The sequence below is a fragment of the Methylobacterium crusticola genome, assembly GCF_003574465.1.
Taxonomy (GTDB): domain Bacteria; phylum Pseudomonadota; class Alphaproteobacteria; order Rhizobiales; family Beijerinckiaceae; genus Methylobacterium; species Methylobacterium crusticola.
Window position 1 is genome coordinate 1 of the sequence record NZ_QOWC01000055.1, and the last position, 43,138, is coordinate 43,138.

At 73.1% G+C, this 43,138-nt stretch carries 38 protein-coding genes, 1 tRNA gene, 1 pseudogene and 1 riboswitch; of the genes and pseudogenes, 20 read left to right on the forward strand and 20 right to left on the reverse strand.

The features are described 5' to 3' along the window. Positions 1-572 precede the first annotated feature (572 nt). A pseudogene (gene ssuD, locus DT057_RS18600) lies at positions 573-1,765 on the forward strand (FMNH2-dependent alkanesulfonate monooxygenase). 179 nt (positions 1,766-1,944) lie between these two features. Here the strand turns inward: ssuD and DT057_RS18605 are convergent. Next, complete coding sequence (locus tag DT057_RS18605; RefSeq protein ID WP_238314049.1) at positions 1,945-2,727, reverse strand: MetQ/NlpA family ABC transporter substrate-binding protein; 783 nt, start codon at positions 2,725-2,727, stop codon at positions 1,945-1,947. Between the two features lie 363 nt (positions 2,728-3,090). Beyond that, positions 3,091-3,516 (reverse strand): RidA family protein, encoded by a 426-nt coding sequence (locus tag DT057_RS18610; RefSeq protein WP_128563598.1) that lies wholly within the window; start codon positions 3,514-3,516, stop codon positions 3,091-3,093. Between the two features lie 134 nt (positions 3,517-3,650). On the opposite strand from DT057_RS18610, the gene DT057_RS18615 reads away from it, so the two are divergent. The 8 genes from DT057_RS18615 (at position 3,651) to DT057_RS18645 (ending at position 9,792) form a co-directional block, all read left to right on the forward strand. Beyond that, entirely contained in the window at positions 3,651-4,256 is a 606-nt protein-coding gene (locus DT057_RS18615; protein WP_128563599.1) for a TetR/AcrR family transcriptional regulator, read from the forward strand. A gap of 36 nt (positions 4,257-4,292) precedes the next feature. Further along, the gene (locus DT057_RS18620; protein WP_128563600.1) at positions 4,293-5,228 is read left to right on the forward strand and encodes a helix-turn-helix domain-containing protein; all 936 of its coding nucleotides are present in this window, start codon (positions 4,293-4,295) and stop codon (positions 5,226-5,228) included. A gap of 106 nt (positions 5,229-5,334) precedes the next feature. Next, positions 5,335-6,069 carry an SDR family oxidoreductase gene (locus DT057_RS18625; protein ID WP_128563601.1) on the forward strand — a complete coding sequence of 245 codons (735 nt, stop codon included), beginning with the start codon at positions 5,335-5,337 and terminating at the stop codon, positions 6,067-6,069. 376 nt (positions 6,070-6,445) lie between these two features. Further along, complete coding sequence (locus DT057_RS18630; protein WP_128563602.1) at positions 6,446-6,796, forward strand: Ivy family c-type lysozyme inhibitor; 351 nt, start codon at positions 6,446-6,448, stop codon at positions 6,794-6,796. Positions 6,797-6,840: 44 nt separating this feature from the next. Further along, positions 6,841-7,392, forward strand: a complete 552-nt coding sequence (locus DT057_RS35520) for a hypothetical protein (protein WP_162501442.1) — start codon at positions 6,841-6,843, stop codon at positions 7,390-7,392. A 146-nt stretch (positions 7,393-7,538) separates the two neighbouring features. Further along, positions 7,539-8,339 (forward strand): metallophosphoesterase, encoded by an 801-nt coding sequence (locus DT057_RS18635; protein ID WP_162501443.1) that lies wholly within the window; start codon positions 7,539-7,541, stop codon positions 8,337-8,339. 247 nt (positions 8,340-8,586) lie between these two features. After that, the gene (locus tag DT057_RS18640; RefSeq protein WP_128563604.1) at positions 8,587-8,853 is read left to right on the forward strand and encodes a hypothetical protein; all 267 of its coding nucleotides are present in this window, start codon (positions 8,587-8,589) and stop codon (positions 8,851-8,853) included. A 303-nt stretch (positions 8,854-9,156) separates the two neighbouring features. Further along, positions 9,157-9,792: an NAD(P)-dependent oxidoreductase gene (locus DT057_RS18645; RefSeq protein ID WP_128563605.1), complete on the forward strand. Its 636-nt coding sequence runs from the start codon at positions 9,157-9,159 to the stop codon at positions 9,790-9,792. A 162-nt stretch (positions 9,793-9,954) separates the two neighbouring features. On the opposite strand, the gene DT057_RS18650 is transcribed toward DT057_RS18645, so the two are convergent. From DT057_RS18650 to gudD, 5 genes are all read right to left on the reverse strand, one after another. Beyond that, a complete protein-coding gene (locus DT057_RS18650; protein ID WP_128563606.1) occupies positions 9,955-11,274 on the reverse strand; it encodes an MFS transporter in 1,320 nt (439 codons plus the stop codon). Positions 11,275-11,390: 116 nt separating this feature from the next. After that, positions 11,391-12,947, reverse strand: a complete 1,557-nt coding sequence (garD, locus tag DT057_RS18655; protein ID WP_128563607.1) for a galactarate dehydratase — start codon at positions 12,945-12,947, stop codon at positions 11,391-11,393. A gap of 240 nt (positions 12,948-13,187) precedes the next feature. Further along, positions 13,188-14,081, reverse strand: a complete 894-nt coding sequence (locus tag DT057_RS18660) for a 2-hydroxy-3-oxopropionate reductase (protein WP_128563608.1) — start codon at positions 14,079-14,081, stop codon at positions 13,188-13,190. Positions 14,082-14,142: 61 nt separating this feature from the next. Continuing rightward, a complete protein-coding gene (locus tag DT057_RS18665; RefSeq protein ID WP_128563609.1) occupies positions 14,143-14,910 on the reverse strand; it encodes an HpcH/HpaI aldolase family protein in 768 nt (255 codons plus the stop codon). A 16-nt stretch (positions 14,911-14,926) separates the two neighbouring features. Beyond that, on the reverse strand, positions 14,927-16,288 hold the full coding sequence (gene gudD, locus DT057_RS18670; protein ID WP_128563610.1) for a glucarate dehydratase: 1,362 nt from the start codon (positions 16,286-16,288) through the stop codon (positions 14,927-14,929). Between the two features lie 740 nt (positions 16,289-17,028). Here gudD and DT057_RS18675 point away from each other — a divergent pair. Both DT057_RS18675 and DT057_RS18680 read left to right on the forward strand, forming a co-directional pair. After that, entirely contained in the window at positions 17,029-17,940 is a 912-nt protein-coding gene (locus DT057_RS18675) for a LysR family transcriptional regulator (RefSeq protein ID WP_128563611.1), read from the forward strand. 238 nt (positions 17,941-18,178) lie between these two features. Beyond that, positions 18,179-19,333: an ABC transporter substrate-binding protein gene (locus DT057_RS18680; protein WP_407068138.1), complete on the forward strand. Its 1,155-nt coding sequence runs from the start codon at positions 18,179-18,181 to the stop codon at positions 19,331-19,333. Positions 19,334-19,537: 204 nt separating this feature from the next. Here the strand turns inward: DT057_RS18680 and DT057_RS18685 are convergent, their stop codons facing one another. From DT057_RS18685 to DT057_RS18705, 5 genes are all read right to left on the reverse strand, one after another. After that, positions 19,538-20,518, reverse strand: a complete 981-nt coding sequence (locus DT057_RS18685) for an HAD family hydrolase (RefSeq protein WP_238314065.1) — start codon at positions 20,516-20,518, stop codon at positions 19,538-19,540. A gap of 128 nt (positions 20,519-20,646) precedes the next feature. Then, complete coding sequence (locus DT057_RS18690) at positions 20,647-22,467, reverse strand: arylsulfatase (protein WP_238314051.1); 1,821 nt, start codon at positions 22,465-22,467, stop codon at positions 20,647-20,649. Continuing rightward, the gene (locus tag DT057_RS18695; protein ID WP_128563612.1) at positions 22,464-23,441 is read right to left on the reverse strand and encodes a formylglycine-generating enzyme family protein; all 978 of its coding nucleotides are present in this window, start codon (positions 23,439-23,441) and stop codon (positions 22,464-22,466) included. Before DT057_RS18695 ends, DT057_RS18690 begins: the two co-directional genes overlap by 4 nt. 612 nt (positions 23,442-24,053) lie before the next feature. Then, on the reverse strand, positions 24,054-24,695 hold the full coding sequence (locus tag DT057_RS18700; protein WP_128563613.1) for a response regulator transcription factor: 642 nt from the start codon (positions 24,693-24,695) through the stop codon (positions 24,054-24,056). A gap of 158 nt (positions 24,696-24,853) precedes the next feature. After that, on the reverse strand, positions 24,854-25,879 hold the full coding sequence (locus DT057_RS18705; protein ID WP_128563614.1) for a SphA family protein: 1,026 nt from the start codon (positions 25,877-25,879) through the stop codon (positions 24,854-24,856). Between the two features lie 463 nt (positions 25,880-26,342). On the opposite strand from DT057_RS18705, the gene DT057_RS18710 reads away from it, so the two are divergent. After that, on the forward strand, positions 26,343-28,262 hold the full coding sequence (locus tag DT057_RS18710) for a histidine kinase (RefSeq protein WP_128563615.1): 1,920 nt from the start codon (positions 26,343-26,345) through the stop codon (positions 28,260-28,262). Between the two features lie 106 nt (positions 28,263-28,368). Here DT057_RS18710 and crcB read toward each other — a convergent pair whose 3' ends face one another. After that, complete coding sequence (gene crcB, locus DT057_RS18715) at positions 28,369-28,800, reverse strand: fluoride efflux transporter CrcB (protein ID WP_128563616.1); 432 nt, start codon at positions 28,798-28,800, stop codon at positions 28,369-28,371. Positions 28,801-28,876: 76 nt separating this feature from the next. Further along, a riboswitch (Fluoride riboswitch) is annotated at positions 28,877-28,938 on the reverse strand. Positions 28,939-29,115: 177 nt separating this feature from the next. Between crcB and DT057_RS18720 the strand changes: the two genes are divergently transcribed. Beyond that, entirely contained in the window at positions 29,116-29,616 is a 501-nt protein-coding gene (locus tag DT057_RS18720; RefSeq protein WP_128563617.1) for a DUF3280 domain-containing protein, read from the forward strand. 111 nt (positions 29,617-29,727) lie between these two features. Here DT057_RS18720 and DT057_RS35525 read toward each other — a convergent pair whose 3' ends face one another. Further along, complete coding sequence (locus tag DT057_RS35525; protein WP_162501444.1) at positions 29,728-29,874, reverse strand: hypothetical protein; 147 nt, start codon at positions 29,872-29,874, stop codon at positions 29,728-29,730. 163 nt (positions 29,875-30,037) lie between these two features. On the opposite strand from DT057_RS35525, the gene DT057_RS18725 reads away from it, so the two are divergent. From DT057_RS18725 to DT057_RS18730, 3 genes are all read left to right on the forward strand, one after another. Continuing rightward, positions 30,038-30,217, forward strand: a complete 180-nt coding sequence (locus DT057_RS18725; RefSeq protein ID WP_128563618.1) for a hypothetical protein — start codon at positions 30,038-30,040, stop codon at positions 30,215-30,217. Continuing rightward, a complete protein-coding gene (locus tag DT057_RS37250; RefSeq protein ID WP_269153107.1) occupies positions 30,199-30,327 on the forward strand; it encodes a hypothetical protein in 129 nt (42 codons plus the stop codon). The genes DT057_RS18725 and DT057_RS37250 overlap by 19 nt, the downstream gene beginning before the upstream one ends. An 88-nt stretch (positions 30,328-30,415) precedes the next feature. Next, positions 30,416-30,814, forward strand: a complete 399-nt coding sequence (locus tag DT057_RS18730) for a DoxX family protein (protein WP_128563619.1) — start codon at positions 30,416-30,418, stop codon at positions 30,812-30,814. Between the two features lie 262 nt (positions 30,815-31,076). Here DT057_RS18730 and DT057_RS18735 read toward each other — a convergent pair. Continuing rightward, positions 31,077-31,151 (reverse strand) — tRNA-Val (locus DT057_RS18735). Positions 31,152-31,320: 169 nt separating this feature from the next. Here DT057_RS18735 and gltX point away from each other — a divergent pair. Beyond that, positions 31,321-32,661 (forward strand): glutamate--tRNA ligase, encoded by a 1,341-nt coding sequence (gene gltX / locus DT057_RS18740; RefSeq protein WP_128563620.1) that lies wholly within the window; start codon positions 31,321-31,323, stop codon positions 32,659-32,661. Positions 32,662-32,718: 57 nt separating this feature from the next. On the opposite strand, the gene DT057_RS18745 is transcribed toward gltX, so the two are convergent. Beyond that, the gene (locus DT057_RS18745; RefSeq protein ID WP_128563621.1) at positions 32,719-34,986 is read right to left on the reverse strand and encodes a lytic transglycosylase domain-containing protein; all 2,268 of its coding nucleotides are present in this window, start codon (positions 34,984-34,986) and stop codon (positions 32,719-32,721) included. A gap of 235 nt (positions 34,987-35,221) precedes the next feature. Between DT057_RS18745 and dapA the strand changes: the two genes are divergently transcribed. Further along, on the forward strand, positions 35,222-36,124 hold the full coding sequence (gene dapA, locus DT057_RS18750) for a 4-hydroxy-tetrahydrodipicolinate synthase (RefSeq protein WP_128563622.1): 903 nt from the start codon (positions 35,222-35,224) through the stop codon (positions 36,122-36,124). Positions 36,125-36,163: 39 nt separating this feature from the next. Continuing rightward, positions 36,164-36,640, forward strand: a complete 477-nt coding sequence (smpB, locus tag DT057_RS18755; RefSeq protein WP_128563623.1) for an SsrA-binding protein SmpB — start codon at positions 36,164-36,166, stop codon at positions 36,638-36,640. Positions 36,641-36,646: 6 nt separating this feature from the next. On the opposite strand, the gene DT057_RS18760 is transcribed toward smpB, so the two are convergent. Further along, positions 36,647-38,206: an FAD-dependent monooxygenase gene (locus DT057_RS18760; protein ID WP_128563624.1), complete on the reverse strand. Its 1,560-nt coding sequence runs from the start codon at positions 38,204-38,206 to the stop codon at positions 36,647-36,649. 232 nt (positions 38,207-38,438) lie between these two features. Between DT057_RS18760 and DT057_RS18765 the strand changes: the two genes are divergently transcribed. Next, the gene (locus DT057_RS18765) at positions 38,439-39,104 is read left to right on the forward strand and encodes a TetR/AcrR family transcriptional regulator (protein WP_128563625.1); all 666 of its coding nucleotides are present in this window, start codon (positions 38,439-38,441) and stop codon (positions 39,102-39,104) included. Between the two features lie 55 nt (positions 39,105-39,159). Here the strand turns inward: DT057_RS18765 and DT057_RS18770 are convergent, their stop codons facing one another. The 3 genes from DT057_RS18770 to DT057_RS18780 form a co-directional block, all read right to left on the reverse strand. Next, positions 39,160-41,109 carry a nucleoside-diphosphate sugar epimerase/dehydratase gene (locus DT057_RS18770; protein ID WP_128563630.1) on the reverse strand — a complete coding sequence of 650 codons (1,950 nt, stop codon included), beginning with the start codon at positions 41,107-41,109 and terminating at the stop codon, positions 39,160-39,162. A 71-nt stretch (positions 41,110-41,180) separates the two neighbouring features. Next, positions 41,181-42,590 carry an amidase gene (locus DT057_RS18775; RefSeq protein ID WP_238314053.1) on the reverse strand — a complete coding sequence of 470 codons (1,410 nt, stop codon included), beginning with the start codon at positions 42,588-42,590 and terminating at the stop codon, positions 41,181-41,183. Further along, positions 42,590-42,943: a hypothetical protein gene (locus DT057_RS18780; RefSeq protein WP_128563626.1), complete on the reverse strand. Its 354-nt coding sequence runs from the start codon at positions 42,941-42,943 to the stop codon at positions 42,590-42,592. The genes DT057_RS18775 and DT057_RS18780 overlap by 1 nt, the downstream gene beginning before the upstream one ends. Between the last annotated feature and the right edge of the window lie 195 nt (positions 42,944-43,138).

Here is a 43,138-nt window from a genome sequence, read left to right on the forward strand (position 1 = left end):
CGCCGGTGCCGCCGCCGGACCGGCCGGTCGGCGGCGCCCGCAAACGCCACCGCGGCCCCGGTCCGCGCCGGCCTCTCCCTCGCCGCGGCCCCCGCGGTGCCGAGGCCGATGCGAGCGCCGCCTTCCGCACGGGCCGGCCGGCGCGGCGACAGATCCGGCTTGTAAAGGCGCGGGCGTTGCCGCATCATCTTGGGGTGACGCGAGCCTTGAGAGAGATTTATTCGCGAGATGTACGTTGGATGTAAGATTTTCATCTCCATGAATGCTTGCGGAGAGAAGGTTGCGGTGGGGCGGTCCGGCTGCGGACCGGCGCCGGGATCTCGGGAGTGTGCGGCGGCGCATCGTTTCCGGCGCGGGGTGCCGGCCTCCTTCGTCCTCGGAGGCAGGCCACGGCTCCGGACGATCCGGTCGCGTTCGCGCGGCTCGGCGTCGCCCGGGCCCTCGGAACCGCCCCCGACCCCGCCGGCGGGGCGGGCGCCGCCCCGCGCGGCGGTGGCCGCGTCCGCGCCGCCCCGGCGGAGCCGAGGCCGCGGTGCTCCCCGGCGAGACCGCCACCGTGCCCGGAGCCTCCCGTGAGCCACCCCGCCGCCGACCCCGTTCCGTCCGGCCGCGCCGACGTGCTCTGGTTCCTGCCGACCCACGGGGACGGCCGCTACCTCGGCACCTCGCACGGCGCCCGCGACGTCTCGCTGCGCTACCTGTCCCAGATCGCGCGCGCGGCGGACGACCTCGGCTACCAGGGCGTGCTGCTCCCGACCGGCCGCTCCTGCGAGGACAGCTGGATCGTCGCCTCCGCCCTCGTCCCGCTGACGGAGCGGCTCCGCTTCCTCGTGGCGGTGCGGCCGGGCCTCCAGACGCCGAGCGTCGCGGCCCGCATGACGGCGACCCTCGACCGGATCTCGGGCGGGCGCCTGCTCATCAACGTGGTCACGGGGGGCGACCCGGTCGAGACCCGGGGCGACGGCATCTTCCTGGACCACGGCGCCCGCTACGCGGTCACGGACGAGTTCCTGGAGATCTACGCGCGCCTCCTCGCCGGGGAGGAGGTCACCTCCCGGGGCGCGCACCTGCAGGTCGAGGGCGGGAGGCTGCTCTACCCGCCCGTCCAGCGCCCGCACCCGCCGCTCTACTTCGGCGGCTCCTCGGAGGTGGGCCAGGACCTCGCCGCGCGAAGAGTCCAGAAGTACCTGACCTGGGGCGAGCCGCCGGCGCAGGTCGCCGAGAAGATCGCGGCCGTGCGACGCCGCGCCCTCGCCCACGGCCGGACGATGAGCTTCGGGATCCGGCTCCACGTCACGTCCGCGAGACCCAGGAGGCGGCCTGGAGGGCGGCGGAGGCCCTGATCGCCCACGTCGACGACGACACGGTCGCGGCCGCCCAGGCGGTGTTCGCCCGGATGGATTCGGTCGGGCAGCGGCGCATGTCCGAGCTGCACCGCGGCCGTCGCGACCAGCTCGAGGTGAGCCCGAACCTCTGGGCCGGCGTCGGCCTCGTCCGGGGCGGCGCGGGAACGGCCCTCGTCGGCGACCCGGACACGGTCGCGGCGCGGATGCGCGAGTACATCGCGCTCGGGATCGACAGCTTCATCCTGTCCGGGTACCCGCATCTCGAGGAGGCGTACCGCTTCGCCGAGCTCGTGCTGCCGCGGCTGCCCCTGGCGGACGGCACGCCCGGCCCGCCGACGGCCTCCGCCCACCGCGGCCCCTTCGGCGAGATGGTCGGGAACGTCATCGTTCCGGCCGGCCCTCGCGCCGCCGCATCCTGACCCGCCCGGGAGGCACCGTCCGTGCCGGTGGCGGAGACGTGGTGCGGCGCCCCGGCTCCTGACGGCCCCGCCCCGCACCGCAACGGCGGCCGCCGTGCGCGTGCCCGGTCGGCGCCACCCGCGCCGCCGCGGCCGCCACCCGGGGTCGGGCCGGGGCCGGGCCCCGGGTGGCGGACCGCCTACGCGCCCGGCCAGGCCGGCACGAAGCCCGGGAGCCTGGTCTCGATGAAGGCCTTCACCTCGGGCGCCTTGAAGGTCTCGATGAAGCGGCGGAGGCGGGGATCATCCTTGTGGCCCTCGCGGGTGACGAAGCGCAGCACGAACTGGTCGTCCGCCGAGCGGTCGATGAGGAGGGCCGTGTTCGGATCGCCGCCCGCGGCGACGAGGTAGGTGAGGTTCACCATCGCGAGCGTCACGTCGTCGAGGGAGCGGTAGAGCTGCGCGGGGTCGAGCTCGACGATGTCGAGCTTCCTCGGGTTCGCGACGACGTCGAAGCGCGTCACCGTGAGGCCCTTGCCGGGCGCGAGCGTGATCAGCCCGGCCTTCTCCAGGAGGCGCAGGCCGCGCGCGCCGTTGAGCGGCTCGTTCGGAATCGCCACCGAGGCGCCCTCCGGCACCGCCTCGAGCGACCGGATCTTCCTCGAGAACAGCCCGATCGGGGCGATCAGCCCGACCGGATCGACCTGCACCAGCTTCGTGCCGCGCCGGGCGTTCTGGACCGCCAGGAAGGCGCCGTGCTGGAACAGGTTGGCGTCGAGGTCGCCCGTGTTGACCGCCTCGTTCGGGGTGACCCAGTCGGTGAACTCCACCACCTCGACGGGCTGGCCGCGCTCCCGGGCGAGGGTGGCCGCGAACTGCACCACCTGCGCGACCGGGCCGGCCGTCACGCCGATCCGCACGGGTGCGTCGCCGGCGCGCGCCGCCGCGCCGAGGCCGGCGAGGGCCACAAGGATACCGAGCATCATCCGCCGCATCGGGCGCTCCACAGGTCAGAGGAAGACGAAACCGCCCGCCGGGATCGCGCGGCCGCCCGGTATCCGGAACATCAGCCGTGCGTCATGGTCGGGGCAAATCTTCATCCCACGTCGCGACGGACCCGATCAACAGAATAGATTGCTGTTTTTCCGCCGATGGAACGTGGATCGTTCTCGCAGATCGCGCGATCCCGAAAATCTCTCGCGCGGCGCCGCGACGCTCCTCGTCCCAGGGGCTCACGCCCGTCGCGGCCGGGTGGGGTCGGGGCGTCGCGCGCCTCGGCCGGCGCGGTGCGGTGGCGCGATCGGCGGGCGTCGCGGCACCGGGTCAGAGGTTCCACGCGGCCGCGCTCACGCCGCGTGCGGGGGCGCCCCGGCCGATGCGGCGTGCGGCAGCCGCGCGACGACCTTGATCTCGAAATCGAAGCCCGCCAGCCAGGTCACGCCGACCGCGGTCCAGTTCGGGTAGGGAGGCGCGCCGATCACCCGGTCCCGGATCGCCATGACCGTGTCGAACTGCGTGGCCGGATCGGTGTGGAAGGTGGTCACGTCGACGACGTCGTCGAAGGTGCAGCCGCCGGCCTTCAGCACGGCGGCCAGGTTGTCGAACGCCCGCTCGACCTGCCGCGCGAAGTCCGGCTCGGGCGAGCCGTCCTCGCGGCCGCCGACCTGCCCCGAGACGAACAGGAGGTCGCCCGACCGGATCGCCGCCGAGTAGCGGTGCTTCTCGTAGAGCGCCTGACGGCCGGCCGGGAAGATCGCGTCGCGCTTCGACATCGTCAGCTCCTGCGCGCCCGTTTGAGAGACGGGCCGTCCGTGATACGAAGCACGCATACGGCTCGTATGTCAAATCACATACGAGCCGTATGTGGACGCGGAGCCGGGGGTGGCGGGTGGGCCGACGCGCGCAGATGATGGAGGAGACGCGGGCGAGGCTCGTCCGGGCGGCGCGGGACGCCTTCGCGACCAAGGGCTACGCGGCGGCGTCGATGGACGACCTCACGGCCGCGGCGGGCCTGACCCGGGGCGCGCTCTACCACAATTTCGGCGACAAGCCGGGCCTGCTGCAGGCCGTGATCGACCAGATCGACGCCGAGATGGCGGCTCGGCTGCGCGCGGTCGGCGAACGCGCGGACACGGCGTGGCAGGGGCTGCTCGACGAGTACGCCGCCTACATCGAGATGGCGCTGGAGCCGGAGATCCAGCGCATCCTGCTCCGCGACGGTCCCGCGGTGCTGGGCGATCCCGCGCGCTGGCCGAGCCAGAACGCCTGCCTCGAGGAGGTGACGCGCCGGATCCGCGCGCTCGTGGCCGACGGCGCCGTCCGGCCGGTCGACCCGGAGGCGGCGGCCCGGCTGCTGAACGGGGCCTCGCTCAGCGCGGCGCTCTGGATCGCGGCGGCGGACGATCCGCCCGCCGTGCTGGCCCGGGCCGTCGCGGCCTTCCGGCGGCTGGCCGGCGGCCTGTTGGAGAGCCGGAGCGGAGACCGGGATGCCCCCGCGTCGGCCGATCCGTAGGCTCGAAGGGCCCGCCGGCATGCGGAGGGCGCCGGGGTGACGAGCCACGCCCACGACCCGGCCAGCGCCCGCTGCGCGACCGTCAAGCCCAACGCGCTCCTGCGCTCCAGCGCGGGCGCCGGCTGGACCTCGCTGCTCCTCGACGAGCACGAGGGACGCGGCCGCAGCGACCTCTTCGAGACGCACCCGACCTCGGACCTGACCCTCGTCGTGGCGACGCGCGGCGAGCACCGGGTCGAGGTCTTGAGGCACGGCCGCTGGCGCGGGGCCGTCTACCAGCCGGGCGCCGCGGGCCTCACCCCGCCCGGCGAGACGACGCGCCTGCGCTGGAGCAGCGCACGCGCGGGCGAGCCGTTCCGGACCGTCCACCTCTACCTTCCCGCCGGCATGATCGAGGCGACCGCGGACGAGTACCGGCGGGCCGGGACGTCGCCGGCGCGCCAGCCGCTGTCGGCGCTGGTCTTCCGCGATCCGGCGATCGCCGCCTGCGCCGGGACGCTGCTGCACGCCCTCGCGGCCGGGGCCCCGGACCTCTACGCGGAGCATGCCGGGCGCTGGCTCGCCGCGCACCTGCTCTCCCGCCACGCGGGATGCTGGCGCGACGCCGACGAGATCCGCCAGCCGGGCCTCATCACCGACCGCCGCCTGGCGCGCGTGCTCGACTACATGAGCGCCCACCTGAGCCGGCCCCTCGGCCTGGACGAGCTCGCGCGCGAGGCGGCCATCAGCGTCCACCATTTCGGCCGCCGGTTCCGCGAGCAGGTCGGCGCGGCGCCCCACGCCCACCTGACGCGGATGCGGATGGACACGGCGCGCCGCCTGCTGCGCACGACCGGGTGGCCGGTGGCCGAGATCGCCCTCGCCTGCGGCTACACCCGGCCGGCGGCCTTCGCGGCGGCCTTCCTGCGTCACGCGGGCGCGACCCCGAGCGCCTACCGCAGGGCCCCCGGATCATCGCCGGCGCGCGATTGAGTATCGCGGGAACGCGGACGTGCCCCGGCCGCCATGGCGCCCCGGGCGGCGTCCTCCCAGGTGGCTGCGCAGGCGCACCCGGCGCCGGTGACCAAGGAGAGCCAGCATGGCAGCGACGCGAGCCGCGATCGTCACGGGGTCTTCGCAGGGGATCGGCGCGGCCGTCGCCGAGCGTCTGGCGCGGGACGGCTTCGCCGTCGCGATCAACTACTCCGCGAACGGGGCGCCCGCCCAGGCGCTCGCGGACACGATCGCGGCCGCGGGCGGCCGGGCGATCGCCGTGAAGGCCGATGTCGGCGACCCCGCGGCCGTCGCGGCGCTCTTCGAGGCGACGGAGCGCGCCTTCGGCGGGGTCGACGTGCTCGTCAACAACGCCGGCATCATGAGGCTCGCGCCGATCGCCGAGGCGGACGACGCCCTCTTCGACGCCCACGTCGCCGTGAACCTGAAGGGCGTCTTCAACGGCCTGCGGGAGGGCGCGCGCCGGATCCGCGAGGGCGGCCGCATCGTCAGCTTCTCGTCGAGCGTCGTCGGTCTCTACCAGCCGACCTACGGGATCTACGCCGCCACCAAGGCCGGCGTGGAGGCGATGACGCGCATCCTCGCCAAGGAGCTCGGCCCGCGGCGGATCACCGTCAACGCCATCGCCCCGGGACCGGTCGCGACCTCGCTGTTCCTCGACGGCAAGTCCGACGACGCGGTCGCGCAGGTCACCCGGATGATCCCGCTCGGCCGCCTCGGCGCGCCCGGCGACATCGCCGCCGCCGTCGCGTTCCTGGTCGGGCCGGACGGGGGCTGGGTGAACGGCCAGGTGCTGCGCGCCAACGGCGGCGCCGTCTGACGCGGGCACGGACCTCGGCCGCCTGACCGGTGGCGCCCGAGCGGCGGCGGCGCGTGCGTTGAGCGGCGGCGCGAACACACGCTGAACGCGCGTCGCCGACGCCGTCCGGCGGATGCCTTCGAGCGCTGCTCGAAGTGCCGGAACTGGGCGCGAGACGGGAGCGCCGCCCTCCTCACGGATCTGCCGCGCCATCCCGTGACCGCGCCTGTACTGGCTCGAGACCGAGTGTCCCGCCCCCGCCCGCAGGTCCTGCTTGTCGATATCGGCTGGCTCGGCTAATCGTGTCTCAGTCATCGGCAGCGGACGGGAGCAGGCGAGAGTGAGGAGATTGGCTATAGCACTCGCGTTGATTTGCAGCCCTGTCGCAGCCAAGGACATGCGCTTCGCCGATCTGGTGAGGCAACATCAGTTCAAGCAGAGCTGGCTCGACATCATCAAGGGGCGCACATTCAGGAAGGAGGACGGCTGGATCCTCCGACACGACGGCGTCCGAGGATCACTCGAAAGCGTCAGCGTCAACGGCGAGCAGTTCCTGAAGGACGAGGGTTGCCAGCCGCACGATTGTCGCGACAACAGTATCGTTATACTGGCTCAGCCGAAGACCCACAAAATATGGATGCTGCATCGATTCGTCGCTTATCCGAGTCGGAGTACGGTGCAGAACTTCTTCGGAAATCCAGATGGCGCCATGAAAGCGATCTTGTTGAATTATATGGCGAAGTCGTAGGGACCTCCGAAGTTGGGCCTGAGGCGGAGAGGTGAGATTTCGCCATGCGCTGGATTCTTGCTCTTGGTGTCGTGATTGCCTGCCTCACCGGTGCCGCGCTGCCCCTGCGGGCCGAGACGGCGATCGTTCTCGATCCCTTTCTCGATGGGCTCCTGCCAGAGTGCAGGGGTTCGAAGTCGTTCGATCTTTTCAGAAGATCCGTCGCCGGACGGCACGGCTACGACTCGGCCGGAAAGCGGCGAGAGCCTGCCATGCAGATTGCAGTACCACGTGATTTCCGACCGGCGATCGGCGCCATCACGGCTGACAACAAGGGTGACTATACGGAAGTGAAAGTTCCGCTATCGGGACGATTTCGATCGCTGCCGGTCAACGCCGTCGAGTTCGCGTTCGGTAACGAGAATGGTATCGACGTCACGATCCTGCGCTTCGGGGCATCGCGATCCGAGGTCGCGAAAGTCCTGGGCCGGGACATCGCGCGTGCGTCCCGCATCATCCGGCAGCGCGTGCGTGCGGGAGAGACCGGCGCGGATCAGTCGGTCACCCTGGACGAGCAGGGCGGGCAGGCGCGCCTCGTCTGCGACACGTCGAATTGACGGCGGGGCCGCTCAGGGGACGCGGCTTGCGCCCGAACGGATGCCGGTGTTGGGTCGAGGGGTTTCAGCCGCCTGGGGCGCCGGTGCTTCGAGCCTTCCAATCCGCCTGGCAGCCCGCGCCGAGACGGCTTCCTCCCGGCCGGACCGTGTGCGCCATCGGCGATGTGCACGGCTGCACCCGTCTCCTGCGAGGGCTGGTCGGCTTCCTGCGGTCGCACGTTCTGGAGGCGTCGCGCCGCAACACCGTGGTGACGATCGGGGACTACGTCGACCGCGGCCCGAGCAGCCTCGCGGCGCTGGATGACGTCCGGGCCCTCGCCATCCCGGGCGTCGAGATCGTCAGGCTGCTCGGCAATCACGACTTCTTCCTGGCGCTGATCGCAGGCCACGAGGACGTCGACGCGGCCTTCGTCGAGGCCTGGCTCGACGTCGGCGGCGAGACGACCTTTCGGGAGATGGGCCTCGACCGGGAGGACGTCCATCGCTCCGGCGTGAGCGCGCTGCGGCAGCGCATCCGCTCCATCCTGCCGGAGGGAATGCCCGCGTTCCTGTCCAGCCTGGCGCCGCACCACCGCGTCGGCGACTACCTCTTCGTCCATGCCGGCCTCGACCCGGCCGCACCCCTCGCGCAGCACGACGTCTCGGACCTCGTCATGATGCGCGAGCCGTTCCTCTCCGGAACCGGTTGGGCCCACGATTTCACGGTGGTGCACGGCCACACCATCAGGGGTCACGAGGCCCTGCCGCACCGCATCGCCATCGACACGGGCGCCTTTCGCACCGGGGTGCTCAGCGCCGTGCACCTCGAGGGAGACCGGATGCGCTGGCTGGCGGTCACCGCGGCGGACAGTCTCGACGCACTCGCGCCCTTGCGGACGACGGCGGAGATCCCGCTCCCCTACGAGGGGGCGGTCATCCTGGGCGAGGACCAGGAAGGCGCGCGCTAGAGCAGCATCCGATCACGCTGCAATCGGCCGCTGCTCCAGGTTTTTGATTCTGCCGCATTGTCTGCGGCGAACCGGTGTCCACTTCGCCGGACAATGCTCCAGCCCGTCGGCCGCGATCCGCGCCCGGGAATCCGGACGAGCGGCGGGCGGCTGCGACCTTTCTGGCGCTCAGCCGTTGACCGGGCACGCGGCCCCGGCCGGCACGACGCCGCCGGAGCCATCCGGACTCCAAGCTGAGGACGCCATCATGAAGCGCGTAGTGATCGCAGCCACCCTCATTCTCTCCACCGCCGCCCTCGCCGCGCCGGCTCAGGCGCAGGGCACCGTCCGCGGCGCCGAACGCGGCGCGGAGGACGGCAACCGGGCTGCCGGGCCGGTCGGCGGCGTCGTCGGCGGGGCCGTCGGCGCCGCGACCGGCACCGTGGGGGGCGTGCTCGGCGTCGGCCCAGACCGGCGGGACGAGCGCATCGAGCGCCGCGACGAGCGCACCCCTCGCGAGCGCCGCGAGCGCTGAGCCGGACTCCGCGCGCGTCGGGGCCAGGTCGGGCTCCCGGCGTTGGTACGCGGCGCGAAGCTCATGGCACGATCCCGCTCGGTCCCGCGGGCACAGGCGCCGGACCTCCGATCCGGCGCCCGGGCGACATCGCGCGCCGGCATGCGCCGCGCCGCGGCCGCTCCGGTCCGCGGGTGCACGCGGCCTGATTGCGCGGCGCCGGCACGGCGAGCCCGCGGAACCGGAAACCGTGCGCCGCGCACAAAGGCGGCGCGCGGGGCCGCCCGTACGTCCTCCCCCCGCGACGGCACTCAGGAAGCGCGCATGGCCCACATCCTCGTCGTAGGCGCGAGCCAAGGCATCGGCTTCGAGACGGTCAAGGCGGCCCTGGCGGCCGGGCACCGCGTGCGCGCCTTCGCCCGCTCGGCCGCGGGCATCCCCCTGACCGACGCCAACCTGGAGCGGTTCGGCGGGGACGCGTTGAGCGCGGCCGACGTCGAGGCGGCGCTCAACGGGGTCGAGTGCGTGGTGCAGACCCTGGGCGTGCCGCTCCGTGACCTGCTCGGGCCGGTGCGCCTGTTCTCGGATGCAACCAACCGGCTCGTGCCGGCCATGGAGAAGGCCGGTGTCCGGCGCCTCCTGGCGGTCACCGGCTTCGGGGCCGGGGACAGCCGGGACTCGATCGGCCTGCTCCAGCGGGTGCCGTTCCGGCTCGTGTTCGGGCGGGCCTACGACGACAAGGACGCCCAGGAGATGCGCATCCGCAAGAGCGGGCTGGACTGGACGCTGGTCCGGCCCGGCGTCCTGACGGGCGGTGCGGCGACGGGCCGGTACCGGATCCTCGACGAGCCCTCGTCGTGGCGCAACGGGCTGATCTCCCGCGCGGACGTCGCCGACTTCATCGTCCGGCAGCTCGAACAGAGCGCCTACGTGCGAAAGGCGGTCGTTCTGGTCGCCTGAACCGGCGTCGAGACCAGGTCCGGGACGGCCGGGACGGCCGGGACGCGCCGCGGAGCGGGCGGGCCTGGTGCGCCGGCTCCCGCACGCGACCGCGGCCCCCGCCCGCCTCGCGGGCGGCTTCGACGATCCGCCGCTCGGCCGCCCTGCATCGGTCCGGGCCGCTCAGGTCGGCAGGGCCGCGACGTTGTGGGCCGGGCGCGCGCGCGACGGGGCCGTCACGAAGGCGAGCAGCGCCGACAGGACCGCGCACGCGGCCAGGAACCCGAGCGCGGCCCCGAACCCGCCGGTGGCGTCCTTGATCCAGCCGACCACGAAGGGGCCGACGAAGCCGCCGAGGTTGCCGACCGAGTTGATCAGCGCGATCCCGCCCGCGGCCGCCGTCCCGGTCAGGAACTCGCTCGGCATGGTCCAGAACGCCGGCTTGCAGCCGTAGAGGCCGATCGTCGCGACGGCGACCGCGACCACGGCCATCGCGGTGCTGCCGAGGAACCCCGCTGCCGCGAGGCCGCAGGCGCCGAGGAGGCAGGCCACGATGTAGTGCCACTTGCGCTCGCGCATGCGGTCGGAGGACCAGCTCCACGCGAGGAGCCCGATCGTGCCGACGACGTAGGGGGCTGCGCTGATGAACCCGACCTGCACGTCCGAGCCGCCGATCCCCTTCACGATCTGCGGCAGGAAGAACGTGATGCCGTAGGTGGCCGTCACGATCGTGAAGTACATCCCGGCCAGCGAGATGACCCGCATGTCCGTGAAGGCCCGCCGCAGGCTCATGTGACCGCTCTCGCGCCGGATGAGGTCCTGCTTCTCCTTTTCGATGGCCGAGCAGAGCCAGGCCTTCTCGTCCGGCCGCAGCCAGTCGGCGACGGCCGGGCTGTCGGTCAGGTAGCGCAGCACGACGAAGGCGAGGAGGATGGCCGGGGCGGCCTCCACGATGAACAGCCACTGCCAGCCGGCCAGGCCCAGCGCGCCGTCGAGCCCGAGCAGCAATCCGGACAGGCCCGCCGTGACGGCGTTCGAGACCGGGACGGCGACGTACAGGGAGGCGAGCACCCGGCTGCGGTACGATTTGGGGAACCAGTAGGTGAAGTACAGGATCACGCCGGGGAAGAAGCCGGCCTCCGCCACCCCGAGCATGAACCGCATGACGACGAAGCTCGTCGGCCCGGCGACGAAGGCCATCGCCCCGGCGAGGAGGCCCCAGGTGATCATGATCCGGGCGATCCAGCGCCGCGCGCCCGCCTTCTCGAGCAGCAGGTTGCTGGGAACCTCGAACAGGAAGTAGCCGAGGAAGAAGATGCCGGCCCCGAAGCCGAAATCCTTCGCCGTGAGGCCGAGCGCCGTCGACATGCCGCCGGTGGCGGCGAACCCCACGTTGGTCCGATCGATGTAGGCGACGAGGTAGATGATGACGATCAGCGGAAGCAGACGCCAGGCAACTCGGCGTATGGTCCGCCGTTCGATCTCGCTCGTATCGTGGGGCATCGGCTGGCTCCTCCGCATTGTCGCAGGTTTGTTGCATTTGTTTCTTGGCAACGCGCGCGTATTCAGGTCCGCGCACGCGACGAGATCTGTGCCCCCGGAGCTGGCGGGATGGGGCCCTAGGTCACGGGCGCGGGGTTGAACAAGGTGAGGTCGTTGAAGAGGCCCCAATGGTCGGACCAGGGCTTCCTGCGCCCGCTCGCGACGTCGAGGATGAGGTGGAACAGCTCCCAGCCCGTCTCCTCGATGGTGGCCTGGCCGCTCGCGACACGACCCGCATCGAGATCGATGAGGTCGGACCAGCGTTCGGCGAGCTCGGTGCGGGTCGCGACCTTGATCACCGGCGCCTCGGCGAGGCCGTAGGGCGTGCCGCGGCCGGTCGAGAACACCTGGAGGGTGATGCCCGACGCGAGCTGCAGCGTGCCGCAGACGAAGTCGCTCGCCGGGGTCGCGGCGAAGATCAGGCCCTTCCGGTGCACCCGCTCGCCGGGGGCGAGCACGCCCCGGATCGCGCTCGTGCCCGACTTCGCCACCGAGCCCAGCGCCTTCTCGACGATGTTGTTGAGGCCGCCCTTCTTGTTGCCCGGGGACGGGTTGGCGCTGCGGTCGGCGTCGCCCTTGGCGAGGTAGTCGTCGTACCAGGCCATCTCGCGGATCAGCGCGCGGGCGACCTCCTCGGTCTCGGCCCGCGGGGTCAGGAGGTGGATGGCGTCCCGCACCTCCGTCACCTCGGAGAACATCACGGTGCCGCCGCAGCGCACCAGGAGGTCGGCCGCGAAGCCGAGCGCCGGGTTGGCGGTGACGCCCGAGAAGGCGTCGCTGCCGCCGCATTGCAGGCCCACCACGAGGTCGGAGGCCGGGCAGGTCTCGCGCCGGCGCCGGTTCAGGACCGCGAGGCGCGCCTCGGCCATCGCCATGATGCTGTCGAGCATCATGCCGAATCCCTGGTGGCGCTCGTCCTGGAGCCGCACGACGCCCCCGGACTGCCCGTCCGGCAGCAGGCGCTCGGAGACGAGCTTCTCGCAGCCGAGGCCGACCACCATGACCTCGCCGCCGAAATTCGGGTTCTGCGCCAGGCTCTGGAGGGTCCGGATCGGGATCACCGCCTGCGGGGCGTTGATGGCGACGCCGCAGCCGTAGGCGTGCGTGAGGCCGACCACGTCGTCGACCTGGGGGAAGCGCGGCAGCAGTTCCTGCTTGATGCGCCGGATCGCCACCTCGAGGGTGCCGGCGACGCACTGCACGCTCGTCGAGATCGCCAGGATGTTGCGGGTGCCGACGGAGCCGTCCGGGTTGCGGTAGCCCTCGAACGTGTAGCCCTCGAGCGGCGGCAGCGGGGCCGGCACCCGGGTCGCGAGTTCGAGTTCGTCGAGGCGCGGCGCGGCGGGCGTGCGCACGCGCGATTCCTCGACCCAGCCGCCGCGCGGGATGTCGGCTGTGGCGTAGCCGATCACCTCGCCGTAGCGCCGCACGGCCTCGCCCGTCCCGATGTCGGCGAGCGCCACCTTGTGGCCCTGCGGCACGAACTCGCCGAGGGTGAGGCCGTCCGGGAAGACCGTGCCGGCGGGCAGCCCGAAGGCGTTCGCCACGATGGCGACGTTGTCGGTCTCCTGCAACCGGATGGTCCGGGGGGCGTCGCCCGTCGCCCTGGGGGTGGTCTGCGGCTCGGCCAGCATCGGATTCCTCCCGTTCGGTTTGCCGGGGGTTGCGAGGTCGTCCCCGGTTCTCCGGCAGCCTTTTCACGATAGCCGGCGGAGGGCGCCGCGCCGCCTCGCCCGCGGCGGGCCGGCAGGCCCGTCACCCAAAAGGCATAGATCCGGTTTCGATGCAGTGCCAACTCAAACACGGCATCGTTCGATACGATCTGCGCATCGATCCGGGTCGGGGACGCCGGGCGACGCGGTGTCCCGGCCGGATCAGGCCTCGGCGGGACGGGAGACCTCGTGGTTCGCCATGAGCTCCAGGGCGCGCACGAGGGCGGAGTGGTCCCAGTCGCGCCCGCCCTGCGCGACGCAGGCCGAGAACAGCTGCTGGGCGACGGCCGTGGCCGGCAGGCTCATGCCGAGGGAGCGGGCGCCCTCCAGGGCGAGGTTCAGGTCCTTCTGGTGCAGCCCGATCCGGAAGCCCGGGTCGAAGCTGCGCTCGATCATGCGCTGGCCGTGCAGCTCGAGGATGCGCGAGGTCGCGAGCCCCCCGGTGATGGCCTCGCGCACCTTGGCCGGGTCGGCGCCGGCCTTCGCGGCAAACAGCAGCCCCTCCGCCACCGCCCCGATCGTCAGGGCGACGATGATCTGGTTGGCCACCTTGGCGGTCTGCCCGGACCCGCTCGGGCCCACATGCGTGATGGTCCTGCCCATGCGCTCGAACAGCGGCCGCACCCGCCCGAAGGCCTCCGGCCTGCCGCCCACCATGATGCTGAGCGAGGCGCCGCGCGCGCCCACCTCGCCGCCCGAGACCGGCGCGTCGAGGTAGTCGCAGCCGAGGGCCTCGATGCGGGCCGCGAAGGCCTTCGTCTCCATGGGGGAGATCGAGCTCATGTCGACCACGGTCTTGCCGGGGGCGAGGCCGACCGCCACGCCCTCCTCGCCGAACAGCACGCCGGCCACGTCCGGCGTGTCGGGCAGCATCAGGATCACCACGTCGGCGCGCCGCGCCACCTCGGCGGCGCTGTCGCAGGCCGTGCCGCCCGCCGAGAGCAGGCCGGCCGGGACGCTGCGCCGGCTCTTCAGGAACAGGCTGTGGCCGGCCTCGATCAGGTGGCCCGCCATGGGCGCGCCCATGATGCCGAGGCCGATGAATCCGATGTTCATGGATAGGCTCCGTTGGACGGGCATCAGGCCCGAGGACGGGCGTCAGGCCCGGAGGCGGGCGTCAGGCCCGGAAGCGGGCGGCGAGGGCCTCGCTGGCGCGCGCGAGCAGCCCGCTGTCCGACCCGACGGCGGTGAAGCGGCTGCCGGCCGCGATGTAGCGGTGCGCCAGGTCCTCGTTCGCCGTGAGGATGCCGGGCAGCCTGCCGGCGGCGGCGATCCGCCCGATCGTCGCCTCGATCAGCGCGACGACGTCGGGGTGGTTCTGCTGGCCGAGGTAGCCGAGGCTGGTCGAGAGGTCGCCGGGGCCGATGAAGATGCCGTCGACGCCCTCCACGGCGGCGATCTCCTCCAGGTTGTCGAGGGCGCGGCGCGACTCGATCTGGACCGCCACGAAGATCTCCGCCTCGCAGCGGGCGTGGTAGTCGGGGATGCGCCCGAAGCGGGCGGCCCGGGGCGCCTGCGAGAAGCCGCGCACGCCGCGGGGCGCGTAGCGCGTCGCCGCGACGGCCCGGCTTGCCTGCGCGGCGTCGTCGATGTTGGGGATCATCAGTGACTGGGCGCCGGTGTCGAGGATGCGCTTGATGGTGACCGGCTCGTCGCCCGGCACCCGCACCATCGCGGGCACGCCGCTCTCCGCCACGGCCTGGAGCTGGTGGTAGACGTCGCGCAGGTCGTTGGCCGAGTGCTCCATGTCGACGAGCAGCCAGTCGAAGCCCGAGCCGGCGACGATCTCGGTCGAGATCGGGCTCGCGAGGCTGCACCACAGGCCGATCTGCTGCCGGCCCTCCCGCAGCAGAGCCGCCTTGAAGCGGTTCGTCAGGATGTCCATCGTCGTCTCCTCGCGGTCAGCGCACCAGGCAGGGGCGCTTGTTGTCGAAAGTCCAGCCGGGGATCAGGGCCTGCATCGCCGCGGCGTCGTCGCGGGCGCCGAGACTGTGGCTGCGATAGAGGGCGTGCGCGGCCTCCACCTCGGCCCAATCGAGCTCGACGCCGAGGCCCGGACGCTCCGGCACCGCCACGAGGCCGCCGCGGATCCGCGGCGGCTCCTTGGTGAGGCGCTGCCCGTCCTGCCAGATCCAGTGCGTGTCGATCGCGGTGACGCGGCCCGGTGCGGCCGCGGCCGCGTGGGTGAACATCGCCAGCGACACGTCGAAGTGGTTGTTCGAGTGCGAGCCCCAGGTGAGGTCGTGGTCGCGGCAGAGCTGCGCCACCCGGACGGCGCCGGCGAGCGTCCAGAAATGCGGGTCGGCCAGCGGGATGTCGACCGCGCCGAGCTGGATGGCGTGGCGCATCTGGCGCCAGTCGGTCGCGATCATGTTGGTGGCGGTGGGCACGCCGGTGGCGCGGCGGAACTCGGCCATGATCTCGCGGCCCGAGAAGCCGTCCTGCGCGCCGCACGGATCCTCCGCGTAGGCCAGGACATCACCCCGGCCCTTGCAGAGCCGGATCGCCTCGTCGAGCGACCAGGCCCCGTTCGGGTCGAGCGTGACCCGCGCCTCGGGGAAGCGCCGGGCGATCGCCGTGACGGCGGCGATCTCCTGCTCGCCCGCCAGCACGCCGCCCTTGAGCTTGAAGTCGTTGAAGCCGTAGCGCTCGTGCGCCGCCTCGGCGAGCCGCACCACGGCCTCGGGCGTCAGGGCCTCCTCGTCGCGCAGGCGCATCCAGCCGTCCGCCTCCCGCGACCGGCGGTAGGGCAGGCCGGTGCGGCGGCTGTCGCCGACGTAGAACAGGTAGCCCAGCATCTCGACGGCGTCGCGCTGCTGGCCCTCGCCGAGGAGGGCCGCCACGGGCACGCCGAGGAACTGCCCGAGGAGGTCGAGGAAGGCGGACTCGACCGCCGTGACCGCGTGGATGGTGACGCGCAGGTCGAAGGTCTGGAGGCCCCGGCCGGCGGCGTCGCGGTCGGCGAAGTGGGCGCGCAGGGCGTTGAGCACGCCGTTCCAGTTGCCGATCGCCTGGCCGACGATGAGGGAGCGGCCGTCCTCCAGGGTCTGGCGGATGGCCTCGCCACCGGGCACCTCGCCGAGCCCGGTGGCGCCGGTGCTGTCGGTCAGGACCACGAGGTTGCGGGTGAAGAAGGGCCCGTGGGCGCCGCTCAGGTTGAGGAGCATGCTGTCGCGGCCGGCCACCGGCACGACCTTCATGTCGGTGATGGCGGGCGTGCCCGAGGCGCCGCGCGACGATGGTCGGACGGGATCGTTCTGCATGGGTCCTCTCCCTGAGGTCGGCGGTCTGTGCCCGCCGTTCCGTGATCGACGTGATCGGTCCGGCCTGCCGGGCCGCGCTGCCGCCGCGAGACGTGCGGCGTGATGCGGGTCTGCCCGGCGGGGCGGGATTTCGGCAGCAAGAACGACGCGCGATCGGCGATCTATCAGCTCTGTGTCATGCGCTCGTGATGGCGACTGCAATTATACTGAGACAATATCGGTCCCGATGAGGTCGGCTATGGTCGCCACGTCGCCGCACGCATCGCTGTCCGCAATCCTGGTGATGTATCTTACAGGCTGCATTCGATCCGTTTAGTCTTGTCGCGTACTGGCAAGAGATCCAGGTTCTCGATTTCCAGAGCAGAACAGGATGGGATCATCCTCGGCATTTCTTGTGCGATGTCTAACTCAAAGATTGGTTCGATCGATGCGAAATTCGCATCGATGGCCGGTTCGGGAACGCGCTGCCCCCGGGGTCGCGGCTCGGCCGTCTCCCCCGGCCGTTCCGGACGAAGCCGCGGCGCCCTCCGCGACCGGGAGCGTATCCCGCCGGCGTCGACGCCGGTCCGGCGCGAGGGGGCGCCCCGGAGCAGGGCCGGAGCGCGCCCCTCGCCCGCCACGCGATCGGGCGCCGCTGCGGCTCGGCGCGCCGACATGCGCGGGCGCGACGACCGCGTTTCCGGTTCCTCGCGGATTGGTCTAACCCCCTGCGCGGCGTGGCGGGACGAAAAGGTCGCCGGATGTTCGAGTTGAACCAGCTCCGCTGCTTCGTCGCCGTGGCCGAGGAGCTGCATTTCGGCCGGGCGGCCCAGCGGCTCAACCTGACCCAGCCGCCCCTCAGCCGGCAGATCCAGATCCTGGAGCGGATCCTCGATGTCGTGCTGCTCAGCCGCACCAGCCGGGCGGTCCACCTGACCCCGGCCGGGCGCCGCTTCCTGGCGGAGGCCCGTCGGATCCTGCGCCTGTCGGAGGAGGCCGCCGCCACGGCGCGCCGCATCGCCGCCGGGCAGGCCGGCAGCCTCACGATCGGCTTCACGGCGGCCTCGGCCTACCGCACGCTTCCCGACCTGGTGCGGACCGCCCGGGCGCGCCTGCCGGAGGCCGACATCCTGCTCAAGGAGATGGTCAGCGCCGCCCAGGCCGAGGCGCTCGGCGCCCAGCGCCTCGACGTCGGCCTGATGCGCCCGCCGCTGCCCCCCGTCGCCGACAGGTCGTTGCGCGTCGCGCGCGAGACCCTGATGGCCGCCTTGCCGGGGGATCACCACCTCGCGCGGGGCGACGCGGTCACGGCCGCCGCCCTGGCGGCGGAGCCGTTCATCATGTACGCGCCCGACGAGGCGCGCTACTTCCACGACCTCGCGACCGAGCTCTTCGCCCGGGAGGGGCTGTCGCCGCGCTTCGTCCAGCACCTGGCGCAGATCCACACCATCCTGTCCCTCGTCGGCTCGGGTCTCGGCCTCGCGCTGGTCCCCGATTCCGCCCGCGCCCTGCAGGTCAAGGGTGTCGTGCTGCGTCCCCTCGCGACCCCGCCGCCGCGGCCGGTCGAGCTCTTCATGGTCTGGCGCGAGAGCAACGACAATCCTCTGATCCCGATCGTGGCGGAACTCGCGGCCGGCGGCGCCGTCAGCCCGGGGACGATCTCCGCCCGGTAGGTCGGCTCCACCACCGTCTCGCGCGAGCGCACCGGCCCCGTGCCCTGGCACCCCGGGCGGCGGGGCCGATCGGAGAGTGGATCACGCCGAGGCCGAGCGGGTGCCGGCGACTATCGTCGCGCTTGACGATCCCGGCCAGGTATCACCTTCTGCGCTGAGAACAAGCGTTGGTCGGGAGGCTGTTTTGATGAACGTGAAATGGTTGCTGCTATCCGCCGGATGTCTCGCACTGACGGCGATGCCCGTCTCGGCGCAGACAAGTGTCAAGGTCGGCGTCCTGAACGACATGTCGGGCGTCTACTCGGATATCGGCGGCAAGAACTCCGTCGTCGCAGCGCAGCTTGCTGCCGAGGATTTCGCCGCGATCAGCAAGGATGTCAACGTCGAGATCGTGGCCGCCGATCACCAGAACAAACCGGACATCGGTGCCGGGATCGCGCGGCAATGGTACGACAGGGACGGGGTCGACGCGATCCTGGACGTGCCGACATCGTCGGTCGCGCTCGCGGTCAGCCAGATCACGCGTGAGAAGAACAAGATTTTCATCGACTCGGGCGCCGGCAGCACCGACCTGACCGGGACGCAGTGCTCTCCCAACACCGTGCACTGGACCTACGACACCTACGCGCTCGCGAACGGCACCGGCAGCGCCATGGTCAAGCGCGGCGGCGACACGTGGTTCTTCCTGACGGCCGATTACGCTTTCGGACAATCGCTGCAGAACGAGACCGCCGCCGTCGTCACGCGAAGCGGCGGAAAGGTCATCGGCTCGGCCAAGGTGCCGTTCCCGGCCAACGACTTCTCGTCCTTCCTGCTCCAGGCCCAGGGCTCCGGCTCGAAGGTGATCGGGCTCGCGAACGCGGGCGGCGACACGATCAACGCCGTCAAGCAGGCCCACGAGTTCGGCATCTCGCAGAGCGGGCAGAAGCTCGCGGCGCTGCTGTTCTACGTGCTCGACGCCAAGGCGCTCGGCCTCGAGACGGCGCAGGGGCTGGTGCTCACCGAGGCCTTCTACTGGGACCTCAACGACGGCACCCGGGCCTTCTCGGAGCGCTTCGCGAAACGGGCGAACGGCAACATGCCGACCATGAACCAGGCCGGCGTGTATGCCGGGCTGATGCATTACCTGAAAGCGGTCGTGGCGACGAAGTCGAAGGATGCGAAGGTCGTCATGGACTGGATGAAAGCCAATCCGACCGACGATCCGCTGTTCGGCAAGGGCACGATCCGGGCCGACGGGCGCAAGATCCACGACATGTACCTGTTCGAGGTCAAGAAGCCGTCCGAGTCGAAAGGCCCGTGGGACCTCTACAGCAAACTCGCGACGATCCCCGCCGACCAGGCCTTCAAGCCCATGAGCCAGGGCGGCTGCCCACTCGTCGGCAAGTCCTAACGGGACAGGCCGCGCCGCAGCCGGCCGGCCCCGGCCGGGAGCGGCCGCGGACGCCGGCGTACGCGCCCCGTCGGCGGGTTCGTCCCTGGCGTCCGCCGCCCGTCACCAGGCTGCGGGCCGCGGCCGCGACCCGCGCCTTGCGCCGGCCCGCGCAGCGCGCGGGTGCCGCGGCCTGGCTGAGGGCAGGGGCGGGGGTGAGCGCCGTCATCGCCCGCCCCTCGGGGCAGGCGGGAAGATCGCGTTCCAGTCCCGCTTCATGTCGACGATTGTCCAGCCGCGCCGCTCCGCCTCGTCGAGGGCCTCGTCCAGGCGCCCGACAGGGGACTGGCGGTCGTAGGCGTACTCGCGCTCGGCATCGGTGTGATGAACCAGGCCGAGGAAGCGCGGACCATCCCCGGCCGCGATCCATTCCAGCATCTGCCGGTCGCCATCGGAGTTGCCGAACGCGAGGATGGGCGCCCGCCCGATGAAGCGGTTGATGCCCGCCGGCTTGCCCGGACCGTCGTCGACGAACGCGACCCTCGGCTCCTTGACGAGGACCGGCCGGCCGTCCGGCCTCATCTCGAAGCGCGTGACGCCGGACGACCCGACGACCTGCTCCGGCGGGATCCCGTAGGCGCGCTCGGCGAAGACGCGCATGAACTCGACGCCGCCGCCGGAGACGATGAAGGTCTTGAACCCGTCGGCACGCAGGTAGCCGAGGAGTTCGAGCATCGGCTGGTAGACCAGGCTGTCGTAGGGCCGGTCGAAGCGCGGGTGCCTCGCTGTCCTGAGCCAGTCCGCCACGATGGCATCGAACTCCGCCGTCGTCATGCCGGCGTGCGTCGCCGTCAGGATCTCGACGATGCCCGTCTGGCCCGCCGCAGCCAGCCCCTTCGCGTCGCCATCGATGACGGACTTGAAGGGCTGCCTGTCCCGCCACTCGGGATGCTCGGCGGCGAGCGCCCTGATGCGGTCAAAGGCGAAGCGTGCCTGGAAGTATTCGGGTTGTTCCGCCCACAGGGTGCCGTCGTTGTCGAAGACCGCGATACGCTCGGCCGGCGGCACGTAGTCGGGACCGCCTTCCCGGGTGACTCGTCCGACGAAGTCCACGAGCGACCGCTTCGCCGCGCCCTCGTTCCAGGACGGCAAGGGACCGGTCTGCGCGCAGGCGGTGCCGGGGCCGAACGAGGCCGCCGCCACCATGAGCGCGGCGACGATCATCTGCTTGAGGGAGCGGCTGGATCTGCCCATCACTGCCATCGCGCCTGAAGGGGACTTGCGGGACACGGTCCGAATGCCGGCCGACCGGGCGGATGGGCCGGCTCGCCGCGTCAGCGCGGGCCGGGGCTCTGCAGCCGCTCGTCGATCATCCTGTTCAAGCCGCCCCGGATACGGTCGAGGTCCAGGTTCTTCCTGAACTCCTGCCGCTGCTTGATGCCGTCCAGCATGCTCTCGAGGATATTGGCCGGGTTGAAGCTCGGCGGGAACGAGCGAGGCGGAAAGTCCTTGAAGGTCGCCACGAACTGGAAGACGTCGTCCATCATCCCGTAGACGATGCCGGCGCGGTCCATGAACCAGTCCCAGTACGTGTTGGACGTGATGTCTGCCCGCTCGAACGGGTCCTGCATCAGGTTGAAAACCTTCTGCAGGCGCAGCGTGGTGAAGGGCTCGGCCCACAGGCCCATCGTGCCCTGCATGCGCTGCTCCGAGAAGACGAACTTGTAGTCGCCCTGCCGGAGGCCGACGAGGAGGCCGTCATCGTCGGCGTAGAAGAACTTGTTGCGCGCGCTCCTCGTCCCGTTGTTGTTCGCCGCGGAACCGCTGACGTTCTGTAGGAACGCCGACTGGTCGTAGCCGTCGAGATGAACCTTGTAATCATTGCCGTTAGCGGTGTAGCCGGCCTTCAGCTTGTTGACGATGTCCGGCTCGCCGGCGAGGGCGCAGAGTGTCGGGATCCAGTCGTTGTGGCTCATCAACTCGTTCGTGACCGTGCCGGGTTTGATCTTGCCCGGCCAGCGCACGAGGCACGGTACCCGGAAGGCGCCCTCCCAGTTCGTGTTCTTCTCGGAGCGGAACCAGGTCATGGCGCCGTCCGGCCACGTGTTCATGTGAGGGCCGTTGTCGGTCGAGTAGACCAAGAGGGTGTCGCTCGCGACACCCATGTCGTCCAGGGCCTTGAGCAGGGTGCCGACGGTGTCGTCGTGCTCCTGCATGCCGTCGATGTACTCGCTGTCCCCGTGCTTGTAGCGGCCCCGGCGCTCGGCGCGGACATGCGTCCGCAGGTGCATGCGGGTCGAGTTGAACCAGACGAAGAACGGCTTGCCCGCGGCTTGCTGCCGCTTCATGTAGTCGATGGCCGCGGCGGAGGTCTCGTCGTCGATGGTTTCCATGCGCTTCCTGGTGAGCGGACCAGTATCCTCGATGGTCTGCTTGCCGATCTTGCCGAAGCGCGGGTCGACGGTCGGATCGTCGGCGGCGCTCGCCCTGCACCGAAGGACCCCGCGCGGGCCGTATTTGGCACGGTAGGCCGGGTCCTTGGGATAGTCGGGATGCTCCGGCTCCTCCTCGGCGTTGAGGTGGTAGAGGTTGCCGAAGAACTCGTCGAAGCCGTTCACGGTCGGCAGGGACTCGTTCCGGTCGCCGAGGTGGTTCTTGCCAAACTGGCCGGTGGCATAGCCGAGGTTCTTCAGGAGCCCGCCGATCGAGGGGTCGAGCTGGCTCATGCCCATGGGGGCCCCGGGGAACCCGACCTTGCTGAGGCCGGTCCGGATGATGTGCTGCCCGGTCAGGAAGGCCGAGCGACCAGCCGTGCAGGACTGCTCGCCGTAATAGTGCTGGAACTTGAGGCCCTCGTTGGCGACACGGTCGATGTTCGGGGTCTCGTAGCCCATGAGGCCATTCGAGTAGGCGCTGATGTTGGTGATGCCGATGTCGTCGCCCCAGATGACGAGGATGTTCGGTTTCGCGCCGCCGGGCCTCGGGGCGGGCGCCGCCGCGGGGGCTGGCTGGGCCTGCTGCGCGAGGGCCGCCCCTCCCGACAGGCCCGTCGCGGCCAATGCCGTCCCGGCCAGCAGCATGCGGCGTCGGCTGACGCTCGGCTCGCGGACGGCCGGCGCCGCATCGTTTCGGCCGTTCTCTCCAACGTGGCTCATGGATGTCCGCACTCCCTGATGACGCAGCGGAAGCCGATGTGGCTCGTCGAGGTGTCGACCGGGTGCGGATGGCGCGCGGCCGGACGGTAGCGGCGGCAGGCGTTCGGCGCGCACAGGTGCGAGCCGCCCTTGAGCACGCGCCGGGGAATGCGGATCGCGGGCTGGTCCGGGTCGTAGCTCGCGTCCTCCCGGCCGCCCCGGGGGTTGTGCGGGACGCAGCAGGGCTTGGGCGCATCGGCCGGGTGGCGCGCGGAGTAGAAGTCGGCCGTCCACTCCCAGACGTTGCCGATCATGTCGTGCAGGCCGTAGCCGTTCGCCGGGAAGGCCGTGACCGGCGAGGTGCGCTCGTAGCCGTCCTCCGCGAGGTTCCGGTGCGGGAAGGTGCCCTGCCAGGTGTTGGCCATGTGCCGCCCGCCCGGCGTGAGCGCGTCGCCCCAGGCGAACTCGGCCCCGTCGAGGCCGCCGCGCGCCGCGTACTCCCACTCGGCCTCGGTGGGCAGGTCCTTGCCGGCCCACGCCGCGTAGGCCTCGGCGTCGGCGTAGGCGACGTGCACCGCCGGATGGTCGTCCAGGCCCGCGATGGACGAGCCCGGTCCGAGCGGGCGGCGCCAGTGCGCGCCGAACCGGAACCGCCACCACGCGCCGGAATCCCGGGGATCGACGGGCCGCCTGGGCGGCCGGAACACCAGGGAGCCCGCCTCCAGCATGTGCGGCAGGGCGCCCGGATACGCGTCCGCACTCGGCCGCCGCTCCGCGGCCGTCACGTGGCCCGTGGCCCGCACGAAGGCGCGGAACTGCGCGTTGGTGACGGGCGTGGTGTCGATCCAGAAGCCGTCGACGGCGACCCGGTGAACCGGGGCCTCCTCCGGGTAGTGGCGATCGGAGCCCATGCGGAACGTCCCGCCGGGCACGAACGCCATGCCTGCGCTCGCCTGCGGAACGGCGGGCCGGTCCAGAACGGTCGCTCGCGACATCGGTCACTCCACGCAAGGCATCGGCGAGGGTTCGCGTGCGCGCCTCACCCGGCCGGCGCTCCGCCGTGCGTCGCGCCCACGGTGACGAACGGGAACATCGTGGTCGGCACCACCCTGGAGACCAGGCAGGAGACCAGACATGAGACCAGACATGAGACCAGACATGAGACCAGGGCGTGGCGCCCGGGCGCTGGCGCGCCGCAGCCGGTGGCCGTGACCCCCCCGGCGGCGCTCGCGCCGACGACGGGAGCCGGGCTCGCAGGCGCGCAGGAAACCGTCTCGGATCCTGCCGGGATGCGCGCAGAGCAGGCCGCGCGGAGCCGTGCTCGACAATGATGATGCATCGTCGCCTCCCGGTGCGGTCGCCGGCTTCGGGACGCTCCCGGGCCGTCGCGGGAAGGTCCGGTGTCGGTCGTGGTGAACCGTAGAGGGGTTCCCGCGCCGGACCTATCGGGGAAAACCCCAGGTTGTCCCTGAAAAACACCTGAGTCCCTGGCGCGAACCTCCGGGAGCGCCACCCCAACCGCGATGCCGTCGGGCGCCGCGCTCGGGCTCCGGTTCCGACGCGCTCCCCCGCGCCGAGACCCGCGTCCGCTTGGGCGCGGGGCGCCCTCAAGGCTCGACGAGCTTGTTGCGGACCGCGTAGCGGACCAGGGCCGCGGTCGTGCTCAATCCCAGCTTGTGCATGGCCGAGGCCCGGTGGGTCTCGACGGTCTTCACGCTGATGGCGAGCGTCTCGCCGACCTGCTTGCTCGACCGCCCCTCGGCGATGAGCTGCACCACCTCCCGCTCGCGCGCGGTCAGCACGTCCAGTTCCGAGGCATGGCCCGGATGCGTGAGGTAGTGGGCGAGGAGTGCCTCGCTGACCCGTCCCGTGAAGTAGGGCTGGTGGCGCGACAGGGCGTCGACGGCGGCGATGAGCTGCTGGTCGGCGTCGGATTTCAGGAGGTATCCCCGCGCGCCGGCTCCGAGGACGTCGCGCACCAGGGCCTCGCTCTCGTGCATGGTGAAGACCAGGACCTCGGTCCCCGGGCTCGCCTCCCGGATGCGCCGCGTGAGCTGGGAGCCGTTCATGACGGGCAGCGAGTAGTCGATGACCGCGACGCCGGGCCTGTGCCGGGCGGCGAGGGCGATGGCCTCGGCCCCGGTGGCCGCCTCGGCGACGACCTCGAAGCCGTCGCGCGTCTCCAGGATGGCGCGGACGCCTCGGCGGATCGCGCCGTGATCGTCCACGATCAGAATGGTCACCGGCACGAGTTCCGGCCTCCCTCTGTCGGCCCCGGGCAAGCCGAATGCCCGGCTCCCCCGGGGTCGGGCGCCAGGCTCGCGTCCATGGTGCACCAGGAGCCGCCCCGGCGCACGGCCTCGATGTCGCTCCTAGGCCGCGGCCGGGACCATGCGCACCCCTCCGGTCAGGACTTCGTCACGAGGGGCCTCGGCTCCGGAGCGGCCTTCGGCGGCGCGACCCAGAGCGGGAAGGAGACCTCGACGAAGCCGATCGTGCCCTGGAAGCGGTTCTCCACCTCGACCTCGCGCAGCAGCTTCAGGCGGACGCTGACCGGGATGCGCCCGACCTCGCCGGCGATCCCGACGGTGCCGCCCACGGCCGTCACGCGGCCCTTGAACGGCCCGAGCCGGGCACCCGCGCCGCTGTCGCCGGTGATCTGCTGGTAATGGGAGGCGATGACGCCGACCGAGACCGCCTTGGACAGGAACTTCGAAGCCGAGACGTCGACGTGGAACTCGTTGCCGGTCGCGTACTGCGTCGCCGGGTTCCGGCCGTTGAGCGTGAAGCCGGCCGCGGCCGAGAGCTCGTAGCCCCGCGCCGGATCGAGGTAGGTCGCGCCCGCCGAGAGGTCGCCGACGTAGCGGTTGAGGGCGACGTTCGAGAGCTGCCCGGGCTCGTAGGCGCCGGCCGGGACGCTGAGCACGCCGGCGACCTTCCAGTGCCAGTTGCCGGAATGCCAGCCGAGGGTGGCCGACACGATGGGGTCGCCCGCGTTGAAGGTGGCGTCGCTCACGGACGCCCCCACCGGGCGGCCGACCGCCTGGTTGATCAGCGGCCCGTCGAGCAGCACGCCCGCCCGGACCGCGGGCGTGCCGAACGGCATCACGAGGGCGAAGGCGAGGTTGCCGCCCAGCACCTCGGCCGGGGTGACCCACAGGCCGGTGACGAAGTCCGCCATGATGTTGGCCTGGACGCCCGCGACGACGTTGCCGCCGATCTGGGTGCTGCGGTTCGCCCCGATCTTGGCGCTGTAGAACCAGGTGGTGCTGTCGACGTAGACGCCCGGCGGGGGCAGCAGGCCGGCATCCGGCACGGCCTGCCCCTCGATGTAGAAGCTGAGGCCGCCCTCGGCCGCCCAGCCGGGTGCTGCGTGAGACGCGAAGGCCGCGAGCAGCATGCCTGCGACGCGGTGACGTGCGACAGGTCCCATGGCCGACCCCGCTCCAGCTGGGCGGGTACATTCCCCGTCTCCCGTGCCGTTCCGCAATCGGGGTAAACCCGTAGCCAGCCGGGTGAAAACCCTGATATACCGAAATCGCGCCCGTTGATGCATTCCAGAGACACGCCTGGAAAGCAGATGAACTGCTGCGTCGGCCTGAGAATTTGAAGTTTTCCTAGCGTCCTGATTTTTGTCTTTGCCGAATACGGGTCCGGCACATAACATAAATCAGGAGTTGCAAAAGTACGGTGCCTGACCGGCAATGCGGACGCCGAGTCCGGCCGGGACCGCGCGGCCAAAGCCTACGGCCGAGGCGCGCGGACGGCGTACGTCCCCGGTGGCGTGGCGAGACGTTCGGGAGGGAGGCTCATCCTTGCAAGCGGGGCGACCTCGGGGCGGCGGTCCGGCGGCGGAGTGGCAATGGCCGGAGCGGGTCTTCGGCCGGCGAGGCGCCGTGGGGCGGTCGGGCAGCCGGGTGCGGCTCTCGGTCTTCTGGGCGTTGTGGGCGGTGTGCGCGGCGGCGTTCGCGACGTCCGCCACGGTCTGGGCGCAGCGCTCCCACGATGCGGCCCTCCTGGCGGCCCGCGAGGACGTCTCGGGCGTGGTCGTCTCGGGCGCCAAGGCCCTGGAGAACGTGTTCGGCCTCGCCGACGTCCTGCTGCGGCGGCTCTCCGAGGCCACGCTCGAGGGAGATCTCAGTGGTCCCACGATCGACAGGCTCTGCCCGTCGTTCCTCTGCTCGACCAGCCGCAGGCTGTCGCCCTACATGCTGATGGCCGTCACCCGGGCCGACGGGGACGTGCTCGTCCAGGACACGGAGATGCCCCGGCGGAACCTGGCCGCCCGGGACTACTTCGACGCGCAGCGGGAGCGGGACGCCGACCTCTACATCGGTGCGCCGCGGCGAACGCCGCTGATCGACGGCCTGTTCGTACCGATGAGCCGGCGCGTGACCTTGAGGGACGGGAGCTTCGGCGGCATCGTTGCCGCCGCCATCAACGTCGACCTGTTCCGGGCCGTGCTCCAGGGGCTCGCGGACGGGCGGGTGGACGGGATCAGGCTGCGGGACGCCCGCGGGACATCCCTGGTCGACTGGTCCGCGGAGGCCAGGTCCCGGCCGGACGCCTCCTGCCGGTCCGAAGCCATGGGCATCACGGCGTCCCGGGTGCTGCGCATCGGCGACCTCTCGGTCGAGGTCTGCCGGTCGCCCGCCAACGCGCTCCGTCCCTGGCGCAACCAGCTCCTCGCGGTCGCGGGCGCCGGCTCCCTGCTGCTGCTGGCGCCGGTCCTGGCCTACCCGGCGGTCAGCCGGTACCTGCGGCGGCAGGCGGGCCTGCGGGAACTGGTGGCGGGCTCCTCCGACATGCAGTTCATCGTCGCGGCGCGGCCGGACGGCCGGTTCGTGCTGGAGGCGCTCACGTTCAGCCGGGAGGGCGCGCGGGGCCCGGCCGCGGCGAGCCTCGTCGGGCGCACCGCGCGGGATCTCTTCCCGCCCGAGACCGCCGACGCGGTCGAGGCGGATTACAGGGCGGTCCTCGCCTCCGGGGAGACCCGCCGCATCGAGCGCCGGATACGGATCGGAGGCGCCGCGTTCGTCTGGAGCTCGGTCCTGGTTCCCCTGCACGAGCCGGGGGGAGGCCGGGCCTACATCTACGGTGCGGCCACCGACATGACGGAGGACCGCAGGCTGGAGCGGCGGCTGCTCGGCTTCGTGGAGGACGCCCTGCGCCGCGAGGACGAGGAGCGCCGGCGCATCGCCCGGGAACTGCACGACACGACCGGGCAGAACCTCATCGCGGCGGGGTTCGCGCTCGGGGTCGTCCAGCGCGGGCTCGCGGACGCGCCGCAGCCGGTTCGGGCCGCCCTCGCGCAGGTCCGCGCGATGCTCGACGCCAGCGTGGCCGAGTTGCGGACGTTGTCGTACGTCCTCCATCCTGCGCTCCTCGACGAGGCCGGCCTCGAGGTCGCGCTGGGAACGCTGGCGGAGGGATTCCAGCAGCGCGCGGGCATCGCGGTCGCGGTCGCGGTCGACCACGAGATCGCGGGCCTGCGCTGGTCGCCGGCGGTCGAGCTCGCCCTGTACCGGGTCGCGCAGGAAGCGCTCACCAACGTCCAGCGCCACGCCGCCGCGCAGGAGGCCCGCGTCTCGCTCCGCAAGCCCGCGCCCGGCCGGCTGGAGCTGGTGATCGAGGACGGGGCGGCCGGGTCGGCCGGCGCGGCGCCCACCGCGACGCCGGTCACCGAGGGCGCCGGCGTCCGCGGCATGCGCGACCGCCTGGAGGCCCTGGGCGGCACCCTGTCGCTGACCCGGCGGCCCAGCGGCCTGCGGGTGACCGCGACGCTCCCCGCGCGCGCCGCCGCCGGCGACGCCTGAGCGCCCCCGTCCGCGGCCGCCGCATCGGCGCCCGGGCACGGGCGAAGTGGGACCGGCAGCATCGGCCGAGCCCGCCCGCTGCGGCGCTGCGCCCGCACGGGGAGGTTCAGCCATCCTCCTCGATCGTCACCTGGGCGATCCGCACGGCTCCGCTATTCAGGTGGGCGGCGACGCCGTGCCCGAGCGCGACCGCGCCGATGCAGACCGCGACCGAGACCGCCACGTTCGTCATCGCCCGGACCATCGCTCCGCTCCGCAGCAGGTCGAGGGTCTGCAGGCTGAACGACGAGAAGGTCGTGTAGCCGCCGCACAGCCCGATCATCACGAACAGGCGGACGTTCTCCGACACCGGGTAGCGGCCCTGCGCCAGCGTCAGCGTGCCGAACAGGCCGATCAGGAACGAACCAGTGACGTTGATGATGATCGTGCCCCAGGGCAGGTCGCGGCTGATCGGCAGCGCGAGCACCGACACGACGTAGCGCGCGAGGGTGCCGAGGGCACCTCCGACCATGACGACGAGGCAGGTGGTGAAGGACATGCTCGCTCCAGTTCGGTGGCGGGCATGAGCACCCGCCGTGGCGGCGGGCGCTTCCGGGCGCACCCCTGCCGCGGGCGTCGCGGCAGGAATCGTCGGCCCTCGCGGGCGGTTTCGGGGAACTCCATCCCCGTCGCCGTGGTCCGTAGCCAACGGCCCGGCACGGCGCAAGTCCGTCCGTCTGCCCCGGCGCCGGCCGCCGCCGGGGCCTCGATACCGTCGGGACGCCGGACCTCCTGCCGGGCCCGGCCGTTTCCGCCGACGACCGGCACGCAGCCTGGTCGCACCCGATGCGCCGAGGATGATGAGGATGCCCCGATGAGAGCTCTCGTTCGCGCGGCCCTGGCGGCCGCACTCCTGCCCCTTGCCGCCGCGGCCGCACGGGCCGAGCCGCCCAGGGCGGCCGTGTTCGACTTCCAGCTCGCCGACCAGGGGGCGCTCGGGCCGACGGAGGCCGACAAGGCCCGCCTCGCCCCCTTGAGCGATCTCCTGCGCTCACTGCTCGCCGAGAGCGGGCGCTACCGGATCGTGTCGACCGACCCCGTGCGGGCCGAGGTGACCAGGGGACCCGATCTTCGCAACTGCAACGGCTGCGCCGACGACTACGCCCGGCGCCTCGGCGCCGACGTCGCGATCCGGGGCGAGATCCAGAAGGTGTCGAACCTGATCCTGAACATCAACGTCTACGTGCGGGACCTGCGCGGCGACCGGCCGGAGCAGCCCTACAGCGTGGACATCCGCGGCGACAACGACACCTCGTTCGACCGCGGCGTGCGCTACCTCGTGAAGAACAAGCTCCCGGCACCCCGGGCGGAGTGAGCCGAGCCCGGATCGACGGCCGCCCGGGCGCGAGGCCCGAGACGCCGCCCGGGGAGAGCGGCCGCCCCGCCCCGAGGGGACGCGGGGCGGGGCCGCTCCGTCGCCGGTCGCTCAGCGTTGGCCGCAGAGGCGCGGCTGGTCCCAACCGAAGACGGAGCGGTCGGAGAACCCGCCGAAGCCGCACGCCTCGGTGGCGTCGGCAAGCGAGAGGCCGGCCGACGCGGCCGGGAGGACCGCGCCCGGATCCGTCCTGATCATGTCCTGCTCCTTCCCGTGCATCGGGTGGGAGCAAGACGCGCGCGGCCGCGGCATCGTCGGTTCCTCCCGAGGACGCAACACTTCACGCAATCGGCGCGCAACGGCTGAGCTCTAGAGGTCCGCTCACGAATGGCCTTCAACGGCCGCGGAAGGGGCTTCAACCATGCTGACCATCATCCGGATCATCACTGCCGCCGCCATCCTGACCGGCTGGTGTCACGTCGCCCCGGCGCGGGCGGCCTCGGGAGACGCGTCGCGGCAGGCGGTCCATGCGGCGAGCCCCGTCTCCGCCTCCGCCGCGGAGGCGACCTGCCCCCTGCGGGCGTGGCCGTACGTCGGCTGAGCGGCCTGTCCGGGGGCTGCGGGACCATGATCCTCACGTCGACCGCCCTCGCGGGCGCCGCCCTGCTGCTCGCCGGCAACATCGCCCTCGTGCTGGCCCTCGGCCGCTGAGGCGCACCGCGCGATCCCGACGTCACCCGAAGGCGCCCCGGCCCCGCGGAACACCGGCCCCGCCCGAACCCAGATCAAGGAAATCACCATGGCGTCCACTCGGAACTGGTCGGACCTCGCCGGCCTCCTGCTGCGCATCCTGCTGACCGCGATCTTCCTGATCGCGGCCGGCATGAAGTTCGCCGCGGTCCCGTTCGAGGTCTCGGGCTTCGCGCGCTTCGGCTACCCGGTGTGGTTCATGTACGTCATCGGTGCGGCCCAGCTCTTCGGCGCGGTCCTGTTCTGGGTCCGGGGCGGCACGGCCTGCGGGGCCTTCCTGCTCGCCGTCATCATGGCGGGCGCGGTCGCCAGCCATCTCGGCGCCGGCGATCCCGTCCCGATGATGCTTCCGGCCCTCGTGCTGCTGCTCGTGCTCGTCGCCATCGCCTACCGGCGCCGGGACGAGCTCGTCACCCCGGTCCTGCGGATCGCGGCGCAGCGCGGCTGAGGGCGACGGTCCCGCCGCGGCGGCGGGGCCGCGCGCGGGCAGGATTCCGGGCCGCCTTCCCGAATGCGAGGCGGCCTTCGGCGGGGCGGGCAGGGGCCAGGTCCCGGCGCTGCATCCCCGCGGGGCCCGAGCACCGATCGCCCACCTCCAGGCCGGAGGGCGCAGGACGCGCTGATGCCGGGACGGGGACCTCGGAGCGTCACGCCGCTCGACGGGCGGACCCGCCGTCACGCGCCGGCACAAGGGGTGGTTGCGGGTGAAATGGTGGGCGCGACAGGGATTGAACCTGTGACCCTTCGCGTGTGAAGCGAATGCTCTCCCGCTGAGCTACGCGCCCGGTCCGGCGGCTTCTAGGCGGGGCGGGCGCGGGCGTCAAGGCATTCCGGACGGCCATGCGCGCGGGAGCGCGGCGCGGCCAGCGCCGCCTCGGCGCCCGCCCGCGCCCGTGGGCGCCGGCCGGGCCGCCCGTGTGCCAATCGCCCGCGACATGCGCTAGGAGGGACGCCATGGCACCCGTCGTCCGCTTCGCCCCCTCGCCCACCGGCCTCCTCCACATCGGCAACGCCCGGCCGGCTTTGTTCAACGCGCTCTACGCCCGGCGCGCCGGCGGCCGGTTCCTGCTGCGCCTCGACGACACCGACGCGGCGCGCTCGACGGCGGCGTTCGCCGCGGCGATCGAGGAGGACCTCGCCTGGCTCGGCATCGTGCCGGACGGCGTCTTGCGCCAGTCCGACCGCATCGCGCGCTACGACGCGGCCGCCGCGCGGCTGCGGGCGGCCGGGCGGCTCTACCCGGCCTACGAGACGCCCGACGAGCTGGAACGCCGCCGCCGCCGCCAGCTCGGCCGCGGCCAGCCGCCCGTCTACGACCGCAGCGCCCTGCGCCTCGGCGAGGCCGAGCGGGCCGCCCTCGCGGCGGAGGGGCGCCGGCCGCACTGGCGCTTTCGCCTCGATCCCGGCCCGGTGACCTGGGACGACCTCGTGCGCGGGCCCTGCCACGTCGAGGCCGACAGCCTGTCCGACCCGGTGCTCGTGCGCGAGGACGGCAGCTACCTCTACACCCTGCCCTCGGTGGTGGACGACGCCGAGACCGGCGTGACCCACGTCATCCGGGGCGAGGACCACGTCACCAACACGGCGGTGCAGATCCAGATCTTCCGGGCCCTCGGCGCCCCGGTGCCGGTCTTCGCCCACCACAACCTCCTCACCACGGCGAGCGGGGAGGGGCTCTCGAAGCGCCTCGGGCACCTGTCGCTGCGGGGCCTGCGGGAGGCGGGCTACGAGCCAGGCGCCGTGGCCTCGCTCGCGGTGCTGACGGGCTCGGCCGAGGCGGTGCGGCCGGTGGCCGACCTCGACGCCCTCGCCGGGCTCGTCGACCTCGCCCACGTCTCGCGGGCCCCCGCGAAGTTCGACGCGCACGACCTCGACGGCCTCAACGCGCGGCTGGTGCACGACCTGCCGTTCCGGGACGTGGCCTTGCGCCTCGCCGCCCTCGGGGTCGCCGGGGAGGCCGCCGAGGCGTTCTGGGGCGCCGTGCGGGCGAACCTGACCCGGGTCAACGAGGCGGCCGCCTGGTGGGCGGTGGTGCGGGGGCCGGTGACGCCCGTGGGCGGGGACGCGCTCCTCGCCCAGGCCCTGGCCCGCCTGCCGGACGAGCCGTGGGGTCCCGACACCTGGAAGGCCTGGACCGAGGCCGTGCGGGCGGCGACCGGCCTCAAGGGCAAGGCGCTGTTCCTGCCGCTCCGTCTCGCCCTCACGGGCCTCGACCACGGCCCGGATCTCGCCGGCCTGCTGCCCCTGATCGGGCGCGAGCGGGCCGCGCGGCGCCTGGCGGGCGAGACCGCCTGAGGCGGGCAGGCGGCGCCGTCCCCGCGCCAGAGGACCCGGGAGGCGGGAGGCGAGGCCTCAGCGCGCCCCGCGCTTCAGGTCGTCGGCGATCAGGAGGGCGCTGCGGCCCTCCGCGCCCTTGTCGAGGCGGGTGCGGTAGACCTGGAGGTTCTCGGTCACCCGCTGGACGTAGTTGCGCGTCTCCGTGAACGGGATGCGCTCAACCCAGTCGACGGCGTCGATCCGCGGGTCGCGCGGGTCGCCGTAGGCGTCGATCCACTTCTTCACGTTGCCGCCGCCGGCATTGTAGGAGGCGAAGGCCAGGATGTAGGAGCCGCGCCAATCCTCCATCAGCTCGCCCAGATGCGCCTGGCCGAGGCGGGCGTTGTAGGCGGGGTCGCTGGTGAGGCGGTCGGTGTCGAAGGCGGCGCTGACGCGGCGCGCGGTCCGCTGGGCCGTCGCCGGCATCATCTGCATGAGGCCCCGCGCCCCGACGCTCGACTGCGCCCGCGGGTCGAACTGGCTCTCCTGGCGGGCGATGGCGAACACCATGGCGCGCTCGACCTGCGGCACGGTCGAGAACGCCTCGTAGGCCGGGATGCCGATGGTCGGGTAGGCGTGCCGGTCGAGGGGGAGGCCGCGCTGCACCGCGATCTTGCCGATCGCCACGAGGGCGCGCGGGTCGTTGAGCGCCGCCGCGACGTCCCCGAGGGCGTTCACCTCGGCCGGCTCGCTCAGGCGCTGGGCGAAGTCGATGAAGAGCGGCAGGGCGAGGTCCTTGAGCCCCGCCGCCGCGAGGAGGCGCAGGGCCCGCACGGCGTAGCGGTTCTCGAAGGCGGCGCGGGCGTCGTCGTCGAGGGTCTGGCAGGGCCGCAGCGCCAGCGAGGCCTGGCCGAGCTTCGCCCGGGCGAGCTGGCCGTAATAGGCGATGGGCTGGCCGGCGGCGCGCTCGAAGGAGCTCCGGGCCTCGGCCGCCTGCCCCTGCGCCTCAGCGGCGCGGCCCTGCCAGTAGGCGGCGCGGGCGATGGAGATCGGCGTCTCGGCGATGGCGGCGGCCGCCGCGAAGTGGCGGGCGGCCAGGGCCGCGTCGTCGAGGAAGCGCAGCGCGATCCAGCCGGCGTGGAACTCGGCCTCGATGCGCTTCTCCACCGTGCGGGCGCTGTGCCCGGCCGCCGCCGCGTAGGCGCCCTTGGCGTCGCCGGCATCGAGGAGCTTGCGGGCGACGATGCGGCGCTCGACCCACCACTCGTCGGAATCGGCCAGCACCTCCGGGTTGCGGGGCGCCAGCGCCAGGGTGGCGGCCGCCTCCGCCGGCCTGTCGGCGCGGCGCAGGAACTGGGTGCGCGAGAACAGGTAGGAGGAATCGCCCCGCAGGCTCGGGGGCACCGCCTCGAGGGCGGCGCCGGCGTTCGGGGCCTTGGCCTCCACGGCGCGGCGGGCCCGCACCAGGGTGCCGTAGGGCTTGCCGGCGGCGCCCGCGTAGGTGGCCGCGCGGCCGGCGGCCTCCCAATCCTCCTTCATCAGCGCCCGCTCCATGCGGTAGCGCTGGTCGACCTCGCCGATCACGCCCGGGAAGGCGTCGAGCACCCGCAGCTCGAGGGTGCGGCCGAAGCTGTCCTCCCGCCAGAGGTCGCGCACCAGGGCGGCGGCGTCCTCGTCGAGGCCGTCGGCCTTGAAGGCCAGCGCCAGGGCGAACTTGCCCGGGGCGCTCGCGGGCCTGCGGGTGGCGAAGTAGGCCCGCACGACCGACGCGGGCTTGCGCTGGCTCAGCAGCGCCTCCTCGGCGCGCCGCCGCACCACGGCGCCGACCGGCCACTCGGTGTTGTCGCGGATGAACGCCACGGTGCGCTCGAAGCCGATGCCGGCGCCGGCCCGGATCGCCACCCAGTCGAGGAGCGCCCGCGCGGCCGGATCGGCGAAGCCGTCCCGGAGCCGGTCGCCTTCGCTCACCTGCCCGCGCCGGTAGGCGTCGACGGCGCTGCGCAGGGCCGGCACGTCGAGGTCGACCGTGGGCGCCGGCCGGCCCGGATCGGGCACGGGCGGCACCGGCGCCGGCGGCGTCAGGGCGGCGTCCGGGACCGGGAACGGGATCGGCGCCTCGGGGTCGGCCGAGGCGTAGGAGGCGGCGCCCGCCGGCACCGCCCGCGGGACCGCCTCGCCCGCCGCGGCGGACGGGCGCAGGGCCTCGCCCTCGCGGCGCTCCGCGGCCTCGCCGCGCGCCGGCGCCTCGGCGGCGGGATCGGGCGGCGCGGCCCGGACCGCGAGGCTGCCGGCCGCCGACAGGGCGGTGCCGGTCACCATCAGGGCCAGAACCGCCAGGCGGCGCCGTCGAGGCGAGAGCTGCATAGTCCCCGTTCCCCTGGGCTCAAAGAGCGGACGCGTCATGGTGGAAGGGCCACGTTAAGAAGCCATTAACCGTGCGGACGGCGCGTGCCGGCGCGCACGCGACGGTTTGCGCGCGGGCGGCCGAGCGCCTATGTGTCGGGCAGCGGACGGCCGAGGTGGCGACGCCCGCGCGGGCCGGCCGCACGATGAGGCAGACCGGGGTCGGGGCCGACCCGACGGGGCGAGGAACGCCAGCATGACGTCGACGCAGATCTCGCAGCGCCTGAGGGGCTCGCTCACCGCGCTGGTGACGCCGTTCCGCGACGGCGCCTTCGACGAAACCGCCTTCCGGGCCTTCGTGGCCTGGCAGCTCGAGAACGGCACCCACGGCCTCGTGCCGACCGGCACCACCGGCGAGAGCCCGACCCTGAGCCACGGCGAGCACGACCGGGTGGTCGAGGCCTGCATCGACGAGGCGGGCGGCAAGGTGCCGGTCGTCGCCGGCGCCGGCTCCAACTCCACCGCGGAGGCGGTCGAGCGCGCCCGTCACGCGGAGAAGGCCGGGGCGGACGCGGTGCTCATCGTCACGCCCTACTACAACAAGCCGACCCAGGAAGGGCTGTACCAGCACTTCAAGGCCGTGAACGACGCGATCGGCATACCCATCCTGATCTACAACATCCCCGGCCGCTCCGTGATCGACATGAGCGTCGACACGATGCGGCGCCTCTACGAACTGCCGAACATCGCCGGCGTGAAGGATGCCACCGCCAACGTGGCCCGCGTCAGCCTGCAGCGCCAAGCCATGGGAGAAGACTTCGTCCAACTTTCTGGCGAAGATGCGACGGCGCTCGGATTCATGGCGCATGGCGGCCACGGCTGCATCTCGGTGACCTCGAACGTCGCGCCGCGCCTCTGCGCCGGGCTCCAGGAGGCCTGCCTCGCCGGGGATTACCGCGCGGCCCTCGGCCTCCAGGACCGGCTGATGCCGCTCCACACCCACCTCTTCGCCGAGACCAACCCGTCCCCGGCGAAGTACGCCCTCTCGCGCCTCGGCCTGATGCGGGCGGACGTGCGCCTGCCGATGGTGCCGGTGGGGCCGGGCACCCGCGACCTCGTGGACGCGGCGCTGCGCCACGCCGGCCTCACGAACGACTGACCGCCCACCGACCGCGCGAAGGACGCCAGACCCGCCCCGATGGCCCCGAAAAAGCCCGAACCGAACCGCCGCGTCGTCGCCGACAACCGCAAGGCCCGCTTCAACTACGAGATCACCGACACGGTCGAGGCGGGCATCGCGCTCACGGGCACGGAGGTGAAGTCGCTGCGGGGCGGCAAGGCGACGATCGGCGAGGCCTATGCCGGCCCCTCCGGCAACGACCTCTTCCTGTTCAACGCCTACATCCCGGAATACCTCGAGGCGAACCGCTTCAACCACGAGACCAAGCGGCCCCGCCGCCTGCTGCTGCACCGGCGCCAGATCGACAAGTTCATCGGCGCGACGCAGCGCGAGGGGTACACGGTCGTGCCCCTGAAGATCTACTTCAACGATCGCGGCCGGGCGAAGGTCGAGCTCGGCCTGGGGCGCGGCAAGAAGCTCCACGACAAGCGCGAGAGCGCCAAGGAGCGCGACTGGCAGCGCGACAAGGCGCGGCTCCTGCGCGACAAGAGCTGAGGGGCGTCAGGGGCTCTCCTGCCGGCGGGACCCGGCGCCCGCGGGCGCGCGCCCGAGGCCCCAGCGCCCGGCATGGTCCGCGAGCGCGCGCGGATCCGGGCGCTCCATCGCCAGCGCCACGTAGCCGTCCGGGCGCACCAGGTAGGCGGCGTCCCGCCCGAGGCCGGCCGCGTCCGCGGCGGCGTCGTGCGGGAAGGCGTGGAGCGGCAGCCCGAGGCCGGCCGCCGCCCGCTCCAGCCCGGGCCGGGCCTCGCCGTAGACGTGGACCTGCCAGTCGAGGGAGCGCAGGGGCGCGAAGTTGTCCGGCTCGGCCACGAACGGCAGCCGGTCGCCGCCATGGACCGCGCCGGCTGCGCCGGCGCTCAGCGCGCTGTCGCGGTAGGCGATGCGCACCTGCGAGATCGTGTTGAACATCAGGCGCCGCCCGGCCGGGAAGCCCCAGACCAGGGGCAAGAGGTGCGGGAGCAGCCAGGTGCGCAGGATCTGGCTGCCGAGGCCCTCGCCCACCATGCTCCGGAAGGCCCGGTCCGTCGTCGCCACGAGGGTGCGCGCGAAGGCCATGCGCTCGGGCTCGTAGGTGTCGAGGAGGGCCGGGTCGCCCCGGCCCCGCACCACCTGGGCGAGCTTCCAGGCCAGGTTCGCGGCGTCGCCGATGCCGGTGTTCATGCCCTGGCCGCCCGCCGGGCTGTGGACGTGCCCGGCATCCCCCGCGATGAAGCAGCGCCCGACCCGGAAATGCTCCGCCACCCGGTGATGCGCCCGGTAGGTCGAGAACCAGTTCACCGCCTCGACGCGGATGCCCATCAGCGGCTCGATCGAGGCCCGGACGTCCTCGAAGCCGAGGCCGGCCCGGTGCGTCAGCTCCGGCGGCACGAGGCCGATCAGGCGCTGCGTCCCGTTCCGGCGCACCGGCAGCATCAGCCCGAGGCCGGCCTGCCCGAGGTTGATGAACATGTCCTCCCGGAACCCGTCCGCGATCCTGACGTCGGCGACGTAGAACACCTGCTCGTAGGTGCCGCCCGGGAAGCCGAGGCCGAGCGCCGCGCGCACCCGGCTGTGGGCGCCGTCGCAGCCGGCGAGGTAGGCGGTGCTGCAGACCTCCTCGCCGCCGTCCCGGTCGAGGACGGCGCGGATGCCGGCCGCGTCCTGCGTCAGGGACGCGAGGGCCACGCCCCACTCCACCGCGACCCCGGCCTCGGCGAGCTTGCCGACGAGGAAGCGCTCGTGGTCGTCCTGCGGGTAGGCGAGCATGAACGGATAGGGGCTCACGCCCTCGCCGAGCTCCCGGAACGGGATCCGGGCGACCTCCTCGCCGGCTTCCCGCAGGTGGATGGCGGGCGCCCGGATGCCCTGCGCCACGACCTCGTCGGCGAAGCCGAGCTGCCGGTAGAGCTCGAGCGTCCGGGCCTGCACCGCCATGGCGCGGGAGGCCTCCCCGGGACCGGCCGCCCGGTCGATGATCCGCAGCGGCACGCCGCGCCGGGCGAGCCAGAGGGCGAGAACGAGGCCGGTGGGGCCGGCGCCGACGACCAGGACCTCGGGATGTGCGGGCGACGAGAGGGGCATGGGCGATCCTCCTTGCCGCCCTTTATATGACCCGCAGGTCATTTTTGAAAGGGGGGAAGGTCGCGGGCCGGCGACGAAATGCCGGGGCCGCGTCCGCCCCCGGGCTCCGCGCCACCCCCGAGGCGTCGCCGGCCGTCGTCGGCGGACGGCGTCCGCTGCAAGTCGTCGCCGGCCCGGCCTGCCCGCGGCGGGCCGGTTTCCTCCGGGCGGGGAAATGCTCTAAGCGGCCGGCATGAGCGACGGCCGCGACTCTCCCGGTGCCCCCCGTCCCGCCCGCCGGCCGCGGGGCCCGAGCCCGGCCAAGACCGCCGGGACGCGGGGCGCCATTCTGGCGGCGGGCCTCGCGACGTTCCTCGAGCGCGGCTTCGCGGGCACCCGCATGATCGACGTGGCGCAGCGCGCCGGCCTCGCCAAGGGCACGCTCTACCTGCACTTCGCCGACAAGGAGGCGCTGTTCGAGGGCGTCCTCGGGGCGGTGATCGGGGGGCCGTTCCTGGCCGCGGTGGCGGCGGAGCCGGGCCCCGGCGAGACCCTGCGCGACCACCTCGCCCGCACGGTGCTGCCGCTCCTGCGCGACTTCGAGGGCTCGCGGCGGGCCGCGGTGATGCGGCTGGTGGCGACGGAGGGCCCGCGGTTCCCGGCGCTGGCGGCGATCCACCGCCGGGCCGTGATCGCCCCCGTGACGGCGGCGATCCGGCGCCTCGCCGCCGACGCGGTCGCCCGGGGCGAGCTGCGCTCGGACGCGCTCGTGCGCGTGCCCCAGCTCCTCGTCGCGCCCGCCCTGATGACGGCCCTGTGGAACGGCCTCTACGGCGCCGAGGAGCCCCTCGACGCCGCCGTCGCCTTCGAGGGGTTCCTGGACCTGGTGTTCGGGCCCGCGCCCGGGCAGGGCGGCTGACGCCCCGGGGCCCGTGACCGGCGGCTGACGTCCCGCCCGGCCCCGGGCGCGCCGCCTACCCGGCCAGGGCCGGGCGCGCCGCCGGCGCGGCGGCGGCCGGGGCGCCCTCCCGGCGCAGGAAATCCGGGATCGCCTCCCCGAACACGGCGTCCGCGGCGGCGCGGTCGTCGGCCGCCACCGCGGCCGCGAGGCGCTCGAGCCAGTGCCGGAGCCGGGCGCGGTCGGCGAAGACGGGCTTGGCCGCCATCACGCCGTCGATGCCGTCGAGGTTCACCATCGGCTCGTCGCGGGCGAACAGGATCTCGTTGAGGCGCTCCCCCGGCCGGGTGCCGGTCACCACGACGTCGATGTCCTCGCCCGGCTCGAAGCCGGCGAGCCGGATCATCCGCTCGGCGAGGTCCCGGATGCGCACGGGCTGGCCCATCTTGAGCACGTAGACGGCGGCGCGCTGGTCGCCCGCCCCGGCCTCGCGCGCCTCGCGGTCGGCGTGGGAGGCGGCCGTGAGCACGAGGTCGGCGGCCTCCCGCATGGTCATGAAGTAGCGCACCATGTCGGGGTGGGTCACCGTCACGGGGCCGCCACGGGCGATCTGCGCCTTGAACACCGGAACCACGGAGCCGACGGAGCCGAGCACGTTGCCGAACCGCACCGCCACGAGGCGGGTCGGCCCCGCCTCCCCGGCGTCGCGGGCCTGGGCGTACATCTCGGCGAAGCGCTTGGTGACTCCGAGCTGCGACACCGGCTCGATCGCCTTGTCGGTGGAGATCATCACCAGGGCTTTGGCGCCGGCCGCGAGCGTCGCGTCGGCGACGTTGACCGAGCCGAACACGTTGGTCTTGATGCCCTCCGTCCAGTCCCGCTCCAGGTAGGGCACCTGCTTGAGCGCCGCGGCGTGGAAGACGTAGTCGGGCCGGAAGGCGGCGAGCACCCGGAACAGCCGGTCGCGGTCGCGGATGTCGGCGAGGACGCCCGTGACCTCGGTCTCGCCGCCGGCGAGCGCCGGGCGGCTGAGGGCGCCGTGGAGCGCCGGCTCGGAGCTCTCGAGCACCAGGACGGCGCTCGCCCCGAACGCCGCCGCCCGGGCGCAGATCTCCGCCCCGATCGAGCCGCCGCCGCCCGTGACCACGATGCGCCGGCCGGCCAGGAAGCGCTCCAGGCGCGGCCGGTCGATGGACACGGTCGGGCGCAGGAGCAGGTCCTCGATCTCGATCGGCGCGAGTTCGGCCTCGCGCATGCCCTCGCCGAGGCTCGTCACCCGGGCGAGGGGCAGGCCGAGGCGCCGGGCGCGGGCGATGAGGGCGTCGGGCTGGGCCTCCGGCGCGAGGGCGCTCGGGGTCGCGACGAGGCGCCGGATCGCCACGCCCCGCTCGGCGAGGTCGGCCACGACGCGCTCGAGGTCGGCGAAGTGCCCGAGCACCGGCACGCCCCGCATGGTCTGGCCGTGCTCCTCGGGGCGGGGCGACAGGATGCCCCGGGGGGCGAGCTTCTTGACGGCCCCGGACTCGATCGCCCGCAGCACCACCTCGATGTCGTGGCCGCGCCCGAGCAGCAGCGTCGGCGTGCTGGCGGCGCGGGCGATGTTCTGGCGCGAGCGGCTGTACTTCAGGTAGCGGAACGCCAGCCGCGGGCCGCCGAGCAGGAAGAGCTGCAGCACGAAGTACAGCCCGATCGCGATCTTGCCGAAGAAGTAGATGCCGAACAGGGCCGGCGAGACCAGGACGTAGTCGACGACGAGGAGCAGGAGCGTCAGGACGCTCACGGCCCGCACGATGTTGGCGAGGTCCGGCAGGGAGGCGAAGCGCCACTTCGCCCGGTAGAGCCCGAAGGCCCGGTAGACGAGGCCCGCGCAGGCCACGAAGGGCGGCAGCAGCACCGGCAGGTGCGCCACCCGCTCGGCGAGGAGCGGCCCCTCGAACCGGATCACGAAGGTGAGGAGGACGGCGAGCGCCGTCGCCACGAGGTCGTGGGCGATGATCGTCGCGGTCTTGAGGTTCTGTCTGAGCATCGGCAACCGGGCCGCGGTATCGGCCGGGGTGGGGGTGGTGTCAATCGACGGGCCCGTCCCGGCGCCGCGGCTCAGGCCGGGGCGGGCCAGTTGCGCAAGGGGCCGCGCAGCCCCTCGAACGCCCGCGCCAGCCGGAGCACCCCGACGTCGTCGAACCGCTTGCCGGCGATCTGGAGCCCCACCGGCAGCCCCTCGGGCGTGAAGCCTGCCGGCACCGAGACCGCGGGCTGCTCGGACATGTTGAAGGGCACCGTGTAGGCGATGTGGGCCATCGCCGTGCGGGGATCGTTGGTCGGGGAGGCGTGGCCGGCCGGGAAGGGCGGGTTCGGGGAGACCGGGCCGATCAGGAAATCGTGCGGGCGGATCGCCGCGAGCGCGGCATCCCGCATGGCCGCCATCTGGCTCATGCCGTGGAAGACCGCCTCGCCGCTCAGGCCGCGCCCGCCCTCGGCCCAGGCGCGGATGAAGGGCAGCACGGCCTCGCGGCGGTCCTCGTCGAGGGCCGCGATGTCGAGCCAGGCGCGCTGGCGCCAGAACAGGTCGAGGCCCTCCAGCATCGCCGGGGTGAGCACCGGGGCGACCGGCACGACGACGGCGCCGGCCTGCGCGAGCAGGCGGGCCGCCGCCTCGACGACGGCGCGCACCGCGGGATCGAGGGGCAGGCCGGCCCCGGCCTCCAGGGTGAGGCCGAGGCGCACGCCCCTGAGGCCCAGGCCGTCGAGGTCGTCCCAGGGCAGGTCGGAGGGCGGCAGGGCCGTGGCGTCGCGGACGTCCGGCCGGCTCAGCACGCGCATCATCAGGGCGGCGTCGGCGACGGTGCGGGTGAGCGGCCCGGCGCAGCGTCCGTAGTAGGGCGGGTCGATCGGGACCCGGCCGTGGCTGGGCTTGAGGCCGACGACACCGCACCAGCAGGCCGGCAGCCGCACCGAGCCGCCGATGTCGGTGCCGAGGTGCAGGGGGCCGTAGCCCGCCGCCGCGGCGGCGCCCGAGCCCGACGAGGAGCCGCCCGGGCCCCGGTCCGTGTCCCAGGGGTTGCGGGTGAGGGGGTGGAAGCTCGACAGCCCGGAGGACAGCATGCCGTAATCCGGCATGGTGGTCTTGGCGAAGATCACGGCGCCGGCCTCCCGCAGGCGGGCCGCCGGGGGCGCGTCGGCGGGGCTCGCCGGCGCGTCGCGCCGCGCCGCGGTGCCGAGGGGCATCGGCACGCCCTGCGTGGCGATGTTCTCCTTCACGGTCGCCGGGACGCCGTCGAGGGCGAGGGCCTCGCCCCGCATCCAGCGCGCCTCCGAGGCGCGGGCGGCGGCGCGGGCCGCGTCGGGCGCGGGGGCGTAGAGGGCCCGCAGCACCGGCTCGGCCGCCTCCGCCCGGGCCAGCACCGCCTCGAGCACCTCGACGGGCGAGAGGGCGCGGCGGGCGTAGAGGGCGAGGAGGTCGGTGGCCGGGAGGTCGGCCGGGTTCTGCGGGTCCATCACGGCTTCCATCACGGCTTCCGGGGCTCGGGCGCCTTGTCGGGCCGGCCCGCGAGGGCGACGTAGAAGCCGAGACCGTCCTGGGCCGGCAGCGTCTGGAGCCGCTCGACCCAGCCGCGGCGCTTGGCCTCGAGCAGGAGGCGGCCGATGGGCTGGAACAGCGTCTCGCCGCCGCCGGGCGTCGGCGCGTCGAGGCGCACCGCCACGGTCTTGCCCTTGGCGAAGCGGCTGCGCTCGAGCATGTCCGTCAGCGAGGCCTCGGCTTTCGCCCGGGGGGCGCCGCGCAGGTCGAGCACCGACTCGGCGTCGGTGACGCCGAGGGTGCCGCGCAGCTTGTTGGCGTAGAATTCGTCGAAATGAGGCAAGGGGCGCTCGGGGGATCAGGTGGGGATGCCGGCGTAGGGAGAGGAGACCGGGGCGCTCCCGGCGAGGTCCGGCCGCGGGATGCCGTCGTGGCCGCGCGCCCGCGCGGACCGGCGCGGACCGGCGCCCCGCCGAGCCCGGGCCCCGGCCGCGACCCTCGCACGGGATCGCCGGGTCCGGAGCCCCGGTCGGCCCGC

What these genes read in the sequence shown, in the direction of transcription:
- dapA (WP_128563622.1), top strand. Translation starts at nt 35,222, where the DNA reads ATGACGTCGACGCAGATCTCGCAGCGCCTGAGGGGCTCGCTCACCGCG.
- DT057_RS18725 (WP_128563618.1), top strand. Translation starts at nt 30,038, where the DNA reads ATGCTGACCATCATCCGGATCATCACTGCCGCCGCCATCCTGACCGGC.
- smpB (WP_128563623.1), top strand. Translation starts at nt 36,164, where the DNA reads ATGGCCCCGAAAAAGCCCGAACCGAACCGCCGCGTCGTCGCCGACAAC.
- DT057_RS18665 (WP_128563609.1), bottom strand. Translation starts at nt 14,910, where the DNA reads ATGGACATCCTGACGAACCGCTTCAAGGCGGCTCTGCTGCGGGAGGGC.
- crcB (WP_128563616.1), bottom strand. Translation starts at nt 28,800, where the DNA reads ATGTCCTTCACCACCTGCCTCGTCGTCATGGTCGGAGGTGCCCTCGGC.
- DT057_RS18745 (WP_128563621.1), bottom strand. Translation starts at nt 34,986, where the DNA reads ATGCAGCTCTCGCCTCGACGGCGCCGCCTGGCGGTTCTGGCCCTGATG.
- gudD (WP_128563610.1), bottom strand. Translation starts at nt 16,288, where the DNA reads ATGCAGAACGATCCCGTCCGACCATCGTCGCGCGGCGCCTCGGGCACG.
- DT057_RS18640 (WP_128563604.1), top strand. Translation starts at nt 8,587, where the DNA reads ATGAAGCGCGTAGTGATCGCAGCCACCCTCATTCTCTCCACCGCCGCC.
- DT057_RS18610 (WP_128563598.1), bottom strand. Translation starts at nt 3,516, where the DNA reads ATGTCGAAGCGCGACGCGATCTTCCCGGCCGGCCGTCAGGCGCTCTAC.
- gltX (WP_128563620.1), top strand. Translation starts at nt 31,321, where the DNA reads ATGGCACCCGTCGTCCGCTTCGCCCCCTCGCCCACCGGCCTCCTCCAC.
- DT057_RS18680 (WP_407068138.1), top strand. Translation starts at nt 18,179, where the DNA reads ATGCCCGTCTCGGCGCAGACAAGTGTCAAGGTCGGCGTCCTGAACGAC.
- DT057_RS18775 (WP_238314053.1), bottom strand. Translation starts at nt 42,590, where the DNA reads ATGGAAGCCGTGATGGACCCGCAGAACCCGGCCGACCTCCCGGCCACC.
- DT057_RS18615 (WP_128563599.1), top strand. Translation starts at nt 3,651, where the DNA reads ATGATGGAGGAGACGCGGGCGAGGCTCGTCCGGGCGGCGCGGGACGCC.
- garD (WP_128563607.1), bottom strand. Translation starts at nt 12,947, where the DNA reads ATGCTGGCCGAGCCGCAGACCACCCCCAGGGCGACGGGCGACGCCCCC.
- DT057_RS18690 (WP_238314051.1), bottom strand. Translation starts at nt 22,467, where the DNA reads ATGAGCCACGTTGGAGAGAACGGCCGAAACGATGCGGCGCCGGCCGTC.
- DT057_RS35525 (WP_162501444.1), bottom strand. Translation starts at nt 29,874, where the DNA reads ATGATCAGGACGGATCCGGGCGCGGTCCTCCCGGCCGCGTCGGCCGGC.
- DT057_RS18720 (WP_128563617.1), top strand. Translation starts at nt 29,116, where the DNA reads ATGAGAGCTCTCGTTCGCGCGGCCCTGGCGGCCGCACTCCTGCCCCTT.
- DT057_RS18695 (WP_128563612.1), bottom strand. Translation starts at nt 23,441, where the DNA reads ATGTCGCGAGCGACCGTTCTGGACCGGCCCGCCGTTCCGCAGGCGAGC.
- DT057_RS18630 (WP_128563602.1), top strand. Translation starts at nt 6,446, where the DNA reads ATGCGCTTCGCCGATCTGGTGAGGCAACATCAGTTCAAGCAGAGCTGG.
- DT057_RS18660 (WP_128563608.1), bottom strand. Translation starts at nt 14,081, where the DNA reads ATGAACATCGGATTCATCGGCCTCGGCATCATGGGCGCGCCCATGGCG.
- DT057_RS18730 (WP_128563619.1), top strand. Translation starts at nt 30,416, where the DNA reads ATGGCGTCCACTCGGAACTGGTCGGACCTCGCCGGCCTCCTGCTGCGC.
- DT057_RS35520 (WP_162501442.1), top strand. Translation starts at nt 6,841, where the DNA reads ATGCGCTGGATTCTTGCTCTTGGTGTCGTGATTGCCTGCCTCACCGGT.
- DT057_RS18645 (WP_128563605.1), top strand. Translation starts at nt 9,157, where the DNA reads ATGGCCCACATCCTCGTCGTAGGCGCGAGCCAAGGCATCGGCTTCGAG.
- DT057_RS18685 (WP_238314065.1), bottom strand. Translation starts at nt 20,518, where the DNA reads ATGGTGGCGGCGGCCTCGTTCGGCCCCGGCACCGCCTGCGCGCAGACC.
- DT057_RS18675 (WP_128563611.1), top strand. Translation starts at nt 17,029, where the DNA reads ATGTTCGAGTTGAACCAGCTCCGCTGCTTCGTCGCCGTGGCCGAGGAG.
- DT057_RS18765 (WP_128563625.1), top strand. Translation starts at nt 38,439, where the DNA reads ATGAGCGACGGCCGCGACTCTCCCGGTGCCCCCCGTCCCGCCCGCCGG.
- DT057_RS18650 (WP_128563606.1), bottom strand. Translation starts at nt 11,274, where the DNA reads ATGCCCCACGATACGAGCGAGATCGAACGGCGGACCATACGCCGAGTT.
- DT057_RS18760 (WP_128563624.1), bottom strand. Translation starts at nt 38,206, where the DNA reads ATGCCCCTCTCGTCGCCCGCACATCCCGAGGTCCTGGTCGTCGGCGCC.
- DT057_RS18705 (WP_128563614.1), bottom strand. Translation starts at nt 25,879, where the DNA reads ATGGGACCTGTCGCACGTCACCGCGTCGCAGGCATGCTGCTCGCGGCC.
- DT057_RS18770 (WP_128563630.1), bottom strand. Translation starts at nt 41,109, where the DNA reads ATGCTCAGACAGAACCTCAAGACCGCGACGATCATCGCCCACGACCTC.
- DT057_RS18605 (WP_238314049.1), bottom strand. Translation starts at nt 2,727, where the DNA reads ATGCTCGGTATCCTTGTGGCCCTCGCCGGCCTCGGCGCGGCGGCGCGC.
- DT057_RS18625 (WP_128563601.1), top strand. Translation starts at nt 5,335, where the DNA reads ATGGCAGCGACGCGAGCCGCGATCGTCACGGGGTCTTCGCAGGGGATC.